The organism is Methanobrevibacter sp. (genome assembly GCF_017468685.1).
GTDB lineage: Archaea > Methanobacteriota > Methanobacteria > Methanobacteriales > Methanobacteriaceae > Methanocatella.
Map to the genome: position 1 here is coordinate 1 of NZ_JAFUHT010000003.1, position 45,521 is coordinate 45,521.

Sequence of the window (45,521 nt, forward strand, 5' to 3'; positions counted from 1 at the left end):
CATGTCATAAGAATCCTTATATTCTTTCATCACGGATTTTATTTCATCCAATTCAAGATGATCTGCAATTTTTTTATTTCGTTCAACCATGAATATTATTTTGTCAGTTATATGGTATAAACTTTTCGAGAAAAACTATATTAAACCAGTATTATAGTATGCTATGAATTTATGACAATTATTAAATGATTCAAGTTTTGCAGATGAAATTTCGGTTTTATTTATGATACTTTCTTATAAATTGTATTGATATATTGAATTAAATAACTATATTATCCAGCCATGAAAAATCGTTCATCAATTTAAAATAACTGAACAGACCAAGTTATCATTTCCCAAATCCAACCAGAAAAAAACATTTTGCAATGATTAAAAAGAATTGAACTGGGCTATAATTATTTAAGTCTTAATATCGCAACATTTTATAAAAACAGCATGTATCAAAAAATTATCACCAAAGGTTATAGAAAAAATAGTATCAAAATTAGATTCAAAATTAAAAAAACAAGATAATAAGTTAACTATAGCATCAGCTCCAACAATAGAATTGTCTATGTTATATGCATAATCAGTAGTAATTTTATTTATGCTATGTATTTCCTCTGAATCATCAATTTTGTGATTAGCAAAATACATTAGCATGCCTTGATTTAATAAAAGATTGTCCTTTAATTCTAAAAATTTCATCATAAAACGATTATAATTATTAAATGACATTCCAAAATAGTTTATTCCATTATAAAATAAATCGTCGATTAATTTAAAATCAACTTTTATATTATATTTAGAAATAAATGAATCTTGAACATTGACACTATTTTCATCAAATGTTAATTCATCCTCACTTGTCTCATTAATATCGTCTGTTAAATCATTAATATCTTCAATGACATTACTATAAATAGTTTCTAATTCAATAACATCAATATTATGAGTTACACTAACATCATCTTCATTTAATTCAGGAATTATAACTTGATCATCATCTTCATAAGTGACATGTGAATAAGATTGATAATCTTGATTATAGTCTTTTAAATCCTCATCAACTGTATCTGATGTTTTATAATCCTCTTCTGTTGAAGATTCATAATCTTGAGTATCATCAACTTCATAGTCAACGACCTCATCGACGACTTCTTCACAATCTGAATAATCATACTCTTCATAAAAAGTATCATTAGAATCCATAGCGCTAGCTACAGGGATTAATACTAAAATTAACATGAAAATTATTGATAATTTTAATATATCAGATTTTAAATTCATCATCGACACCTTTCATTTCATTTATTAAATATTCTTATAGAACAATATTTTTCCGTGTTATTTGTAAACAATTTTTAATCAGTTTTATTAAATAACAAATATATTTAGATAAATTCTAATATATATACTTATACAGTTATTGAATAAAATTTTAAATTATTACACAAAGCTAGTATATAATAGATTTTTTTATCATTTTATTCAATTTAAAAAATTGTGGAAAATATGAAAAATAATAGGAGTTAATTGAAAATTATCAAATGTTTAAAAAATATTACATGTAAATACTGAACCATATCCACTACAATAGACAAAAACAATAGTCTATTAAAAAATATATTGTAAATAAAAATTAATAAAGTAGTAACAGAATATAATGATAATATGAGCACACTAGAAAAGATGAAAATCTTAACAGATTCCGCACAGTATGATTTATGCGACTATGTAAATCATAATAAAAGCTCACAAGTTAACTTACCTGGAATCTATGAAGCAATTGGAAGCAATGGTTGTAAAATACCATTATTTAAAACATTACTAACCAATAAATGTAAAAATGATTGCAAGTATTGTATCAACCAATCCAAAAGAAACTTCACAAGATTGGAACTGTCACCAGAAGAATTAGCAAAAGCATTTTTAGGCTATTATAATCGAGGAATGGTAAATGGATTGTTTTTAAGCTCAGGAATATCCGGTGATGTGGACTCCACAATGGAAAAGCAAATCGAAACAGTCAGATTACTCCGGATGAAATACGGTTATGATGACTATATACATCTAAAGATAGTACCTGGAGCAAGCAGAGACTCAATTAAAAGAGCAATGGCATTAGCCAATAGAGTAAGCATCAACATTGAAGCTGCAACACCTTCTGGACTTGCTGAGCTATCATCGACTAAAGATTATAATAAAGATATATTGAAACGTCTATCATGGATTAATAGATATCAACATAAAAGTACAACATATCCAAATTCTACCCATACCACACAATTGATTGTCGGTGCAAATGATGAAAGTGACAAGGAAATACTAAGTAGAATGGAAAAAATATACAAAAATTCAGATTTGAAAAGAACATATTTTTCAGCATTTACACCTATTGAAGAAACTGAATTTTCAAATAAAGATTCATGTTCAACAGACAGAACTTCAAAATTATATAATGCAGATAGTCTACTTAATGATTATCATTACAATGTTAAAGAATTAGTATTTGACAATAATGATAATCTATTATTAACACAAGATCCAAAAATTCTAGCTGCAGAAAATATGGATATATTCCCTGTTGAAATAAATTCAGCACCATTGATAGAATTGATAAGAGTTCCAGGTATTGGTATAAAATCTGCAAAACAAATAATTTCTATTCGAAAAAAAATGCCATTCTCCAATAAAGAACAACTTAGAAGTTTAGGTGTTGTAGTGGATAGAGCTGAACCATATATAAAAATCAGCGGAGAATTTCAAACAACTCTTGATTTTTAGAAGTTACCACCATTTAAATTACAATTAAACAAATCAATTTTTCAAATAATATATTGTAGAATTAAAATAAACAATAGAAAAATTTTAACAATTAATAGATTTTGTAAAAATATACCCAGTATAATTTCAAGTGTAAAATAGAATATAAAATATACATTAACTAAAATAATATAAAAAAAGAAAGATTATAAATCTTCAAATAAAGCCCAAATCTCAGGGTATTTTTTAGCAACAGCTTCTTCAATCAGCACAGAAGCTTCTTTTGAAATACTAAATTCCGGCTCGGTTTTTCTTAAATATCTAAAAACAGCAGATGACCTTGAAGACCAAAGGGTGATTCTAGGATTTTTATTAACAATTTCTCGTACTTCATCTACATGTTCTTCTTTGACTTCGATTTTTTGTGGTGTTTGTACATTCTCTTCGCTACTGCTATCGCCAGATAAGTCTTCGGATGAGCCATTCTCCTCTTGAGTTTCTTCCTTGATTTCTTCATCTGGTTCTTTTTCTTGGATTTTTCTATCTCCATCGGAATTTCCAACATCTTCTTGATCATTTTTTCCATCCTTTAAATCTTGAGAAGTGTCTTTTTCGCTAGAGTCATCTATACTATCTTCTTTAGAAACATCATTTTCATCAGATTTTTCATCTTTTTTTGATTCAATATCTTCAAGGACTTCTTCAACACTTTCCTCTTCTTGCATCATATCCTCAAGAGATTGAGCAGAATTACTGTCAAAGTCCTCATCATATATATTAGGAATCAATGAATCCAAACCTTTTCCAAGACCCTTTCTAGCCATTATTCATCAGCCCCGTCACGTTGAATGATTTCTTTAGCTAGTTTTAAGTAAGCTTTTGTTCCAGTACTATCTGGATCATAAATCAAACATGGTTTTCCAAAACTTGGAGCTTCAGCTAGCCTGATATTTCTTGGTATAATTGTTTTAAATAATAAATTTGATTCGCCAAAATGGTTTTTAAGTTCTTTATGAACATCTTTACTAAGTCTAGTTCTCTTATCAAATAGAGTGAGGAGAATTCCTTTAATTGGAGTGGGACTTCTTAGCCTAGTTTCAACTAATTTTATTGTATTAATTAAATCAGCTACACCTTCAAGCGCATAATACTCAGCTTGGATAGGAATTAAAACACTATCTGAAGCTACTAATGCATTGACTGTTATGACACCTAATGAAGGAGGTAAATCAATGAATATGTAATCAAATAATGGTACAACATCTTTAAGAGTTTCTTTTAGGATAATATGATAATTTTCACGTTTAGAAAGCTCCATTCCAGCACCACTAAGGGATATATTACTTGGGATAATAAACAAATTTTTAATAAACGTAGGAATTGTTGCTTTTTTTACATTTATATCCCCTATGATAGCATCGTATATTGTATTTTCTATTTTAGTTTTATCAATACCAAAGCTTGTAGTAGCATTGGCCTGAGGATCCATATCCACAACTAAAACAGATTTTCCCATTACTGCTAGAGATGTTGCAGTATTTACAACTGTAGTTGTCTTACCACAACCCCCTTTTTGATTCATCACCGCAATTACTTCACTCATTAAAGAATTCTCCTATTTCTGATAAGTTTTAAGTTACCAGTTATGAATTATAACTTAAAATTTCAAAGTTCTAAAGAATAACTTTTAAGTTATCCAGTATAAGTTAAAAGGATTAAGTTATCTCTTTTAAATTAAAACTTAAAGGAAATAAGTTATCAGTTCTAACTTCTAAGGGATAGGAAATAAGTTTTAAGTTAAAACTTCTAAATTATAAAAAATAAGTTTTAAGAAATAACTTATCATAACTAACTTTTAACAAATAAGTTATATTTTATAACTTCTATCTTATAAATTATTCGTTTTCACAAATAAGTTATTAGTTAACACTTGCAAGTTAAATGTAATAAGTTATAACTTATAACTAAAATTATGAAAATAATGTCTAATGAAATTAAAAGTATATCCAATAAATATGAATAAATTAAGTAAAATTGCAATTAAAACCATATTAAAATATAATTAGGAGATAAAAACAAAAAATAGAGAGATATATTTCAAATGTAAATATATAATAATTTTATAGAAAAAATAAAGCAATAAAATAAAAAAGCTTATAAGTTATAACTTATAAGTAAAAAATAATAAACAAAATAAAGAGAAGGATTATTTAGCATTTTGCATAGTTCCTTCAAAATAGCTAGCATATCCTTTTAAATCTAACATTCCATGTCCGGAGAAGTTCATAACAATAGTTTTCTCTTCACCAGTTTCTTTACATTTCAATGCTTCATCAATAGCAACTTTAATAGCATGAGTAGTTTCTGGAGCAGGAACAATACCCTGATTACGTGCAAATGTAATACCTGCACTGAAACAGTCTTTTTGATGAGCAGATCTAGGTTCAATATAACCTTCTTTAGTTAAAAGAGATACAATTGGTGACATACCATGGTATCTTAATCCTCCTGCATGAACGGATGGAGCTACAAAGTCATGGCCTAATGTAAACATTTTAAGCATTGGAGTAAATCCGTTTGAATCACCAAAGTCATAATCATAACTACCTTCAGTTAATGTTGGACAGGCACTAGGTTCAACAGCAATAAATTGAGTATCTGAGTTTCCATCAATTTTATCTTTAATGAATGGGAATAAAGATCCAGCAAGGTTACTTCCTCCACCTGCACAGGCTATCATTACGTCTGGCTCTTCTTCAGCAATTTCCAATTGAGTTTTTAATTCCTGACCTATAACAGTTTGATGCAACATTACATGGTTTAGTACACTACCTAATGAGTATTTAACTTCCTCATTTTCCAATGCTTCTTCCATAGCTTCTGAAATAGCAACTCCTAGTGAACCAGGGTGTTCCGGGTTTTCTGCCAATACCTGACGACCTACTTTAGTATTTTCACTTGGGGAAGCGAAAACATTACTGTCATAAATATTCATGATATTTTTTCTATCTGGTTTTTGATTAAATGATACCTTAACCATATAAACAGTACAATCTATATCTAACAAGTTACAAGCAAGAGATAATGCAGTACCCCACTGACCAGCACCGGTCTCAGTTGTTAATCTTTCTACACCTTCTTTTTTAGCAAAGTAAGCTTGAGGAATAGCGGAATTTAACTTATGTGAACCGGTTGGAGAGGAATCTTCTCTTTTAAAGTAAATTTTAGCTGGAGTATTAAGATATTCTTCCAATTTATTTGCTCTAACTAATGGAGAAGGTCTGCCCATTTCCATATATAATTCTCTAACTTCCTTTGGAATTGAAATATAACGGTCTGTTGCAAATTCCTGTTCCAAACCAGCTTTAGTAAATGCTAATTGTAAAGCTGCGATTTGATCTTTTCCTTCACTATTTTTAGGCATAGGAAGGGGAGTTGGTAAATCTGCAAGCATATTGTACCATTGTTTAGGCACTTCATCTGATGATAATTCTATTTTAAAAGTCATGATAATATATTAATAAAATGTACTATTTAAAGCTTTGTTGTACATAAAAGTACAATTAATATTTTAATATTATAAAAAACAACTTTTAATCATGAGAATTTTAGCAATTGATGTTGGAACAGGAACACAGGACATAATGATTTACGATAGCGAAAAAGAATTAGAAAATGCAATAAAGCTAGTTCTGCCTTCACCTCACTTATATATCTCCCAACAAATAAGACAGACAGAAAATGACCTCTATTTTGATGGAGAGATTATGGGTGGAGGAAAAATAAAAAATACGATTCTGGAACATATGGAAAAAGGATACAAAGTAGTAATGGAACCAACATGCGCTAAAACAATACGTGACAATATAGAACAAGTAAAATCATATGGAATAGAAATAGCAGAAGAAAACAAAGATTATACAAACTACTCAAAAATCACATTGGGAGATATAAATATAACAAAATTATCCTCATTTCTATTGGGATATGATTTGGAATTTGATTTTGACAAAATTGCCATAGCAGTACAGGATCATGGATATAATGAAAATATGGGAGATAGGGATTTCAGATTTGAAAAAATAAGAGAAAAAATAAATGAACCAATATCTCCTCTGAAATTCGGATTTAAAGACGAGTTACCTGATTATTTCACCAGAATGAATGCAGTAAGAAGACAAGTGAAAAATGAAGGAATAGATGAAATTCCACTCGTAATGGATACAAAATTTGCCTCAATAGCAGGAATGTGCTTTGATGAAGTTGCAAAAAAATTAAACAGTTTTATCGTGATTGATATTGGAAACGGACACACAACTGCAGCATCAATTGAAAACAGTAAAATTCAAGGAGTATTTGAACACCACACATCCAGTCTAACTGGTGAATCATTGGAAAGATACATAAAAAGACTTGCATCAGGAGAAATAACCCATGAGGAAGTATACAATGATCATGGTCATGGTGCACATGTTCTAAATCCAATATCTGAAATTGAAAAAGTCATAGTTAGCGGCCCTAAAAGGGAATTAATAGAAAAAACAAACCTTGACTGGCATCATGCAGCTCCAGGAGGAGATGTAATGATGACTGGAACAGTAGGTTTAGTAAAAACAATATTAGGTTAGAAAATGTATAAGATGGACTCGCATATTCACAGTGAATATTCACCGGATTCACTTTCTAAAATAGATGACATACTGAAAGTTGCAAGAAGAGAAAATATTGACATACTTGCAATTAGCGACCACAATACTGTTGATGGAACAAGTGAAATTGTTGCAAAAACGAGAAACACAGATATATTGGCAATACCATCTATTGAAATTTCATCATCACAAGGTCATATCCTTGGTTTTGGATGTGAGGAAAACATACCTCAAGGTCTATCACCTGAAGATACAATTGACAGAATTCATGATTTAGGTGGTCTTGCAATAGTTCCTCATCCTTACTGTTTTTATCGCCATGGACTTTTATGCAAAAGCGACTATAAAGATTTGAAAATTGATGCAATTGAGACAAAAAATGCAAGATTCATTATAGGATACTGTAACAATAAGGCAAAAAATCTGGCAAAACGTGAAAATATTCCAACATTAGGTGCAAGTGATGCCCATTATTGGGAATTTGTAGGAGATTGCTATAGTTTAATAGAATGTGAAAAAGATATAGATGGTGTTTTAAAAGCTATAAAAAAAGGAAAAGTAGAGGCTCATGGAAAAGGCACTTCAAATATATTGCTTTCCAAATATTTAATCGAGAAAAATGTTTTAAAGAAATTTGATTAAAAAGAGATTAATCACTCTTTTCAATTAAAATTTCTATAATTGAAACGTTTGTTTTTTCATTATTGAAATTCTCAATTTCTTCAGTAGAAATTTGAATATCAGTAACATCCGCTTCAGGAACAAATCTGTTTCTTACAATTTCAGCAGCGTCGACAGCACGACTAATAGCTTTTCCTCTAGCTCTTAAAAGAACACTGTCGGAACCTTCATTAAATTGTGTAACAACTGCTAAAACATAATTCATAACAGGTTTGCTACCTACAAAAATTGTATTATTCTCCATATTTATTTCACCATATAACTTTTAGGTTATCAATGTATATAAAATTTTACATAAAATTTATCAAATATATTTAAACAAAGAAATAAAAATATTGAATAAAATACAATAGCATATAAATAAAAAAATAAAAAATTAAACAAAAAAAATAAAATAAAAAAATATATAAAAAAATATAGAAATTATGAAAAAATTTAAAATTAAGCTCTTTTTATTAATAATAATTTATTCATAGAATCTAAAACTGCTAAAATACTGGCCATAACAATATCCTGATTAGTAGACCTACCGGTGGATTTATTACCTTCATCGTCTGAAGTGATAACAAACACTTCTGCCAATGCATCAGTACCTCCAGTAATAGCTTCTAAATTATATTCTTCAAGATCAATGTCAATAGTATCATGAATCAGATCAGAAATTGCATTTAAAGCTGCATCAACAGGTCCTACACCAGTACTTGCAGTTTCTTTTTCGACACCATCAATTTCAAGTTTAACAGTGGCAGTCGGTGAAACATTAGCACCCATTGAAATGCTTAAACCTTTAATAACAATTGGAGTTTCACGAGCTGAAGATATTTCTGTAATAGCTATCGCAATCAAATCATCATCAGTAACACATTTACCACTATCACCTAATGATTTAATTTCAGCAAAAACCTTATCAAATTGTTCAGAATTCAAATCAATATGATATTCTTTTAATTTTGATTTAATAGCATTTGCACCTGTGTGTTTTCCAAGAACAATACGTCTTGAATGACCTACCATTTCAGGAGACATCGGTTCATAAGTAGATGCATTATTCAAAATACCATGAACATGAATACCTGATTCATGAGCAAATGCATTATCTCCGACAATTGGTTTGCTAACAGGCATTTTAACTCCTGTTAAACGACCTACCAAATTAGATAAACTATATAATCTAGTAGTGTCCAGACCTAAATCAACACCGTAAGCGGATTTCAAGCTCATAACCAATTCCTCCAATGAACAGTTACCAGTTCTCTCACCCAGACCGTTAACAGTAACATGAGCCTGATTGGCACCACATTCAATAGCTGTTAAAGTATTGGCAGTAGCAAGTCCAAAGTCATTATGGAAATGAACACTGATTGGAGTTTTAAAATTATCTTTAATATCTGTTATCAACTCATGAGTTAAAATTGGAGTCAATATGCCTACAGTATCCGGAACATCCAACACATCAGCACCGGCACTAACCGCTTGGTTAAATACTTCAAACAAAAAGTCCCTTTCTGTTCTTGTACCATCTTCTGCTGAAAATTCAACTGTAAGACCATGATCTTTAGCATATTCAATTCCACTAACAGCGGTATCAATAATTTCGGTTTTACTCATTTTTAACTTATAATCACGATGCAAAGGTGAAGTTCCAACAAATGTATGAACATATCCCAAATCTGCATCCAAAACAGCATCAATATCACGTTTTAAAGAACGTGCCAAACCAACCAATGTGGAATTTAAATCCAATGCTTTAATTTGTTTTGCAGATTCAATTTCGCCTTGGGATGAAGCCGGAAATCCAACTTCGATTTTATCAACACCTAAATTGTTCAACTTGGTGGCGATTTGAATTTTTTCGTCTACTGTTAGGGCAACACCCGGTGTCTGTTCACCGTCCCTTAATGTTGTGTCAAAAATATAAATCTTATCGGAAAGATTCATATTTTGTTGTTTTAATGTTTCTATATCTTGCATCGTTTCACCAAAAATATATTTGAAAATTAAAATATTTAAAATTTAAAAAAGTAGGAAAATTACTTTTTCCTACCTTTAACTTTACGGACAACCACAATTGCCACTATGATTACAATAATCAATACTGCAATTGAGTAAAACATTTGAGTTGAACCAGGAACTTCATACTTATTAATATTCAAAGAATATACGTTACCGGAATCGTCACCGAAGAATAAACTATTACCGTTTATTACAGGAGATGAAGTAATAGCTGAGTTGAACAATATAGTTCCCGGATTATAAGTGAACTCTTCAGCACCCGTATATTTATTTAGGACATATAAGTAGCCGTTATTTGATCCAAAAGCGATTAAATTATCCTTTAAAGCTGCAGTTGACTGGATCTTGTCTCCAGTTGAATGACTCCATTTGATTGTTCCGTCACGAATGTCAAGGCATGTGAAATTTCCTTCATCTGAACCTATATATACATTGTTGTCATGCTCATCAACAGTCGGGGAGGAAATAACCTTATTTTTTAAGTCTTCCTTCCAAACTACATCCCCATTTGATTTGTTTAAACAGTAAATACTGCCATCACTGGAACCAAATATGATAGTTTTATTTACATATGCTGGAGAAGATAGAATTTCATCACCAACAGTGAATTCCCAGTTTTTGGATTTGTCAGTGCCAATACTGTACATTTTTCCGTCACTAGACCCAATGTAGATTGTATCATCAACTGCAATCGGTGAAGTTTTAAGTTCATCACCTAATTTTTTGTTGAATTTGAGTTTACCGTCATCATTTACACCATATAAATGGCCGTCATCACTTCCGAAATAAATTACATCCTTGTAGTAACATGGAGTTGATTCTACATTGTCACAATCATAATCCCAGATGACTTTGTGGGAATTTATGTTAACTGCCTTAAGACCGTCTTCAGTACCTATATATAATTTGTTTTTATGCACTATAGGTGAAGAGCTTGAAGTTGTTTCCAAATCCAAATCCCATTCTTCTTCACCTGTTTCCATATCAATGGCTTTTAGGATACCATTTTCAGATACTACGAAAAGATAATCCCCATATATTGCAGGAGATGCATGAACAGGAGATTCCATATTAAAAGTCCAAAGATTTGTTACAAAATCTGAACTTTCCTCTCTGTATCCATTATGATCGATTCCACCTGCAAAAGAATTCCAATTTGCTGCAGCAACTGGAGATAAACATAAAAGACCAATGATTAATATAATTAATAGATTTTTATTCATATTTAAACCTCCTATACATCTCTGTTAAATCGTTTTACACCTAATATAAAGAACAATGCTGCAAAAGCGATTAGTATAACTAAATCCATCCATACATCACCAAGAGTTTGACCTTTAAGCATTACTCCCCTCATTGCATCATTTAAGTATGTGAGTGGAAAAATATAAGCCAGTTTTTGTAAAATCCACGGCATTGTTTCAATCGGATAAAACACTCCTGATACAAACATCATAGGCATTGAAAACGGCATGACAATTTGGGCGTAATCCTCCTGAGTAGAGGTTCTTGCTGAGAAAAATATTCCAAATGAAACAAAACACAATGCTCCAATTACAAGAACAATAAATGTCTGCAGTATTCCACCTTTAATACTGACGTTGAATAGCAGAATAGCCATTACAATCAATATCAATGCACGAACCAATTCAATTAAAAGCTTTGCGGCAATCTTACCACCGATTACAGTGGAAACAGATGTCGGTGTCATGAACAATCTTGCAAGCTCTCCTGTTTCACGTTCACCAGCAATTGTTGCGCCCATACCCATCATACAGCTGAACATTATTGTCATTCCTAAAACTGCAGGAACCAAAAAGTCGATGTATTTGATATTACCGTAAATTCTGTTGATATGCAAGCTTACATCGTCCTTGAAGTTATTTAAGGAATGTATAATTGAAGGTTCAATTTCAGCATCTTTAGTTGAAACGCTAGTTTGAGAAGCCACAACATTAGACAATCTATAAAAAATTCCCTGAGTAGAAGATTCGAGAATCTGGGAAGCCATCTGATCTGATGAATCCAAATAAAGAATAACCGATTTTTGCTGTGCCGAATCCTTATCATAATCTGACGGCAGTATTATAGCCGCCTTGACTTCACCTGATTCAACACGCTCCTTTCCCTCATCAATATCATCAATTACCTCAACAACATGATAGGTTTCAGTATCCTTAATGGTATCCAATGTAAGGTCTGTTAAATCACCATGGGATTGGGAAACAACCAGTATCGGCAAGTCAGTCATTTCTCCACCCATTCCATAACCAAATAGCAAAATCATAATTATTGGAAATGCAATAATGGAAACCAAACGTCCTGGATGTCTTTTAAGTGAAATTAATTCCTTTTTAATCATCCACCAAAACTTATTAAGCTCTAGCATCTTCATCCACCTCTGCTGTTGCTTTAATAAATACATCTTCAAGTGAAGGCTCTTCTGTGGAAATAGATTTAATTACACCACCGGATGAAATCACATCATTTAAAATATCATGAACTGCCAAATCATCAAATGCATCAATTCGTAAATTTATACGACCATTGCGAGCAATTTCAAAGTCTTTGATGTTTTCGTTATTTTCAATTTTTGAAATGATATTTTCATCCTGATTTTTAAGAAGGAATGACATTTTTCTTAAGCTGAGATTTTTAAGCTCGTCGAGTTTTGAATCGTCATTTTCTTCATGAACTTTAGATAATGCATCAGTTAGTTCTTTTTTATTCTCCTCCAAAAGAGTGTCTTTAAGGCCCTGTGGTGTATCATATGCCACAAGATTACCTGTATTTATGATTCCTACATTATCACAGAGCATGTCCACTTCATGCATGTCATGAGAACATAAAATAATGGTATGGCCATTGTCATTCAGTTCACGAATCAAATCCCACAATGTGCGTTTTGTGGTCGGATCAAGACCAATGGTAGGTTCATCCAAAAACAGAATATCCGGTCTGTGAACCAAACTGGCTACAAGTGAAGCCTTTTGTTTTTGGCCTCCTGAAAGCTGACCAACACGCTTGTCTCTTGCATATTCAATATCAACCAATTCCATTAAATCTTCAATACGGGAATCCCTCTCATCCTTAGGAATGCCATAATAGTCAGCACACATTTGTGAGTTTTCCATTACTGTCAAATCCTTATATAAACTGACCTGTTGGGGAACCATTCCAAGGAGGTTTCTTACCTCATCAGGATTTTTGGTAACATCATATCCGCCAACAGTAGCTTTTCCTGAAGTAGGCTGTATCAAACAGGTCAACATTTTAATTGTTGTAGTTTTGCCCGCTCCATTTGGACCTAACATTCCAAATATAGTTTTATCAGGAATTTCCAAATTAAGAGAATTAACAGCAGTGAAGTTATTGTTGTAAACCTTTGTAAGGTTTTCGGTTTCAATTGCGTTTTTCATTGTTAATCTCCTTACCGGTCATATCTTCAAAAAATTCTTGCCATGATGGATTTGATAAATTAATGGTCATTTGTCTTTTAATTTTTTCCAAAACTTTTAATCCATCATCAGTTATTGAATAATATTTGACCCTTTTGTTATTTTCATTAATTTTCCACTCCCCAGCAATCAATCCGCTATTTTCCATTGCAGACAAAATCGGATATATCTTACTGGAGTTGATTGTCATGTCACATTCAGCATCTTCAAAGTTAAAAAATTTATCTATTCTCTTCATGATTCCATAACCATGAATAGTTTCCTTTGAAATAATCCATAAGATTAAATTATGAGTCACTCCATTAAGAAAATGTTTTATTAACTTTTTAGGTACTCTATTAATATCTTTCTCTTCTGTCATATTTCACCATATGTCAAAATTTAATATATATTAACATTTATTATATGGGCACTACTAATATATAAATATGAAATTAGGTTTTACTACACTGGCGCTATTCATGGAACCGACAGAAAAAATCGTCAATCTCGCAAAAAAACATGAATTTGAAATAATAGAAATACTTGCAGAAGATCCAGCATATGAAAAAGACAACACTCCATTTATTGACTGTGGCCTTGACATCCGCATGCATGCAGCAACAGTTGACATTAACATTGCAAGCATTAACAAGGGAATTAGAGCTGAAAGTGTTCGGCAAATGATTTACTGCGGACAGTATGCCGAAAAAATTGGTGCAAAAACAATAACCGTACATCCTGGAATAATTGGCCGAAACGAACCACACCTTAGAAAATGGGCACTAGAAATGTCAATTGAAAGTGTTGGAGAGATAATCGACAACACCAATGTTGAAATCTCAGTTGAAAACATGCCTGTGAGAGAGAAATTTTTAGGAAACACAGTTGAAGAAATAGAGATGATTCAGGAAGCAACAGGATGTTCACTGACAATTGATACAGGTCATGGAAATACCTGCGGAAACCTTGAAGAGATGCTTTCCTTAAAAAACATTAGCTATTGCCACTTAAATGACAATGATGGGTTTAAAGATTCACATATTCCGATAGGTGACGGAACACTTGACCTAAATCTACTTAAAAAGATTGATACGGCCATTATTGAGCTGAATAACTTCGACAATATCCTGAAAAGCAAAGAAGTAATCGATAACTTATAACTTATTATTATTTTTTTAGAAGTTATTAGTTATAAGTTATAAGTTTTAATAAAAAAATTTAGTTATAAGTTATAAGTGATAAGGAAAAATAAAAAAATAATTAAAAGTCAATCATAGTGACTTCAAAGATATCCTCAATTATATGGTCGGTCTTGTCCATCATCTTAGGAGAGACTTCTTCCTGCTGTTCTATGGTCAATACACTGACATCAGCCTTTTTAAAAGCAAGAATATCATTTAAACCATCTCCAACCATCATGACCTTATAGCCAGCATCCTTTAGGATAGATACTACTTCACATTTGCCACGTGTTGAAACGGTACCATAGGCATTGTCTTCAGGTACATCCAGCATGTTGGCCAACCTGTTGATGGCTCCCTTTCTGTCTCCTGAAGCGATAAATATTTCAATTCCACGGGATTTAAGGGTTTCAACTGTCTCAAAAACCTTTGGGAAAAATTTGCCTGCAGAAGTGATAGTGTAAGCAACAACCCCCAAATCCATATCAACAATCAGTGCAGAACCATTGCAAAGCTCCATATGAGGAATCTTTTCACGAAGAATATCAAAACCGTCAGTTATATCAGCAATAGTTGAGGAACTTTCATTATCAAGAATCTCCTTGACTTCAGCCTTTGAAACCTGCTTGGTTGAAAAGCTGACATCAAAATCGATATTATATTCGTTGATGACATCTGAAATTAAAGTGTTTTGATCTAATTCTAATAACTTATTGGTGTTAAACTGTAAAACAACCAATGCCAGGGCATCTGCCTGGTCGATTAAATCAAGTGAATTGATATCTGTGAATATATTGCCGTTCAATACATCCTTAATAACACGGTATCTTTCAATTAATGTTCCTGAGTTATCAAATACTACAGCTTTTTTCATATTATCTCCATACTTACATAAAACTCAAATTTAAACCTTCAGGAGTAAAATAATTAAAATCCAAATCTTTAATTTTACCATCTAACCAATCAAAATAAATTTGTTTTAAATTAGGAGTCCTTAACTCAACTTTTTGTTTATATTCTAAAAAATTATCATACTCTTTTGGATAAATTTTTTTAATATGTTTTTCATAAGATATTCTATCCTTAATAGATTTTTTTTCTTTTCTATAAGAAAGAATGAGAATTTCAACTACATTAATAGTGAATTCATCATCAAAAGATTTTAATTCATTAAACATATAAACATCTCCTATATTTTTATATAAATTAAATATACATTAAACTTTTCCATTCTATAGTTAAATTCAACAACAAATTTTTCAATATTGAGTGAAATATATCTATTGAAAAGTATTTCTCTTTGTTTTTTCAATTCGTCACCTTCATAATCATTTTCTAAACTTTCAATATTGTTAAATTCATCATTGGAAAAACAAAAGTTTAGATATACTTCAAACAATTTAAATTCGTTAATCAATTGTTGAAAACCTTCTAAATCATTGTCCTTAACGATGATACCAATAATATTATCTGAAGTAATTACAGTGAATTTAAGTTTAGGGAGAATGGAATTATTGAAATCTGTGCTTGATGGTAAAATAGCACCTCCAAAATGATTATGAAATGTAGCTAAAACATTACCTAATTTATATTCATCTTTAACAAACTCAGGAACAAAAACTTTCCTATCAGTTCCTTCAATCAAATCAGCAATGATATCATAATCATTATTTAAAACTGTTAAATATTCATTGTCTGATTCAAAAGTATTTAAGCAGTGATATATGGCAATCAAATTACCTCCTTTAATTCTGGATGGTTTTCAATAGCTTTTTTGAACAACTCGATATTATCATTCAATTTATCATCATCTAAGATTTCATCAAAATCAAAATTTTCAAGTGGATTTAATTTTTCAAAGCCAAATAAATTTTGAAATTTCAAGCGAATTTTATCAAATAAAAACATAATATGCCTCTTAATTCTAATTAAATCAAATAAACAAATTAAATTAGTATTTTAAAATATATAAATTAGTAAGTTATAAATTAAAGCAATATTATAAGAGTAAATCAATATTGTATTGTCAAAGAAAATTTTAACACTAAAAAAACAACCCTTTATAAACATTGACAAACAAAATAATAATATTATATTTACGATTATTAAGGTGTTTTAATGAACGTTATTGAAAAGTTAAACTCCATTAAAAGTGGAGAAATGACAGCTAAAGAAAATGTTGAAGGCTTCATTAAAGTTATCGATGAAAATAACGAAGAAATTAATGCATTCATTGAATTGAACTATGAAAATGCATTAAAACAAGCTGAAGCTATTGATGAAAAAATAGCAAATGGTGAAGACGTCGGTGCTTTAGCTGGATTAGTATTTGGTATAAAAGCAAACATTAATGTTGAAGACATGATTATTTCCGCAGCTTCCAAAACCTTAGAAGACTACTATGGAAGCTACAATGCTACCGTTGTTGATGAAATATTAAAAGAAGATGGAATAATCATCGGTATCCTGAATATGGATGAATTCGCAGCAGGAAGTTCAACTGAAACTTCATACTACGGACCTACACAAAACCCGGCTGCTATGGGCAGAATCCCTGGAGGATCATCAGGCGGATGTGCAGCTGCAATCGCCGCTAAAATGTGTGACATATCCATCGGATCTGATACTGGTGGATCTATCAGAAACCCTGCATCCCACTGTGGTGTAGTCGGATTCAAACCTACATACGGTGCCGTTTCAAGACAAGGTCTTTTAGACTTATCCATGAGTCTAGACCAAATCGGTCCTTTGGCAAATGATGTTAGCGGTATTGCCCTAGCATTGAATACCATTGCAAAATATGATGAAACTGAATGTACAACCCTTGACTGGGACAAACCTGACTTCACTGAAGTATTGGATGACACTTCACTTGAAGGAATGAAAATAGCTGTTTGTAAGGAATTCATTGACGTGACAGATGATGAAATCAACAAAACCGTCAATAAGGCTATTCAAAAACTGGTCGATGCGGGTGCTGAACTTGTTGAAGTTAGCTTTGACTATATTGACTTATGTTTACCTACTTACTACCTAATCAATTATGTGGAATTCTTCTCTGCAACCAGAAAATACGATGGAAGGGATTACGGTTCCAGAATTGAAGAGGTATGTGGAGATGAAGTTTTAAGAAGAATCAAAATCGGTTCACATATTGCAGAAGCTGAATTCAGTGGTAAATACTACAAACAAGCTTTAAAAGCAAGGTCTGTTATCAGAAATGAAATTACAAAAATGCTTGAAAACGTTGACTTAATCGTTGGTCCAACCGTTCCTAAACTTCCTCACGAAATCGGTGCTGAATTGGAACCTATGGAAATGTATGCCTACGATGTATTGACAGTAATAGCTAACCTTGCAGGTATTCCAGCAGCAAGCATTAAAGCTGGTGAAGTTGATGACATTCCTGTCGGATTGCAGATTCAGGCAAAACCATTGGATGATGAAAAAATTATTAAGGCTATGAGTGTTTTCGAAAACACTCAATAAACTATTTTTTTACAAATTTTTTTACACTTGAAATGCACCTCTAAAATTTTATATTAACTGAATTACAATAGATTATCAGGAGGTTATTTTTATGACAAAAATAGGGCTAGCATACATTAACGGTGCAGTTCCAGGATTTGAAGATTTTGGATGTCTACCAACAGATATTGTTCGTGAAAATGGATTGGTTAATGGTAATAAAGCTTCTGATGAACTTGATGCTTTGATAATTCCTGGCGGAACATTAATAGAGTCAAATGACATCAATATGGATTTAAACACTGAAATCAAAAAAATGGCTCGTGACGGAAAACCTATCGTTGGAATATGCGCTGGTTTTCAATTATTATCAAATCAAATCGATATCGGACGTAAGTCCCCGGTGCCTATTGTAAAGCCAGGATTGGGTCTGATTGATGTTGATTTCTCGCCATTGATTACAAGTGACCGTGTCAAGGCAAAAGTTTATGACAACTCATTTATAACAAAAAACCAGACAGAAGACGTTAACGGATTCCATACCCATACCTACGGTAAGGTTGAGGGGGATGCAAAGCCTTTATTCTTCTCCCAAGTTCAAAGGATGAATTATGGAGATACCAACAAAAAAGGCGAATATAATATCTTTTCCGGTGCATGCAATGATGACGGAAATGTTATTGGAACAATGATTCATGGCATACTGGATGAAAATCCTATTATTAGAAATAACCTATTAGAACAAATAGATGCTACAGACACTGATGATATATACAATAGAAACAAGGAAGTCAAAAAATTCCTAAGACAGGAAGTCGGAATCAACACAGGAATTGAGATACCAAATATTGAACCTCTTAAAAAACCAAAATACCTTATGATTGGAAGTAATGGATCCGACAGTGGGAAAACATTTATTGTAACTGGCCTTGCAGGAGCACTTACAAAAAGAGGATATAAGGTAGCTCTTTTAAAAGTAGGACCTGATGTGCGTGATATTATCCCTGGACTATACTTGACAAAAGGCAAGATGGAAGAGTTTTCATCAGTAAAAATTGGACATCTCGGATGGGCAGATATCGAATCTACAATAAATACATTGAACCATTCAGACTACGACATAGTATTGATAGAAGGTGTAATGAGCGTATTCACCGGTCTTTTAAATGAAAAGGTACCGTTTTCAGCAGCTGAAATTGCAATGTCATCAAACATTCCAATGATACTGGCTTCAGGTGTAAATAAAGGAGGAATCGAATCTGCAGCAATAGATTTAGTTTCCCATGCAAACATGCTTGAAAAATTTGGAATATCTGTAGAAGCAATCTTATTAAATAAAGTATACAATGACGATATATTCGACAATGTGGTGCCATATATCAAGAACAACACAAATGTTGAAAATGTCTTGAAGCTTCCGAAACTTAAATCAACCGATATGCGCGGATTCATACCTGAAGTGGAAATTCGATATGAATTATTCACCTCCCATGCAATGGATTTAGTTGAAAATAACATTGATATCAACTTGATATTGAATATGGCCCATGAAGTGGAATTCAATAAAATTTATTCCTTTGAAGAAATTAAAAGCAGGGTGATATGATGGCACTTAATTTAAGTCCTGAAAAAGGTGTAAAACTTACTAAAAAAGATCGTGCACATGTATTGAAAAAAATGAAACAGGGTTGGAAAGCCAGCTGTTTAATACCTGATTACGTTTTTGATGAAAACGGCGATATTCAAATAGGAAGTGATAAAAATCGTCGTGTAGTAAAGGTAGTTAAAATATTGAACGATGGAATTCATATTGAAAAGGCACTAAAAAGTAAAACACTTAGAATTCCATATGAAAAAGTGCAAGCTATAAATAAATCAAAAGAAGTGAAAAACGGTTTGGAAATTAAAATGAGAGACGGAAAATACGTCTCATTTAGCATTTATAATTCCTACAAATATCAACAAATTATGGAATTTGTTGCAAATTACATAGCTAATCATGGTCATTAGCTATTCTTTTAAATATTCATTTATAATATCTTCGCCTCTAAGCAATATGAGGCCATTTTCTTCTGCGTATTTGCGAGCATCAGCAATTGATGTTGCTTTACCTGTTTCACCATCCATCATTTCACATACTACACAGACTGGAGTTACTCCTGCAAGTTCACATAATGCAAGACCGATTTCAGTGTGTCCCTGACGGTTTTTAACAAGCCCATCTGCTCCTCTTAAAAGACATACGTGACCAGGTGACCTGAATGTTGCACCGAATTCATCGAATCTTTCCTCTTTCATCATTAATGCAGATTCGCTAATGGTCATTGCTCTGTCAACATCAGTAATACCAGTGAATGATTTTCTGTGATTTACCCAAATGGAGAATGATGACCTTTCATCGTATGGGATATCATTTGGAGCTAATTTAGCTAAATCAGGGTATTTTTCTGAAGCTGCAGCCATAATATCTACCATGAATGGTAATTTAATTGCATCACAATAATCTGAATGTAAGCAGTTGCAGATTAAACCGCCAGCATCATTTCTCATGGTTGCAATTGATTTAGGGGTTACAAATTCAGAAGCGATAATCATGTCAACTTCTCCTTCCCTATCATCATCATCGAAAACTAGTACAAATTCACCATTTCTAATTGCTTCTAAAGCTTTATCTAAGTTTGTTTCTTGATTCATAGTAATATCTCCTTGTTTACTAGAACCAGGGCTAAAAATAACTACATTAATTACTTCTCTTCCATCCGGACTATCACCGTCGGTTTTGGACTCACACCAAATCAACACAATGTGCTCGTGGACTTATTTTATTTTAAAAATCACCACCGGTAGAGAATTTCACTCAACCCTGAGAACGTATTATCAAATATATCAAAACTATATAAAATACTTTATGGTATCATCTAAAATTCTAAAGTTACAATATCTCCATCATTAAGTTTCAATTCATCACGCAATTTGCTTTCTGTGATGAATTCCAAATAATTCTCTTCATGAGTGGTTTTTGCTGGAAAAACGATTGCACCTTTAACCTTATCATTCAATACTGCTTCAATGTATTTTACCGCACCGAAACCCTCATCTGGTTTGATTAGGTTTTGGCAATTATCCTTGATATCATTGATTTCATCCAAATATTTGTCGTCAACAACGACATTCAATGTTCCTGGAAATGGAATGAAACCTAAATTTTTCTTAAATTCGTTAGTGTAAAATTCCTGTGATAGGAAAAATGCAGCCTTTCCCAAACCGGTTGTAACTTCACCATCAATATTCATGAAATAACCTCTAATTAAATCAAAATAATTTTAATAACTAATATAATATTTAATAGGATAATTAATTTAAAATAAGTTACTAATTTAAATAAATATTTTAAGATTAACTATCTACATCAAATTATTCATTTACAGAAAACAGTGGCTTGAATTTAGGGTATTTATCCAAAAATACACGGATCTCATTTTCTAAAACTTCATCTAAACTCAAACCGGATTGTCCATTATCCAATTTATGCTGTAATAATCTATCTGAATATATTTTTTTGTTTTTAACATCTTTTCCTAACTTAAAAAAAACATCCTGAGGCAAATTACTAGTAATAACAAATGGAATCCAATCATCCAACATGATTAAATCTTCATGAAAATCCTTTAATTTGTCTTCACATAGACTGTATTTAAGTTGTCTATTAAATTTCAATTCATTCATCTCCTAAAATCATTATAATTGCTTCTTTTAAGTCATAATCCTTAAATAATGTTTTATATCTAGTGTTTTGAGGCAATAACCATTCATTCAGATGCTGATAGTAACTTTCATCAAACATCAATTCTTCAATATATGCTCCATTAGTTCCAACAGGTGCTAAAATTGTGATATGAAAATCACCGAATTCCAGATTGGAATTTGAATCAAAAGTTGTTGAAAGAGGAGTTTCAAAAATTCCAATTTTACCAACATCTTCGATGAAAAAATCATTGAAGACTCGCCTATGTAGTATAGAATTAATTTTGATGTTATCATATTTATTTATTGCCTTATTTAAGTTTTCATTATATAATTCCAGATAATTATCTATTTTTTCACCATTGTTCAATTTGGATCTTAAGTAACTCAAAAGCGGAAAAGAATCTTTCCCCCACATTAATAAAAACTGTTTTTCTTCTATGGATAAGCTTTTAGGTGTCGAATATAATTTTTTTAATTTTCTTGTTGTTTTGATTCTATTGGCTTCAAAATCATCGGAATAATCATGAAAATTATTGCAAATTCTATTAATATTCATCATTTTAAAAAATCCTATGAGTCTCATTAATATAAAAACCAATTATATTTAAATTATAAAAGTATTTAAAGTTAATCATTTCTTTAAAATCAATTTAACGAGTTTATAACAATATTTATTTTAGATATTAAAAATATATTAACAATTAATTATAAAGAGTACAACAATAACAATTTTACAGGGTAATAGAAATGGAAATAAAAACTATCTCAACAGATGTATTAATTATCGGATCTGGTGGAGCAGGTTCAAGGGCAGCTATTGAAGTTGATGATGCAGGTTTAAAAGCAACAATCGTGTCAAAAGGATTGTCATTTAGGTCTGGCTGTACCGGAATGGCAGAAGGAGGATACAATGCAGTTTTTAAAACTGTTGACAAAGATGATTCAATAGAAGCACACATTAAAGACACTATGAAAGGTGGAAGCTTTTTAAATGATGAAAAACTGGTAGAAATACTTGTTAATGAATCACCAAAAAGACTAGTTGACCTTGAAAACTATGGAGCATTGTTCGACAGACAGGAATCCGGTCAAATCGATCAAAGACCATTCGGCGGACAAAGTTACAGAAGAACCTGTTACCAAGGAGATAGGACAGGTGCAGAACTGTTGAATGCACTTAAAGAGGAAATCATCAAAAGAGACATTGAATGCATCGAAGAAGTGATGATTACCTCACTTGTAACCGACAACGACCAAGTAATAGGTGCAACCGGTTTAAACCTTAAAGATTCAAGCTTAATATATTTCAAGGCAAAATCCGTTATTCTAGCAAGTGGAGGAGCTGGCCAATTATACCCTGTAACATCCAATACCTTCCAAAAGAATGGAGATGGTTTTGCAATAGCCTACAGAGCCGGAGCCCAACTGGTAGATATGGAACAAATACAGTTCCACCCGACCGGAATGGTAACACCCGAATCCAAAAAAGGAGTTCTCGTAACAGAGGCCGTAAGGGCTGAAGGAGGAAAACTAATAAACAAGGAAGGTGAAAGGTTTATGAGCAAATACGCTCCTGAAAAGATGGAATTGGCAACACGTGATGTGGTTGCACGTTCAATATATCAGGAAATCATTGAAGGGCGAGGAACTGAAAACGGTGGAGTATACCTTGACATTTCTCATCTGGATGATAATTATATTGATGAAAAGCTCGAGACAATGGTATTGCAATTTGAAAATGTCGGTGTGGACATCAAACATGAACCTATTGAAGTCGCTCCAACAGCACATCATTTCATGGGCGGTTTAAAAATTAATACTGATGCTTCTACATCACTCAAAAACCTATTTGGAGCTGGAGAAGTTTGCGGAGGAGTTCATGGAGCCAATCGTTTAGGCGGTAATGCACTGGCAGATACACAGGTGTTCGGTAAGATTGCCGGTGTAAGCGCATCACAGGCTGCAAAGGAAAGTGAACTTAAAACAAACGACAATCAAGTTAAAGATGAAGCTTCAAGAATTGAAAGCCTAATTAAAAAAGGTTCAATCAAACCTCAGGAATTCAAAAACAATATCAAAAAGCTAATGTGGGAAAAAGTAGCTATCGTAAGGGAAGAAAAAACTTTAAACGAAGCGTTAACACAACTTCAGGAAATGCAAAAAGACTTAGATAATTTAGATGTTAGCGATAAAAGCCAATACAATACAGATCTGGTCACCGCACTTGAAGTAATAAATATGGTTGAAATCTGCATATTGTCTGTGAAATCAGCAATATTGCGTAGGGAAAGCCGTGGTGCACACTTCAGAAGCGATTTTCCTGAAACTAATGATGAATGGAAGAAAAGTATTGTGTTAAGTGAAAATAAAATAGAATTTGAAGCTAGATAGCTTCTTTTAATTCTTTTATTGCCTGTTTGGCTTTATCAAAAATTTCTTGTTCATCCAAGAAAGTCAATTCCTTGTTTTCCATTAATATTTTACCATTACATATGGTAGTATCAACATTTGAACCATTTGCAGAGTAAATAATGTTGGAACTTAAGGATGAACTGTCCGGTACCATGTTGGCAGCATTGGTATCAATTAAGATTATGTCTGCTTTTTTACCGACTTCAATTGAACCAATTTCTGAATCAAGACCTAGTGCTTCAGCACCTTTGATTGTTGCCATTTCAATTGCTTCATCAGATGACAATACCTTTGGATCTAAAGTAGCTACCTTTTGAAGGAGGCTTGCTGTTTTTAACTCTTCAATCAAGTCCAGATTATTATTTGAAGAAGCACCGTCAGTACCTATTGAAACACAGATATCATTTTCAATCAGTTTTGAAACTGGAGATATACCTGATGCCAATTTCATGTTACTGCATGGATTATGGGAAACCTTAACATCATGCTTTTTAATTATTTCAATCTCATTGTCACTCAGCCATACACAGTGTGCTGCAACAACATCAGGACCTAAAAAGCCGATTTTATCCAAGTATTCAAATGGTCTTAAACCTTTTTCCTGTGAAATATCATTGATTTCCTTTTCGGTTTCAGAAACGTGAATATGAATTCCCATATTATGTTCATCAGCTAATTGACGAGTCCTAATTAACAGTTCTTCGGATGCTGTATATGGTGAGTGGGGTCCAAAGAATACTTTGATTCTTCCGTCAGCCATTCCATTGCATGAATTGAACAGATCCAAATTCTCTTTAAGTTCCGCTTCTCTTCTTTCAGCATCTCCAAAATCAATCATTCCATATGAAAGTACTGCTCTGATTCCTGCATCTTCAACTGCACGGGCCACATCCTCCATGTAGAAGTACATGTCGGAAAATGTGGTTGTTCCTGACTTGATTAACTCAACAGCACCTAACAAGGCACCTATATAACAGTAATCGCCATTGAGGTTAGCTTCCATTGGCCATATGTGATCGTTTAGCCAGCTATCCAAACTTAAATCGTCTGCTAATCCTCTAAATAAAGTCATGGATAAATGAGTATGAGTATTAATTAATCCTGGAAGCAGGATTTTTCCTTCTGCATCAATGATTTTAGCTGCTTTGTCATCATCTATTTCATCTGCGATTTCAGCTATCAAATCATCTTTAATCAATAAGGATTGTTTTTTGTCTTCAAAATTATTCGGGTTTAAAATTAATGCGTTTTTGATTAAAATAGTATTATCGCTCATAAATAACACCTTAAAAAAATAAAAAAAGTTAGCTAAAAACTATTTATAAGTTTTTGATAGCTAATTTAATATCTTCTGCTTTAACAGTTTTACGTTTTGCGATTTTTGCAACATTGTTAGCTTCTTTAGCAACATCACGAGCAACTTCTTCTAAGTATGCAGCTAATTCAGCTTTTGCATCTTCACTTACTCTTTCTGCACCAGATTCTTTGATGATTCTAGCGACAGGAGCTTTTGGTATTTCAGACATGTTTTTCACCTCGCATTAAATTCAGTTAAAACTTATTATTACTAAATTTAATAATAAGTTAAATAACAATATTAGATATCTTTATATTTAAATATTTTGATAAATCTTGCCAGTATTTAAAAATAAGATTAAATTATTATTAAACTATAAGAATAAAAGATATAAAAATTATTACTATTTAAAAAAAGTACTTATAAATATGTTTAAATCAATATAATAATCAGTATATAAAAAAATTTGAGTGGAAATGATGAAAATTAAAATTGCTATTCCTTCCAAGGGAAGAATAAGTGAACCTTCAATAAACCTCCTGGAAAAGGCAGGATTAGGATTAATTGATAAAAACAATAGAAAATTAATTTCAAAGACTTTTAACGATGATATAGAGGTAATGTTTGCAAGAGCATCAGATATTCCTGAATTTGTAAATGACGGTGTTGCAGACATGGGTATAACCGGTGTTGACCTAATCGAAGAAAGCGAATCCGACGTTAGCGAACTGCTTGACTTGAGATTCGGACAGACAAAACTGGTTCTGGCAGCACCTGAAGAATCAAACATCAATTCAGCAGCTGACATTACAAGTGACATGAAAGTGGCAACAGAATTTCCTGTCCTGACACAAAAATACCTGAATGAAAAGGGTCTCGATTTGAAAATTGTAAAGCTAAGCGGATCAACCGAAGCAGCACCTTTCATTGGAATTGCCGATTTGATAACTGACCTTACAAGCACAGGAACCACATTGAAAATGAATCATCTGGAAATAATTGACGTGATTTTAGAAAGTACAATCAAACTCATCGCCAATCATGAGAGCATAAAAGAGAAGAAAGATTTGATAGAAGCAGTAAGCACAAGCATTAAGGGAGTGCTTGATGCAGACCGCAAAAAATTGATCATGATGAATGTTGATGAAGAAGACTTGAACAAAGTCAAGGAAGTAATGCCTTCAATGGGTGGTTTGACAATATCTGAAGTACTGTCAGATAAAAAAACTGTTGCCGTTCAGGCAGTGATTGATGAAAAGGAAGTATTTGAACTAACAAACGACTTGAGAAATGCAGGCGCAAGGGATATTCTTGTAGTGCCAATTGAAAGAATCATATGAATATTGCAATAATTTATACTACAAATGCCAACTACACTAAAATCTCCTGTAGGGTATTATCCGAAAAGATAAATGCAGATGTGCAGTTAATACCAATTGAAATGGCTAAAAGTGAATGTATCCTAAAGTACAATTTCATAATACTTGCCGGATCTGCTCTTAAGGGTAAAGTGCAAAGCGGCTTGAAAATGTATATTTCAAAAAATATGAAGACATTAAAGGAAAAGCCATTGGCATTGGTTATAAATTGTGAAAAAGACAAGGACAGATACAATAAAACATTTACGGAAGAATTGGTAAACTCATCTTATATTCATTCAAATTTCGGTTATGAACTTAATCCTAATGAAGGAAGCTATATTGAAAAAAGAAAAATAAACAAACTGATAAATAAATATAAAAGGGAAGGTAAAGAATTTCCAAAGTTAAATTATGATGAAATTGATAATTTCGCTGATAACATTAATAAGATGATTGAAAAAAGGGTTGGTTAAAATGTTTAAATTAAAAAACATAATTTCAATAAAAGACTTTGAAAGGGAAGATATCGAATATATTCTTGATGAAGCATCCAAATTGGAAGATATTGCCAAATCAAGGGAAATTTGTGAAGAGTTAAAAGGTAAAATATTAGGTTTGATGTTTTTTGAACCTTCAACAAGGACAAGAATTTCATTTGAAACAGCAATGAAACGTTTGAATGGTCAATGTATAGGATTTACAAGTAGCGGATCAAGTTCCGTTTCAAAAGGTGAAAGTATAGCGGATACCGCAAAAATGTTTGAAGGATACAGTGATGCACTTGTCATTAGACACGAACTTGAAGGGGTATCAAAATTCATATCAGATATTGTTGATGTTCCGGTTATTAATGCAGGTGATGGTGCAGGGCAGCACCCAACACAAACATTGCTTGATCTATACACTATTAAAAATGAAATTGGATTTATTGATAATTTAAAAATTGCTTTGATAGGTGATTTGAAGTTTGGTCGTACAGTTCATTCCCTGTCACATGCTTTAAGTTTATTCAATAATGTGAAAATATACTTAGTTTCACCGCCTGAACTTAGAATGCCTCAGGAAATTCTTCATGATTTAAATAAAACAAATGTTGAATATGAAGAGGTTGAAAATATTGAAGACATCATTGATGATGTAAATGTATTATATGTTACCAGAATTCAAAAAGAGCGCTTTGGTGACATTGATGATTACTTGAAAATAAAAGGTGCTTACATTATCAATAAAAATATGTTAGAAGGAAAAGATTTGATAGTAATGCATCCACTACCAAGAATTGATGAAATAGATACTGATGTGGACGATACAAAATACAATAAGTATTTCACACAAGCAGCAAATGCAGTACCTGTTAGAATGGCAATATTAAAAACTTTAATTAAAAACAACCCTAAATAGAATATATTGCTGTTTCAAGTAAAGTTTCATCACATTGAAGCTTGATTATATTTGTTCTTCCTTTTCCACGTCCACGTGATACAGTGTTTGTGGAAATAATACCCAATAATTCAAGTTCATTTATAAAGTCGAAGATTCTCCTATAAGTCACTGCATCTTTTTTAGAAATATCAGTGTATGCTTCATAAAGCTTACCTGAAGTTATTTCTTCTTTTTGTTTTGTTAAAGTTAAAATAGCTTCAAGAAGTCTTTGCTGTTGAAGTGGTAAAGTGGATAAAATTTCACTAACTTTATTATGTTCTATCCTATCTTTTGCTCTTTTTACATGATCACTTGTTACAACATTACAAGCTTCATCAAAAGCTAATTCACCAGCATTTTTTAATAAATCAAGTGCATATCTAGCATCACCTTCTTCTTTAGCAGCCATAGCTGAACATAATGGTATAACACCTTCTTCCAATACATTTTCATTGAATGACAATTCAGCTCTTTCGGTTAAAATATCAGACAATTGATCTGCTCCATAAGGTGGAAAAACAATTTCTTTATCATTTAAACTGCTGGTTACTCTAGATTTAATTAAGTTTTTAAAGTCTAAATAATTACTAATTGATAAAACAGCTACATTATCAGTTCTTGTTAAAGTGTATAAAATTCCGTCACCGTCTTTATCAAGTAAAATATCAATTTCATCTAAAATAACAATTAAATGTAATTTTTTTCCGAATGCATTTGTTCTGAATAATCCTCTAAAAGCATTAACAACTTCTGCCTTTGTCCATCCACGACTAGGAACATCACGGCCAAGCCTGTTACATAATTCAGCAATGACCTGATATTCTGTTGTGAAGTCTGTGCATCTGATATATTCAATTCTAACAAAAATATTTTCCTTGTTAGCAACTTCTAAAAGCTGTTCACGTGCAAATTTAGAAGCTGCAGTTTTACCAGTTCCGGTTTTTCCATATAAAGTTACATTTGAAGGAGTAACATCATCTAAAACATCTACCCAATGTTTAGCAATTTCTCTAATTTGAATATCTCTGTGTACAAGTTTTTCTGGTAAAAATCTATGATCCAAAGGTTTTTTATCCTTAAAAATTAAATTTTTTCGTCTTTTAGTAAAAAGTTTTTCATCTTCAAAAATATTGCCCATTCTTTCACCTTCATAATAAGTAAATATCAAAAATGTAATGAGTATAATTTCCAGTGTTAATAATATAATATAGCTATTAAATAAAGTTTTTTATTACAAAATAATAAAAGTGTAATAAAATCATGAAAAATTAAAATAAAAAAACTAATTAAAATTATTTAAAATAGATAAAAACAATTTATATAACATTAAATAATACAAAACAAAACAATATTTTCTTAAAAATAAAATTAATAATATTTTAGAGGAATATTATTTAAATATGAAATTAAACTATTTCAAATATAAGATAAGAATTTCAAGTGTATTTCATTTATACTCAAAATCTTTAAAATCCATTAATCAATGAAAATAACATCATCATTGAAAAAATTATCACGATTGATCACAAAGACAGAGAGGTCTGTTTCAAGTGTAATGTTTTTTTGAAAAAACCAAAAATGAAGAGGTGAATTTCAAGTGTAAAAAAATTGAAAATATGTTTAAAAAAATTAAAATTTTAAAAAAAAGAATTTGAGGTCGTCAAAACCAAAAAATAATCAAAATTAATAAAGATAAATTTCAAGTGTTACAGTTGAAATATACCCCTTCAGTCCATAGAATATCCGCAAATGTGTTTCACTTGAAATACACCTCTCCCTCTCTAAATGAACATATCATTCTCATTAGAATGAGTTACATTTACAGGTAAAGAACCAAATTTCTGGTCGATTAACCAAATACAGTGTAATTTTGATTTAAAAACACGTTTAAGAGTTCTAATCAATTCATTTTTAGTTAAACCATCTTCAAATATTTGATCAGTAATAACAAATTGTTGCAAAATATCCTGTGAAACTTGAAGTTCATAGTCAACTAAAAAACTATTCAACCCAAAGTTCAATTCCATGATAAAATCCTTTTGAGTTTTTTTATCAGCTTTATTCATTAAATCAAGATGCTGTGGAGCAACTTGAGTAGCACAGGCAATAATCACACAGTCTTTACCTGACGGTTTAACAACATCAATAATATTATCTTTTGGAAACTCAACGATATAGTGAAAATCAGCATTTTCATCATATTTAACTTCTCTTAGGAAATCTTCATCAGATAACCATTGTCTTACATTTTCTTCGAGATTCATAATATCATCTTATTTAAAAAAATTTATAATAAATTATTTATTTTTTAATTATATAAATTAAACTATGATTGAATATAATAATTTACTTAATGATATACTATTAACTAAAATAAGCAGTATTACATCATTTAATTTGTTTTTATTTATTATATTTGCCTTATTGTTGTCATTGACAGTGGATATTATACTTGGAGAATTACCAACAAAAATACATCCTGTTGTGATCATTGGTTCTATGATTAATTTCTTCAAAAGCAAGTTTATAAGATTTAAAAATAAATTATCAGGACTTTTTGTGATATTAGGAGTGTGTATTGTTTCAAGTGTAATTTTATATATTATTTATTTAATTTCATCAATTAATTTATTATTGTTTATTATTATATTCATTATATTATTATCTTCAACATTTTCTGTTAAAATGCTATTGCAAACTGCAGTTGATGTTAAAAAAGCATTTGATGTGAGTATTGATAAAGCAAGACAGCTTGTATCTTATCTGGTAAGTCGTGATACAAATGAACTAACAGAATCGTTTATTGTATCTGCCACAATTGAAAGTCTGACTGAAAATATAACTGATTCATATATAGCACCAGTATTTTATTATTTTATATTCGGGTTAATAATATTATATTATCCAATTAATGATAATTTATATTATTTATTGTTAATACCAATGTTTTATAGAATTTCAAATACTATGGATGCAATGCTTGGTTATAAAACAGAAGAACTGAAAAACATCGGATATGTACCTGCAAAAATAGATGATATTTTAAATTATATTCCTGCTAGAATTGCTGGTTTATTTGTTGTTGTTTCAGCTTTTTTACTTAATTTAGATGGAAAAAATGCATATAAAATAATGAGAAGAGATGCAAGAAAATGTCCATCACCAAATTCAGGTTTTACTATGGCAACAACAGCTGGTGCATTAAACATTCAATTAATTAAAAAAGATACTTATATTTTAGGTGATGACAATAAAGTTATAACAAAAGATGATATTTCTAAAGCTGTTAATTTATCCAAACTGACAATTTTGCTATTTACAATAACAATAATATTGTTATTTACATTGATTAATGTGATATTATGAAACTAGCGATAATTTCTGTATCTGATAAAGGTCAAGATTTGGCTTTAAGTTTAAAAGAAAAACTAAATTCAGATTCAACAATAATTAAATGTGATCTGTATCATAAAAATGTTAAAAAATATTTTCCAATTTTATTTAGTGAATATGATGGTATAATTGCTATTATGGCATCTGGAATTTTAATAAGATCAATTGCATCATTAATCGAGTCAAAAGTATCTGACCCGGCAGTTTTGAACATTGATGACAATGGAAAATTCGTAATATCTTCATTATCAGGTCATCTTGGTGGCGCAAATGAATTAACCAATAAAATTGCAGGATTGATTGGAGCAACACCTGTTATTACAACATCCACTGATGTTAACAAGAAATTGGGAATTGATGTTTTAGCACGTGATTTATATTTATCAATAGATGATACAAAAGAAATTTTATTTTTCAATAAATCTATTTTAGAAGGCCGTGAAATTTCAATTACAATAAATCCTAATAAAAATTTTAATTATTTATTCGAATATTTGAACAACAATACACTTGAAATTAATGTTTCAATATATTATTCATCAAAAATTAATACAGATGAAATACATGTCACACTGGATGAGCATAAAATAATTTTAAGGGAAAAAAAGATAGTAGTTGGAATTGGTTGCAGACGTGGTAAAGAATGTAAATACATATATGAAGGTCTTAAAAAATCATTAAACGATTTGAATATGTTATCATCAAGAGTTAACATGCTTTCTTCAGCAGAAATTAAAAAAGACGAAAAAGGAATATTGGAGTTATCTGAAAAATTAGATATACCCGTTAATTTTGTCAGCTTAGATAAATTGAAATTATTCCAGTCAAATGATGTTAGTAAATCAGATTTTGTTTATTCAAAATTTGGAATATATGGTGTCTGTGAGCCATCAGCATTAATTATGGCAGGTTTTGATTCTAAACTGATTTATAAAAAAACATCTTATGATGGCGTTACAATATCAATTGCTGCATCAGGATAATATCTAAGTTTAAATTTTAAAAAAATAGTAAATAAAAAAGCTATTTAAATAGCTTCTAATTTTGAAAGAACTTCCCAAATTAAAGTTCTTGCATGAACAGGAATATTAGGATCATTACTGATTTCATCTAATTTTCCTAAAACTGTACTTATTCTTACAGATTGGTCTTGCTCATCATCTTTTAATAAATCACAAGACTGATTAGCTGCTTCTCTAATATTACGAGGAACAGTATTATTATCTGAAATATAGTCAAGAATTTCACATACTTCTTCGATTGCTTGATTACTCATTTATACTCCCTCCAAAATATAATAATTAAAACAAGTAAAATAACTATTAAATGATATATTTGTTCGTAATAGATTTAAATAGTTTGTGGTGATTGAAAATTTATTTGTAGAAAAATTTATATTAAGTTAAATTGAATTATTATATATGTCAGATATAAGCAAAACTACAATAAACTTACCTGTAGATTTAAAAAAAGAATTAAAGAAATTAGCAATTGATGAAGATACTTCATTATCCGGATTAATCATTAAAATGATTGAAGAAGGAATGAAAAATAGAAATAAAAGCGATGTAATTTCAGATGAAGATTAAACATTATCTTCAACTGAATTTAACATTAATGAAATAAATTGAGTTTTTGCAGTCTCTTCAACAAATACTGCAAGCAACATTGCTTCTTTTAAACTGTCACTTACACAAATTACACCATGATTTTTTAATATTAAAACGTCTTCACTGCCTATACCTTCACTAGCACTTTTTGCAAGTTGATCTGTTCCTGGCTTTGCATATTCAATGGATGATAAATAGGGATTTTTAATTTCTCCAAAGCCTTCTAGTCTTTTGAGCTTTTTATCAGAAAAAGCAAATCCTGTAGCGTATGGAGAGTGAGTGTGTACAATTGCATTAACATCAGGTCTTTTTTTGTAAATTTCTAAATGCATATTTACTTCGGATGAAGGTTTACCTTTTGTTAAAACGTTACCTTCCATATCAACAAGAACAATATCTTCTTCGTTTAAATTGGATAATGATTTTAAAGTTGGAGTAATCGCTACAACATCTCCAAATCTGGCACTAATGTTTCCGGATTTACCTGAAACTAAACCTTTATCATAAATTTCATTTGAAACACTAATTATTTCAGCAATATTTTTTTTCATAATCAACCTCTATAAGAATTTGTAATGTTTATATTTACCTTTATGAAGAATAGGCACTTCAGCTGGTGTTGGATTAATATTATAAATTTTCTGGAATTCTGTTTGAGTCTGGAATGTACCTGAATTAATCAAATGAACTCCTTTATATCTTTTATAACTGTTAATGTGTATGTGTCCTGTATGGAAAACATCAGGAACTTCATCAATAACAAGATAATCTTCAAGTTCTGAAGCAAGAGGAGTTCTTTCTCCATAAATTGGTGCCAAGTGTCTTTTCTGTAATAGTTCTTCCATTATAACTTCACTTTTTTCATATTCAAAGTCTTTCACTGCCATAACCAAGTCGTCAAAACTACGTCCGTGGTATATTAAAACATTTATTCCATCGAGTGAGACGACACCAGGATTTGAAATGAATTCAACGTTGTCAAGTTCATACAATGCTTTAGCATATTCTTCCGGTACTGCAGGCTGTGGTTCAGCAACTCTTGATGCATCGTGGTTTCCAGGCGCAATAATAATTTTAATATCGCTTCTGATGTTTCCTAAAAATCTTGCAGCCTCATTATATTGCTCTGTGATATCTTTAATTGCAAGTTCCTTGTCTTGGTTAGGATATACACCAATTCCATCTACAATATCTCCACCAATAATTAGATATTTGACATCTTCTGCAACCCTTCTTTGTTCTTCTGTTCCAAAGTCACAGTTAATCCAGTCGATAAACCTTTGGAATGCATCTTCCAGGAATGTTAAACTTCCAATGTGAACGTCTGATAAGAATACTATTCCAAAGTCCATTTCTTTATCAGGAACTCTTAAGACACCAGGTTTAATGATTTGCTGACCGAATGCAAATCCTGGATCATCACTTTTGTTAGCAATTACGCCCACCACTTCGTCTCTTACAAGTTTTTCAGCTTCAGCAAACAATTCATCATTGTTATTGGAGAATAATATGGTCATGCTACCAGTATCATCTTCAAATTCTATTAGCTTATGACCATTTTTACTGGATCTTATTTCTTTAACCATTAAAATCAAACTTAAACTATCCATTCCATCATCAATGTCGGAAATTTTTGTATAGTTTCTAAGTTCGGGTCTTTTGGACAGAATATTTGCCAGCTTTTCATATCTGCTTTTAAAGTATGCAATCAGGTTTTCAAGCTCTCCACTGGTGTATGATTTTTTACTTGTATCCTGAATGATTTTAAAATCATATTCAACATTTGTTTTCTGTTCATTTCTTTTAAACTTGATTTTAGCATCCTTAATAGTTTCGGATGCTTCCTTGATAGCCTCATTTACATAAATTTCAGGTTTATCAGATTCCTTTTTAAGGTCATTAATTGAATCAGGCTTTTTAGTATCTTTTACTTGTGGTTTTTCATCTGATTTTGGTACTTCATTTTTAGGTTTATTTACTTTTTGTGGTGTTTTATTAACTGTTTTTTCAATTTTAGGTTTGTTTATTGGTTGTGGTGTTTTATTAACTGTTTTTTCAATTTTAGGTTTGTTTATTGGTTGTGGTGTTTTTTTGATTTTTTGCTGAATTAAAGTATCCTGATTGTTGCTTTCTGGTGCTGTTTTCTTGCCAGTTAATTCATCAACCGTTTCACCGCTAACTGACACTAAGTCTTTTGATGTAAATTTATCGCTTTTTAATTTAACTATTAAATTTGATGCAAAATCTACAGGATTTTCTGCATTAATGACTTTATCATAAGCTTCAGGTGATAGGTTTATTCCCTTTTTTGCAAATTTCAATAGAATTTTATTAGTTGACATATTGATAAAAATTTTATTTTTCTATGTTAATAAACTTTGAGAATTTTAAAAGTCATTATTGATTTTAACGTATAATATTGAGTTAGATTTATTATATATAAAACATAAAATTTAACATATTATATAATCTATGATTGTGATAAAATGGCGAATAAAATACTAAGAGTTGTATTAATAATAGTGTTATTTATTGTATTTTTTGAATTAGGTCTTTTTAGTTCATATACTATTGTTACAGCTGAAGCTCCAAATGTTCAGGGATTAATTGATATGCAAATTTCAAAAATCCAAGAAATATTTAGCCCTGAAAAAGTTAATGAAGCTTTGATTAAAGATCCAACTCCAGTTAACATTACCAATAAAAAGGATGTAGCTCTTAAAATGGAAACGCTATCGAAAGTGGATGGGGTCAATGTTGATTCAATGAATTTAACCACTTATGATGATACAGATAACAAGAATTTAACCGTAAATATTGAGGCATTAGGTTATGCTTCTCCAAATTCAACATCTGGTCAAATAGTAATTAGTCAGGACCCATCTTACAAAGTAATAGCAACTGGACAGGCTAGCTATAAAGGAGACGGCTTAAGAGTAGATGAAGATACAGTTACAATAACTTCTATTTTAAAATTATACTAGTGATAAAATGATTAATGTAATAGGAATTGGTCAAAATAGAGACAACATGACTTTAGGAGCTATAAAAGCTATTGAAGAGTCTGATGTTATAATTGGTTATAAAAAATACATTAACCAAATTGAAGACTTAATAGAAGGTAAAGAAGTAGTTAAAAAAGGAATGGGTGATGAGATAGCCAGAGCTGAGTTTGCTATTAAAAAAAGTCTTGAAGGCCAGACCGTTTCATTAATTAGTTCCGGAGATCCCGGTGTCTTTGGAATGGCTAATGTGTTATATCAAATAGTTAGTAAATATGAAAATGTTGAAATAAAAGTTTATCCGGGAGTATCAGCACTTAATTATGCATCAAGTCATTTAGGTGCTCCTTTACATGATTTTGCAGCAATTAGCTTAAGTAATATCTTAACTCCAATGTCTGAAATTGAAAAAAAATTAAGATATGCTCTTGAAGCTAATTTGATTGTTGCAATTTATAATCCGATTAGTAAAACACGTAAAGAACCATTTAGAAGATTTAAAGAATGTGTTTTAGACATTAAAGGTGAAGATGCATTAATAGGTATAATTGATAGTACTTATGAACCTCCAAAGCCAACAATAGTTAAAGTTAAAGATTTAACTGAAGACATTGTTAACATGTCTTGTACATTACTTGTTGGTAATGATATAACTTATGTTCAAGATGATAAGTTAGTAACACCAAGAGGATATGTTATTAGGTCAAAAATACATCCATTATCACAAAATCATTATGAAAAATTTTTAAATGGCGAAGTCGGGCATGGACCAAATCGTGAATGTGAATTTTATCCATGTCACTTTGATGGTCAATACTGTGATTTCTGTTATTGTCCATTTTACCCATGTGGAGACTCTTCAACTGGTGGAGAATGGATAAAAGGAAAAGGTGTATGGAACTGTACTAACTGTCATTGGTTACACCAAAAAGATACAGTTGAATACATTAGAGAACCTTTAGAAAATATCATAGAAGATGTTGAAGATTTAAAAACAAAAAAGAAAACTTTATTAAAACTTAGAAAAGCATGCTTATTAAAAACTAATCCAAATGATCTTTAGGAGAGTTTGAATTGTCAATTAAAAATCTTTTAATAGAAATGAAAAATATGTCGGAGTTAATGGTCGATTTGGCTTATTCAGCTATTTTATTCAATAGTAAAACTGCAGCTGAAGAAGTTATTGCACTTGAAAATGAAGTTAACTCCATGAATTACGAAATTAAAAAGGAATCGCTGGTTGCTGCTAGATCATATGAAGATGCAGAAAAACTGACCGCATTACTTGAAATTGCAGAAGCTGCTGAAAGTATAGCAAATGCTGCAAAAGATTTAGCTGATTTAGTAATTATTGGTTTTAAACCACATCCTGTATTTAAAATGGTTATGGAAGAATCAGATAAAAGTATTGTAAGGGTTACAATTGAAGAAAATTCTGATTTAGCTAATAACACATTAGGAGATTTATTGTTAGTTAACCGTACTGGAATGAGGGTTATTGCAATTAGAAGAGGTACATCCTGGATTTATGGACCGGATAAATATACAACCTTACTTCCAAATGATACATTAATTTTAAAAGGAACAGATGAAGGTGCTGATTTACTTGAAAAATTAGCAGCAGGAACCTGTTCACTTGAAGATATTCCAGAAGAATTAGAAGACGATTAGAAGTGATAAAAATGATAATAGGTAGTGATATGTGTGACAGGCAAACAGAAGAAGATTCGCACTCCACTATCTGTATTTTCAACATTTCCTGATTTTGTTGAAGAACATGGCTCTATAATCAAAGAAAGTCTTATTGCACTTTTGATTTGTGCAATTGGAGATTTATGTGCAGGTGTTATCTTAGGTAAGATGACTTTCTTTTTAGAGGCATTCCCAGGTTTACTTGTTATTATTCCTGGAGCAATAGGCATGAGAGGAAACATTTTTGGTTCTTTTGCCTCAAGATTATCAACAAACTTGCACATCGGTATAATATCACCAAAATTTGAATTTTCAGAGGATTTAAATTATAATATATTCTCATCATTTGTTTTAACATTGGTATTATCTTTATTTTTAGCTATTGTAGCAAAAATATTATGTATTATTCTACACCAACCTTCTATTGATTTAATCGATTTTATATTGATTTGTGTAATAGCGGGAATAATATCAAATTTAATCATGCTTCCAATTACCATGCTTGTCTCATTTAAAAGTTTTGAGCATGGTTGGGATCCGGATAATATAACCAGTCCTATAATAGCAGCATTTGGTGATTTATTCACATTGCCGGCGATTATTGCATCAATTTTTATATTACAGGCTATAAACTTTAATTTTATATTTAAAGAAATAATCCTTGTAATAATATTAATAGCCATTATTGTTAGTTTTATTTATTGTTACAGATTATCTTATGAGACAAATACTATTTTAAAACAGTCCACACCAGTTTTGCTTTTATGTTCATTGCTAGGAGGTGCTGCAGGTGGAGTTTTAAATTCAGCTGTTGAAACATTGCTTACAAATCCAAGTTTATTAACATTGCTTCCACTGTTTTCAGGTGAAAGCGGAAGTCTGATAAGTATTTTAGGAGCAAGATTATCATCAGGTCTTCACTCCGGTTTAGTAGAACCGTTTAAAAAACCGGAAGGAGAAGCTGTTCACAACTTCATCATCAGCTTTATCTTAGCCGTTATAGTATTCCCATTAATAGGTCTTTTGGCTGAAACTTCATCATATGCACTTGGAGTTGTTGGAGTTGGATTTGATAAAATTGTTGAAATATCAACATTATCCGGTGTTATTTTAGTTGCAATAATGGTAATAATTGTTTATTATGTATCAATAACATCATATAATAATTTAGACCCGGATAATATTGTAATTCCTATTTCAACCAGTATAACAGATTCAATTTCCAGTCTGATTTTAATTTCAATTTCTTTGTTATTGTTGGGTGTTTTAATTTAGTACCATGCCTTTAATGTGAATTCACATTCATTTGTTCTAAAGTAATCATATTCTAAAAAGTTTACATCAAAGTTTTTTGGTACAGAAACTATTAGGGCCTTAGGATGGGCTTTGTCAAGATGAACAAAAACTACAGCACTTGTATCATCATAAAAGTCAATTTTATCATTTAGATAAATCATATCAGAGAATGTATTTTCCCAATATCTTCCTTTAACCACTCTTGTTGTATCTACAATATATGATAAATCATATGTTTCTTCATCATCGATTAATAAATAAAAATCTGACTTTTTTAAATTTCCAGGGAAAATTTTAAAGTTCGTGCAGCTATGGTCTTTTTGTGAGTGATGTTTATTGCATTTTCCGGGATTTTGAAAGTCTTTAATGACATAGCTTTTGTAGAAATCACATTTAACCATTCTTGTAATGGAAAATACATTGTCACTGCTGTCGTAATCTCCAATTTTTACACTTGAAATTGTGCTTTCTTGTGGAATTAATTCCATTGAAGTGTGTATTTTTGAGCTGAAAAGTTTTTTGGATACTAGTTCATCATAATTTTTACCAAGTGCAATTAATTTTGCATAGGAGACGCTATTCGGAACAACCTGATTATCATCATTTATAATTGCAAGACCTGGTGTGCCCTTATTGTATTCATTCCAGTTATCTGGTACGCCGGGATTATTGATTAGATTGTCTGCAATTTCACTGACTGATTTTTCCATATTATTCGTTTCCTGAAGTTTTGATATTTTTTCAGTTGCATTTTCCATCGATGTTAAAATCACTCCAAAAATCATTAAGATTATGATTAGTATTATACCAATTTCAATAACTTTCATTTCCAATCAACCCGTATTTTTTTCTGTGAGAATTATCCAAAATCAAACTGTCCCAATCATCGGGATTTATCTTGTTTCCGTTATAATGGTCTGCAAACACAACATGGTCTGAACATGATAAAGATTCATTTCCAAGTGGAGTGTGAGTCTGTATGAATACTTCAAAACCATAATGAGGACATTTTCCTTTACCTTCCAATCGGCATAAATAACAGCTTCCGTCGGCACTTTCATGAAAATAGCCCGTATCAAGACAATCTCTTAAGACACCAGGGTCGCCATGGTGAATATAAGGGTCATATGGGCATTTTTTAATAGTCAACGGTGCTGTTGCTTCAATATATGATTCTGGAGAGTCAAAATTATGTAATAGCATATAAGCAGATAATGCAGTCTTGTAATGTATTTTATCATCATACGCCATAATTCCGGAGGCTATCGTTAGCTTTGCAATAGGTAATGGGTCTCTTAGACCTTCAACAGAGGCATTTCTCTCAACAATTTTTGAGAAATGTTCATTTCCTTTTCTGCCTTCAAGTTTTACTTTGAATAACACTTTCCATGGAGAATCGGTATTTTCAACAGATAATGCTTCAGAGGAAATGTCAATATCATATTTATCTTTAAATTCTTCATTTTTAGATTCTAGAAGGTTGTTCAAATTCTTTTTAATCTGATCTTCACTATCTCTAACTGGCAGTCCGTTGTATACCTTTTGAGTTGCTTCAGCAATTGCATCACGACCTAAAACTTCTAAATTAGCTGAATAATCATCAATAATATATTTGAAATTATCATTTGCTTGTGAGTCAATATTAGAGTCTTGAATAAAATTTATAGTAGTTACAACAAAAATACAAACTATCAAGAGAGCTACAACTAAAATTGCTGTTGTTCCAACAATTATGTTACCTTTTGAGTCTAATTTTTTAGGTTTCATTTTTAAAAATTTAGCTAGTAATTTATAAATTAGTTGTTGAAGTGCGACTGTATGATTTTGCACAATTATGTTAATACTATTTTGTGAAAATGTGGAAAAGAGTAATAAAAAAAATAGTTATTTATATTATTGCGAATAAACTATACATATTGAAAATTATGGAGGCATTACATGTCTGATACTGTAAGAACATGGCGTCATATACAACAAAGATATAATCTTATAGGTTCAAAATGTAACACTTGTGGTGAAGTATTCTTCCCATCTCGTGTAGTTTGTCCTAATTGTAGAAGAAAAGGAGATCTTGAACCTTTCCAATTTTCCGGAAAAGGTAAAATTTATACTTACTCAGTAATTAGATCAGCACCTGATGACTTTAAAAAATCAGCTCCATATGCTGTAGCTGTAATTGAACTTGAAGAAGGTGCAAAATTAACCTCACAATTAGTAGATTGTGATGTTGAAACTTTAGAAATCGGTGACGATGTAGAAATGGTATTTAGAAGAGTAAGAGAAGATGGAGAGGATGGAGTAATCTCCTATGGATATAAATTCAAAGTTATCAAATAATACTGCTGTAATACTTGTAAGCCACGGAAGTACCTTGCCATATGCTGAAGAAGTATTTACAGAAATTAAAGAGAAATTTATCAAAAAAACAGGCATAGCAACTGAAATCGGATACATGAAAGTGTCTGAGCCTACAATTGCAGGTGCTGTAGAAATATTGAAAGGACAAGTGGATGATTTGGCAAAAATCATTGCCCTACCAGTATTTTTAGCACCAGGAATTCACACTAACATTGACATTCCACAATTGTTAGGCCTTGAACCTTTAGAAACCGATCCGAGATGTCCTGACGGCAATTACCCAGCTGAACATTATCTCTCAATTGCTCCTGATGTTGACTTTGATGGTGAAATAGAATTATTGCCATCAATCGGTCCGAGAGACAAGCTCTTAGATATTATTGATAAGAGAATATTAGAAGCTCTATCAGAGTCCAAGCTTGGAGATGTGAAAACCGGAATTCTACTTGTAACCCATGGGTCAAGATTAAACTACAATAAGGAATTTGCAACAGAATTATACAATAAGTTCGAAAAAACCTGCAAATACCCATCAAGTTTTGGTTTCATGGAATTATGCGGTCCAAGCATACCGGAATCTATTGATAAACTGGTAGATGAAAACGATTTGGAAAGACTGGTTGTAGTGCCTGTATTTATTGCTCCTGGAATGCACACAACCCATGACATTCCACATATCTTAGGATTTTTAGAATCTCATGAACATTCACACGGTCACAGCCATGGAGACCATGACCATGAGCATGATTTGACTCCTGTTGAGTTTGACGGTGAAATATTATATCCGGAGCCAATAAAAGCTGATGATATACTAATAGACATTTTAGCTGATATGATAAATGAGAAATTATAAGTTTATCATATATTTTTTTGAAAAATTTTTCAATCAAGATAACTTAAATGAATTTAACTTAAAAATTAATTATAATTAAATTAACGGATGATAAAACATGTCTGATAAGAAAACAGGAGTTTTACTTTTAAGCCACGGTTCCAGATTGGATGATGGTGAAGAAGTAATTAAAGCTTATAAAGAAATGTATGAAAAGGAATTTCCAGAATATCCTGTAGAATACGGATTCATGGAAATCAGAAAACCAGGTATTCCTGAAACAATTAACAAATTAACAAGTGAAAATGATTTGGAAAAAATCATTGTAGTGCCAGTATTCGTGGCACATGGTCTTCACACAAAAAGGGACATTCCGGGATTACTTGGTATAGAAAGCGATTTTGATGCTGAAGCAGTATCTGGTCATCATCACCACCATCATGACCACGGACACGACCATGATCATGGACACAGTCACGGACATCATCACCACCATCATGACCATGATGATGAAGAGTTTGAATTCGATGGTGAAATCGTTTTAACCGAACCGTTAGGAATCGATAAAAGATTGTATGAAATCATTAAAGATAGAGTTTCAGAACACTTATAGTTCTGAAATTAATTTTACTTTTTTTGCCAAAATTAAATATTAAATTAATCGCACGATATGATTCTTCTTTTCAAAAAACTTTTAATTACAATCTAAAAACCTAATTAATTGTATTTCACACTATTATTATCTTGGATATTTCACTTGAAATGTATTAAAAATATTTATTATGATATTTAAGTGATGGTATGGTGGATTGGTGTCCACCTAATCAACTCAATCAATTCGTCAAATAATGTCACACATTATAACTCCACTTCATAGAATTTCGTTTTTTAGAAATCCTCACCTTGAAAACTATAACCTCGATTTGATTCATATCAATCATTAATTAGAAATGCTTGTTATATCCCTAACCGATATAGGCAGGAACATAAGTGACTGTTAAAAAAATAATGCAGTCAAAAAGCATTTCTACCATCAATTCACCTCCTTTAGGAGTAAAAATATATTTTGAGGTTTGTTTTATAATTTTAATTTCTCCTAAACTTATTTTAAATTTTTATTAGTTCCAGAGTACTATTATGTATTACTTTTACTATATAAAGTATTACTTTTAATGCAATAATATAAATTTATATATTAAAAAAAATAAGTATTAAATATTGAGGTTTGTTGAAATTAATTTTAGTTTCGACTATTAATAATTGTAGGGTTCTTTTAACCCTATTCTTATTATAAAGTGCTTATTCTATTAAAAAAAGTATTTTTTATATTTACCATAATTAACTCTTTAAATAATCTGTAATTTTATATTTTTTAAAAAATTATTTATATTAAAAAAAATTAATTATTACTCACCTGTTTAGTTAAAGGAATTTATTTTAGGTTCCGATTTTAATAATAGTTTAGGGTTTTTTATAACTCTATTCTTATTATTGAGCTCTTGCTTTATTTTACTAATTTTTTAAAAATAGATGTTATGTTTCCAAATAAGATTAAAATATTGTATACTTATAGGGCTCTTTGAAAAATATTTTTCATATAAATCTATTTTTGAAATTATAAATAAAACTTTTGTTATTAATTTTAATTTTATAATTCCATTATTATTAATGATTATTTTCATCAATAGTTATTACAGTACTGTTTAATCCTAAAACCCTTGAATAATCAATTTTACTTGCAACTTTATTTAACATGCCAATGTTGTCAAATTTCAAATCATCATTTTCAACAATCGGATTAAATTCAACACCACTATCTTTAATGGAAACTAAAACATTATCCTCATTGTTTCTGACAATAACATCAATGAAATCAATCTTTTCATTAGTATTGATAATATTAACCAACATTTCCTCGATTGCCAAAGCAACGATTGCTGATGATTTTGAGTCCTTTAAATAATTTTGAACATCACGAGCCAAACTCACAGCATCTTCAATATTGCCATTTATAGTATGTTCAAACACATTTTCACTATCATTGATCCTATTGATGAAAAAGCCCTTATATTCTCCATTACTCTTCTTATTGTAATATCTTGAATATGTAAATATAAATAAGATGGTTATTGCTTCAACAATTGCAAAGGAAATCCAAATTCCATCTCCACCCAACACTGCGGACAATCCAAATGACAATGCAACAGGAAGAATAAAACCTTCCAATAATGAAATTAAGGTTGAAATTGTATTTTCCTGAATAGCCTGAGCATAGAAAGTATATAAAAATGTAATAGCTGTTCCAACATAACTTACTGCAAATATCCTTAAAGCATTCAATACAACAGGAACATCAGCAGGATTTTTAACACTATACAACATTAGCAAGGATTGAGGATAAACAATAAATAATGCTGACAGTATCAGACTTGAAGCCAAAACAATCTTCAAAGATCTTTTAAGAATAAAGTTAACTCCAGAATAATCTTCCTCTTTAAAGTAAACTGATACGATTGGAGACATTGTTTGAGCAGTTCCAATTAAAAACATATACAAAATAAATAGACTATTATAACAGATTCCAAATGCAACCAAACCTGACTTTCCAATATAAATTCCTATCAATGAATTTAAAACAAATAATTTTAAAGTTAAATACAGTTGGGTTGAGGCTGAAGAAAAACCTGAAGTGATAATCTCTTTGAGATATGCAAAAATGGAGTTTAATTTTAATCTGATAAACTGCAAAGTACGTTCTGATTTAAAGAAGTAATATGATATGAATATGGAACCTACTGCATAGCCGGTTGTAGTAGCTAATGCAGCACCACCCAATCCAATTTTAAAGACACCCATATATAATACATCACAGCATATGTTAACAATATTTGCAAGAAGAATTGCCCTAAAAGGTAAATTAGG

General features: G+C 31.0%; 49 protein-coding genes and 1 riboswitch. Of the genes, 21 read left to right on the forward strand and 28 right to left on the reverse strand.

The window, feature by feature from the left end:
• Positions 1 to 399 precede the first annotated feature (399 nt).
• The gene (locus IJ258_RS00075) at positions 400 to 1,269 is read right to left on the reverse strand and encodes a hypothetical protein (protein ID WP_292801381.1); all 870 of its coding nucleotides are present in this window, start codon (positions 1,267 to 1,269) and stop codon (positions 400 to 402) included.
• Between the two features lie 384 nt (positions 1,270 to 1,653).
• Here IJ258_RS00075 and IJ258_RS00080 point away from each other — a divergent pair, with 384 nt between their 5' ends.
• Positions 1,654 to 2,766: a radical SAM protein gene (locus IJ258_RS00080; RefSeq protein ID WP_292801383.1), complete on the forward strand. Its 1,113-nt coding sequence runs from the start codon at positions 1,654 to 1,656 to the stop codon at positions 2,764 to 2,766.
• A gap of 185 nt (positions 2,767 to 2,951) precedes the next feature.
• On the opposite strand, the gene IJ258_RS00085 is transcribed toward IJ258_RS00080, so the two are convergent.
• From IJ258_RS00085 to IJ258_RS00095, 3 genes are all read right to left on the reverse strand, one after another.
• The gene (locus tag IJ258_RS00085; RefSeq protein WP_292801385.1) at positions 2,952 to 3,569 is read right to left on the reverse strand and encodes an AAA family ATPase; all 618 of its coding nucleotides are present in this window, start codon (positions 3,567 to 3,569) and stop codon (positions 2,952 to 2,954) included.
• Positions 3,569 to 4,348 carry a ParA family protein gene (locus tag IJ258_RS00090; RefSeq protein ID WP_292801387.1) on the reverse strand — a complete coding sequence of 260 codons (780 nt, stop codon included), beginning with the start codon at positions 4,346 to 4,348 and terminating at the stop codon, positions 3,569 to 3,571. Before IJ258_RS00090 ends, IJ258_RS00085 begins: the two co-directional genes overlap by 1 nt.
• Positions 4,349 to 4,951: 603 nt before the next feature.
• On the reverse strand, positions 4,952 to 6,253 hold the full coding sequence (locus IJ258_RS00095) for a TrpB-like pyridoxal phosphate-dependent enzyme (RefSeq protein ID WP_292801389.1): 1,302 nt from the start codon (positions 6,251 to 6,253) through the stop codon (positions 4,952 to 4,954).
• Between the two features lie 91 nt (positions 6,254 to 6,344).
• Here IJ258_RS00095 and IJ258_RS00100 point away from each other — a divergent pair, with 91 nt between their 5' ends.
• Together IJ258_RS00100 and IJ258_RS00105 are read left to right on the forward strand one after the other, a co-directional pair.
• On the forward strand, positions 6,345 to 7,373 hold the full coding sequence (locus tag IJ258_RS00100; RefSeq protein WP_292801391.1) for a DUF1786 domain-containing protein: 1,029 nt from the start codon (positions 6,345 to 6,347) through the stop codon (positions 7,371 to 7,373).
• A 3-nt stretch (positions 7,374 to 7,376) separates the two neighbouring features.
• On the forward strand, positions 7,377 to 8,036 hold the full coding sequence (locus tag IJ258_RS00105; RefSeq protein WP_292801393.1) for a PHP domain-containing protein: 660 nt from the start codon (positions 7,377 to 7,379) through the stop codon (positions 8,034 to 8,036).
• A 7-nt stretch (positions 8,037 to 8,043) separates the two neighbouring features.
• On the opposite strand, the gene albA is transcribed toward IJ258_RS00105, so the two are convergent.
• The 6 genes from albA to IJ258_RS00135 all read right to left on the reverse strand — a co-directional run bounded on the left by albA (position 8,044) and on the right by IJ258_RS00135 (position 13,907).
• On the reverse strand, positions 8,044 to 8,319 hold the full coding sequence (gene albA, locus IJ258_RS00110; RefSeq protein ID WP_292801395.1) for a DNA-binding protein Alba: 276 nt from the start codon (positions 8,317 to 8,319) through the stop codon (positions 8,044 to 8,046).
• Positions 8,320 to 8,516: 197 nt separating this feature from the next.
• Positions 8,517 to 10,046: a 2-isopropylmalate synthase gene (locus IJ258_RS00115; RefSeq protein ID WP_292801397.1), complete on the reverse strand. Its 1,530-nt coding sequence runs from the start codon at positions 10,044 to 10,046 to the stop codon at positions 8,517 to 8,519.
• A 59-nt stretch (positions 10,047 to 10,105) separates the two neighbouring features.
• Positions 10,106 to 11,311, reverse strand: a complete 1,206-nt coding sequence (locus tag IJ258_RS00120; protein WP_292801399.1) for a PQQ-binding-like beta-propeller repeat protein — start codon at positions 11,309 to 11,311, stop codon at positions 10,106 to 10,108.
• Positions 11,312 to 11,322: 11 nt separating this feature from the next.
• On the reverse strand, positions 11,323 to 12,477 hold the full coding sequence (locus tag IJ258_RS00125) for an ABC transporter permease (RefSeq protein ID WP_292801401.1): 1,155 nt from the start codon (positions 12,475 to 12,477) through the stop codon (positions 11,323 to 11,325).
• A complete protein-coding gene (locus IJ258_RS00130) occupies positions 12,464 to 13,507 on the reverse strand; it encodes an ATP-binding cassette domain-containing protein (RefSeq protein WP_292801403.1) in 1,044 nt (347 codons plus the stop codon). The genes IJ258_RS00125 and IJ258_RS00130 overlap by 14 nt, the downstream gene beginning before the upstream one ends.
• Complete coding sequence (locus IJ258_RS00135) at positions 13,491 to 13,907, reverse strand: PadR family transcriptional regulator (protein ID WP_292801405.1); 417 nt, start codon at positions 13,905 to 13,907, stop codon at positions 13,491 to 13,493. The genes IJ258_RS00130 and IJ258_RS00135 overlap by 17 nt, the downstream gene beginning before the upstream one ends.
• Positions 13,908 to 13,974: 67 nt before the next feature.
• Between IJ258_RS00135 and IJ258_RS00140 the strand changes: the two genes are divergently transcribed.
• Positions 13,975 to 14,688 (forward strand): sugar phosphate isomerase/epimerase, encoded by a 714-nt coding sequence (locus IJ258_RS00140; protein ID WP_292801407.1) that lies wholly within the window; start codon positions 13,975 to 13,977, stop codon positions 14,686 to 14,688.
• A gap of 100 nt (positions 14,689 to 14,788) precedes the next feature.
• Here the strand turns inward: IJ258_RS00140 and IJ258_RS00145 are convergent, their stop codons facing one another.
• Genes IJ258_RS00145 through IJ258_RS00160 form a run of 4 tightly spaced genes read right to left on the reverse strand, consistent with a single transcriptional unit; the run spans position 14,789 to position 16,617 of the window.
• Positions 14,789 to 15,583 (reverse strand): HAD family hydrolase, encoded by a 795-nt coding sequence (locus IJ258_RS00145; RefSeq protein ID WP_292801409.1) that lies wholly within the window; start codon positions 15,581 to 15,583, stop codon positions 14,789 to 14,791.
• Positions 15,584 to 15,596: 13 nt separating this feature from the next.
• The gene (locus tag IJ258_RS00150) at positions 15,597 to 15,887 is read right to left on the reverse strand and encodes a hypothetical protein (protein ID WP_292801411.1); all 291 of its coding nucleotides are present in this window, start codon (positions 15,885 to 15,887) and stop codon (positions 15,597 to 15,599) included.
• A gap of 11 nt (positions 15,888 to 15,898) precedes the next feature.
• Positions 15,899 to 16,444: a hypothetical protein gene (locus tag IJ258_RS00155; RefSeq protein WP_292801413.1), complete on the reverse strand. Its 546-nt coding sequence runs from the start codon at positions 16,442 to 16,444 to the stop codon at positions 15,899 to 15,901.
• Positions 16,441 to 16,617, reverse strand: coding sequence for a hypothetical protein (locus IJ258_RS00160; protein WP_292801415.1), 177 nt, complete (start codon positions 16,615 to 16,617; stop codon positions 16,441 to 16,443). The genes IJ258_RS00155 and IJ258_RS00160 overlap by 4 nt, the downstream gene beginning before the upstream one ends.
• Positions 16,618 to 16,827: 210 nt before the next feature.
• Between IJ258_RS00160 and gatA the strand changes: the two genes are divergently transcribed.
• The 3 genes from gatA (at position 16,828) to IJ258_RS00175 (ending at position 20,187) form a co-directional block, all read left to right on the forward strand.
• A complete protein-coding gene (gatA, locus tag IJ258_RS00165; RefSeq protein ID WP_292801417.1) occupies positions 16,828 to 18,198 on the forward strand; it encodes an Asp-tRNA(Asn)/Glu-tRNA(Gln) amidotransferase subunit GatA in 1,371 nt (456 codons plus the stop codon).
• A gap of 91 nt (positions 18,199 to 18,289) precedes the next feature.
• Positions 18,290 to 19,783, forward strand: coding sequence for a DJ-1/PfpI family protein (locus tag IJ258_RS00170; RefSeq protein ID WP_292801419.1), 1,494 nt, complete (start codon positions 18,290 to 18,292; stop codon positions 19,781 to 19,783).
• A complete protein-coding gene (locus IJ258_RS00175; RefSeq protein ID WP_292801421.1) occupies positions 19,783 to 20,187 on the forward strand; it encodes a hypothetical protein in 405 nt (134 codons plus the stop codon). Before IJ258_RS00170 ends, IJ258_RS00175 begins: the two co-directional genes overlap by 1 nt.
• Here the strand turns inward: IJ258_RS00175 and ribB are convergent, their stop codons facing one another.
• The 4 genes from ribB to IJ258_RS00195 form a co-directional block, all read right to left on the reverse strand.
• Positions 20,188 to 20,871 carry a 3,4-dihydroxy-2-butanone-4-phosphate synthase gene (ribB, locus tag IJ258_RS00180; protein WP_292801423.1) on the reverse strand — a complete coding sequence of 228 codons (684 nt, stop codon included), beginning with the start codon at positions 20,869 to 20,871 and terminating at the stop codon, positions 20,188 to 20,190.
• 49 nt (positions 20,872 to 20,920) lie between these two features.
• A riboswitch (FMN riboswitch) is annotated at positions 20,921 to 21,053 on the reverse strand.
• Positions 21,054 to 21,095: 42 nt separating this feature from the next.
• Positions 21,096 to 21,470 carry a DUF120 domain-containing protein gene (locus tag IJ258_RS00185; protein WP_292801425.1) on the reverse strand — a complete coding sequence of 125 codons (375 nt, stop codon included), beginning with the start codon at positions 21,468 to 21,470 and terminating at the stop codon, positions 21,096 to 21,098.
• A gap of 121 nt (positions 21,471 to 21,591) precedes the next feature.
• Positions 21,592 to 21,894 (reverse strand): heat-shock protein, encoded by a 303-nt coding sequence (locus IJ258_RS00190; protein ID WP_292801427.1) that lies wholly within the window; start codon positions 21,892 to 21,894, stop codon positions 21,592 to 21,594.
• Between the two features lies 1 nt (position 21,895).
• Positions 21,896 to 22,483, reverse strand: a complete 588-nt coding sequence (locus IJ258_RS00195) for an ADP-ribosyltransferase (RefSeq protein WP_292801428.1) — start codon at positions 22,481 to 22,483, stop codon at positions 21,896 to 21,898.
• Between the two features lie 188 nt (positions 22,484 to 22,671).
• Between IJ258_RS00195 and tfrA the strand changes: the two genes are divergently transcribed.
• Positions 22,672 to 24,315, forward strand: coding sequence for a fumarate reductase (CoM/CoB) subunit TfrA (gene tfrA, locus IJ258_RS00200; RefSeq protein WP_292801430.1), 1,644 nt, complete (start codon positions 22,672 to 22,674; stop codon positions 24,313 to 24,315).
• Here the strand turns inward: tfrA and IJ258_RS00205 are convergent.
• Both IJ258_RS00205 and IJ258_RS00210 read right to left on the reverse strand, forming a co-directional pair.
• Entirely contained in the window at positions 24,308 to 25,612 is a 1,305-nt protein-coding gene (locus IJ258_RS00205; protein ID WP_292801432.1) for an amidohydrolase family protein, read from the reverse strand. The genes tfrA and IJ258_RS00205 overlap by 8 nt on opposite strands.
• A 43-nt stretch (positions 25,613 to 25,655) precedes the next feature.
• A complete protein-coding gene (locus IJ258_RS00210) occupies positions 25,656 to 25,862 on the reverse strand; it encodes a histone family protein (protein ID WP_292801434.1) in 207 nt (68 codons plus the stop codon).
• Positions 25,863 to 26,112: 250 nt separating this feature from the next.
• Here IJ258_RS00210 and hisG point away from each other — a divergent pair, with 250 nt between their 5' ends.
• Genes hisG through pyrB form a run of 3 tightly spaced genes read left to right on the forward strand, consistent with a single transcriptional unit; the run spans position 26,113 to position 28,395 of the window.
• Entirely contained in the window at positions 26,113 to 26,973 is an 861-nt protein-coding gene (gene hisG / locus IJ258_RS00215; protein ID WP_292801436.1) for an ATP phosphoribosyltransferase, read from the forward strand.
• Positions 26,970 to 27,467 (forward strand): flavodoxin domain-containing protein, encoded by a 498-nt coding sequence (locus IJ258_RS00220; protein ID WP_292801438.1) that lies wholly within the window; start codon positions 26,970 to 26,972, stop codon positions 27,465 to 27,467. The genes hisG and IJ258_RS00220 overlap by 4 nt, the downstream gene beginning before the upstream one ends.
• A complete protein-coding gene (gene pyrB, locus IJ258_RS00225; protein WP_292801476.1) occupies positions 27,460 to 28,395 on the forward strand; it encodes an aspartate carbamoyltransferase in 936 nt (311 codons plus the stop codon). The genes IJ258_RS00220 and pyrB overlap by 8 nt, the downstream gene beginning before the upstream one ends.
• Here the strand turns inward: pyrB and IJ258_RS00230 are convergent.
• Together IJ258_RS00230 and IJ258_RS00235 are read right to left on the reverse strand one after the other, a co-directional pair.
• A complete protein-coding gene (locus IJ258_RS00230; RefSeq protein ID WP_292801440.1) occupies positions 28,388 to 29,554 on the reverse strand; it encodes a Cdc6/Cdc18 family protein in 1,167 nt (388 codons plus the stop codon). The genes pyrB and IJ258_RS00230 overlap by 8 nt on opposite strands.
• 643 nt (positions 29,555 to 30,197) lie before the next feature.
• Positions 30,198 to 30,680: a DUF2299 domain-containing protein gene (locus IJ258_RS00235; RefSeq protein WP_292801442.1), complete on the reverse strand. Its 483-nt coding sequence runs from the start codon at positions 30,678 to 30,680 to the stop codon at positions 30,198 to 30,200.
• A 64-nt stretch (positions 30,681 to 30,744) separates the two neighbouring features.
• Between IJ258_RS00235 and IJ258_RS00240 the strand changes: the two genes are divergently transcribed.
• Together IJ258_RS00240 and IJ258_RS00245 are read left to right on the forward strand one after the other, a co-directional pair.
• Positions 30,745 to 31,782 (forward strand): cobalamin biosynthesis protein, encoded by a 1,038-nt coding sequence (locus IJ258_RS00240; RefSeq protein WP_292801444.1) that lies wholly within the window; start codon positions 30,745 to 30,747, stop codon positions 31,780 to 31,782.
• Positions 31,779 to 32,792 carry a cobalt-precorrin 5A hydrolase gene (locus IJ258_RS00245; protein ID WP_292801446.1) on the forward strand — a complete coding sequence of 338 codons (1,014 nt, stop codon included), beginning with the start codon at positions 31,779 to 31,781 and terminating at the stop codon, positions 32,790 to 32,792. Before IJ258_RS00240 ends, IJ258_RS00245 begins: the two co-directional genes overlap by 4 nt.
• A 44-nt stretch (positions 32,793 to 32,836) precedes the next feature.
• Here IJ258_RS00245 and IJ258_RS00250 read toward each other — a convergent pair whose 3' ends face one another.
• Positions 32,837 to 33,085, reverse strand: a complete 249-nt coding sequence (locus tag IJ258_RS00250; protein ID WP_292801448.1) for a UPF0147 family protein — start codon at positions 33,083 to 33,085, stop codon at positions 32,837 to 32,839.
• 145 nt (positions 33,086 to 33,230) lie between these two features.
• On the opposite strand from IJ258_RS00250, the gene IJ258_RS00255 reads away from it, so the two are divergent.
• Complete coding sequence (locus tag IJ258_RS00255; protein ID WP_292801450.1) at positions 33,231 to 33,398, forward strand: Met repressor; 168 nt, start codon at positions 33,231 to 33,233, stop codon at positions 33,396 to 33,398.
• Here IJ258_RS00255 and IJ258_RS00260 read toward each other — a convergent pair.
• Both IJ258_RS00260 and IJ258_RS00265 read right to left on the reverse strand, forming a co-directional pair.
• Positions 33,395 to 33,970 carry a class II aldolase/adducin family protein gene (locus IJ258_RS00260; RefSeq protein WP_292801452.1) on the reverse strand — a complete coding sequence of 192 codons (576 nt, stop codon included), beginning with the start codon at positions 33,968 to 33,970 and terminating at the stop codon, positions 33,395 to 33,397. The genes IJ258_RS00255 and IJ258_RS00260 overlap by 4 nt on opposite strands.
• A 9-nt stretch (positions 33,971 to 33,979) precedes the next feature.
• Positions 33,980 to 35,761, reverse strand: a complete 1,782-nt coding sequence (locus IJ258_RS00265; RefSeq protein ID WP_292801454.1) for a DNA-directed DNA polymerase II small subunit — start codon at positions 35,759 to 35,761, stop codon at positions 33,980 to 33,982.
• Between the two features lie 144 nt (positions 35,762 to 35,905).
• Between IJ258_RS00265 and IJ258_RS00270 the strand changes: the two genes are divergently transcribed.
• From IJ258_RS00270 to IJ258_RS00285, 4 genes are read left to right on the forward strand one after another with little or no spacing between them, the layout of a single operon-like run.
• Entirely contained in the window at positions 35,906 to 36,403 is a 498-nt protein-coding gene (locus tag IJ258_RS00270; RefSeq protein ID WP_292801456.1) for a hypothetical protein, read from the forward strand.
• Between the two features lie 7 nt (positions 36,404 to 36,410).
• Entirely contained in the window at positions 36,411 to 37,484 is a 1,074-nt protein-coding gene (gene cobJ, locus IJ258_RS00275) for a precorrin-3B C(17)-methyltransferase (RefSeq protein WP_292801458.1), read from the forward strand.
• Positions 37,485 to 37,495: 11 nt separating this feature from the next.
• Positions 37,496 to 38,092 (forward strand): potassium channel family protein, encoded by a 597-nt coding sequence (locus IJ258_RS00280; RefSeq protein WP_292801460.1) that lies wholly within the window; start codon positions 37,496 to 37,498, stop codon positions 38,090 to 38,092.
• A 33-nt stretch (positions 38,093 to 38,125) separates the two neighbouring features.
• Positions 38,126 to 39,388, forward strand: a complete 1,263-nt coding sequence (locus IJ258_RS00285) for a magnesium transporter (protein WP_292801462.1) — start codon at positions 38,126 to 38,128, stop codon at positions 39,386 to 39,388.
• Here the strand turns inward: IJ258_RS00285 and IJ258_RS00290 are convergent.
• Positions 39,385 to 40,236: a hypothetical protein gene (locus tag IJ258_RS00290; RefSeq protein WP_292801464.1), complete on the reverse strand. Its 852-nt coding sequence runs from the start codon at positions 40,234 to 40,236 to the stop codon at positions 39,385 to 39,387. The two genes, IJ258_RS00285 and IJ258_RS00290, sit on opposite strands and share 4 nt — an antisense overlap.
• The gene (locus IJ258_RS00295; RefSeq protein ID WP_292801466.1) at positions 40,223 to 41,176 is read right to left on the reverse strand and encodes a hypothetical protein; all 954 of its coding nucleotides are present in this window, start codon (positions 41,174 to 41,176) and stop codon (positions 40,223 to 40,225) included. The genes IJ258_RS00290 and IJ258_RS00295 overlap by 14 nt, the downstream gene beginning before the upstream one ends.
• Before the next feature lie 171 nt (positions 41,177 to 41,347).
• Between IJ258_RS00295 and IJ258_RS00300 the strand changes: the two genes are divergently transcribed.
• From IJ258_RS00300 to cfbA (IJ258_RS00310), 3 genes are all read left to right on the forward strand, one after another.
• Positions 41,348 to 41,746 carry a Zn-ribbon domain-containing OB-fold protein gene (locus IJ258_RS00300; RefSeq protein ID WP_292801468.1) on the forward strand — a complete coding sequence of 133 codons (399 nt, stop codon included), beginning with the start codon at positions 41,348 to 41,350 and terminating at the stop codon, positions 41,744 to 41,746.
• On the forward strand, positions 41,718 to 42,620 hold the full coding sequence (gene cfbA / locus IJ258_RS00305; protein WP_292801470.1) for a sirohydrochlorin nickelochelatase: 903 nt from the start codon (positions 41,718 to 41,720) through the stop codon (positions 42,618 to 42,620). Before IJ258_RS00300 ends, cfbA (IJ258_RS00305) begins: the two co-directional genes overlap by 29 nt.
• A 97-nt stretch (positions 42,621 to 42,717) precedes the next feature.
• A complete protein-coding gene (gene cfbA / locus IJ258_RS00310; protein ID WP_292801472.1) occupies positions 42,718 to 43,212 on the forward strand; it encodes a sirohydrochlorin nickelochelatase in 495 nt (164 codons plus the stop codon).
• A 1,052-nt stretch (positions 43,213 to 44,264) separates the two neighbouring features.
• Here cfbA (IJ258_RS00310) and IJ258_RS00315 read toward each other — a convergent pair.
• Positions 44,265 to 45,521: MATE family efflux transporter (locus IJ258_RS00315; RefSeq protein ID WP_292801474.1), on the reverse strand; the 1,257-nt coding region annotated here is incomplete at its 5' end.

Coding starts and splice junctions, on each gene's coding strand:
- IJ258_RS00075 (WP_292801381.1), bottom strand. CDS start 1,269: ATGAATTTAAAATCTGATATATTAAAATTATCAATAATTTTCATGTTA.
- IJ258_RS00080 (WP_292801383.1), top strand. CDS start 1,654: ATGAGCACACTAGAAAAGATGAAAATCTTAACAGATTCCGCACAGTAT.
- IJ258_RS00085 (WP_292801385.1), bottom strand. CDS start 3,569: ATGGCTAGAAAGGGTCTTGGAAAAGGTTTGGATTCATTGATTCCTAAT.
- IJ258_RS00090 (WP_292801387.1), bottom strand. CDS start 4,348: ATGAGTGAAGTAATTGCGGTGATGAATCAAAAAGGGGGTTGTGGTAAG.
- IJ258_RS00095 (WP_292801389.1), bottom strand. CDS start 6,253: ATGACTTTTAAAATAGAATTATCATCAGATGAAGTGCCTAAACAATGG.
- IJ258_RS00100 (WP_292801391.1), top strand. CDS start 6,345: ATGAGAATTTTAGCAATTGATGTTGGAACAGGAACACAGGACATAATG.
- IJ258_RS00105 (WP_292801393.1), top strand. CDS start 7,377: ATGTATAAGATGGACTCGCATATTCACAGTGAATATTCACCGGATTCA.
- albA (WP_292801395.1), bottom strand. CDS start 8,319: ATGGAGAATAATACAATTTTTGTAGGTAGCAAACCTGTTATGAATTAT.
- IJ258_RS00115 (WP_292801397.1), bottom strand. CDS start 10,046: ATGCAAGATATAGAAACATTAAAACAACAAAATATGAATCTTTCCGAT.
- IJ258_RS00120 (WP_292801399.1), bottom strand. CDS start 11,311: ATGAATAAAAATCTATTAATTATATTAATCATTGGTCTTTTATGTTTA.
- IJ258_RS00125 (WP_292801401.1), bottom strand. CDS start 12,477: ATGCTAGAGCTTAATAAGTTTTGGTGGATGATTAAAAAGGAATTAATT.
- IJ258_RS00130 (WP_292801403.1), bottom strand. CDS start 13,507: ATGAAAAACGCAATTGAAACCGAAAACCTTACAAAGGTTTACAACAAT.
- IJ258_RS00135 (WP_292801405.1), bottom strand. CDS start 13,907: ATGACAGAAGAGAAAGATATTAATAGAGTACCTAAAAAGTTAATAAAA.
- IJ258_RS00140 (WP_292801407.1), top strand. CDS start 13,975: ATGAAATTAGGTTTTACTACACTGGCGCTATTCATGGAACCGACAGAA.
- IJ258_RS00145 (WP_292801409.1), bottom strand. CDS start 15,583: ATGAAAAAAGCTGTAGTATTTGATAACTCAGGAACATTAATTGAAAGA.
- IJ258_RS00150 (WP_292801411.1), bottom strand. CDS start 15,887: ATGTTTAATGAATTAAAATCTTTTGATGATGAATTCACTATTAATGTA.
- IJ258_RS00160 (WP_292801415.1), bottom strand. CDS start 16,617: ATGTTTTTATTTGATAAAATTCGCTTGAAATTTCAAAATTTATTTGGC.
- gatA (WP_292801417.1), top strand. CDS start 16,828: ATGAACGTTATTGAAAAGTTAAACTCCATTAAAAGTGGAGAAATGACA.
- IJ258_RS00170 (WP_292801419.1), top strand. CDS start 18,290: ATGACAAAAATAGGGCTAGCATACATTAACGGTGCAGTTCCAGGATTT.
- IJ258_RS00175 (WP_292801421.1), top strand. CDS start 19,783: ATGGCACTTAATTTAAGTCCTGAAAAAGGTGTAAAACTTACTAAAAAA.
- ribB (WP_292801423.1), bottom strand. CDS start 20,871: ATGAATCAAGAAACAAACTTAGATAAAGCTTTAGAAGCAATTAGAAAT.
- IJ258_RS00185 (WP_292801425.1), bottom strand. CDS start 21,470: ATGAATATTGATGGTGAAGTTACAACCGGTTTGGGAAAGGCTGCATTT.
- IJ258_RS00195 (WP_292801428.1), bottom strand. CDS start 22,483: ATGATGAATATTAATAGAATTTGCAATAATTTTCATGATTATTCCGAT.
- tfrA (WP_292801430.1), top strand. CDS start 22,672: ATGGAAATAAAAACTATCTCAACAGATGTATTAATTATCGGATCTGGT.
- IJ258_RS00205 (WP_292801432.1), bottom strand. CDS start 25,612: ATGAGCGATAATACTATTTTAATCAAAAACGCATTAATTTTAAACCCG.
- IJ258_RS00210 (WP_292801434.1), bottom strand. CDS start 25,862: ATGTCTGAAATACCAAAAGCTCCTGTCGCTAGAATCATCAAAGAATCT.
- hisG (WP_292801436.1), top strand. CDS start 26,113: ATGAAAATTAAAATTGCTATTCCTTCCAAGGGAAGAATAAGTGAACCT.
- IJ258_RS00220 (WP_292801438.1), top strand. CDS start 26,970: ATGAATATTGCAATAATTTATACTACAAATGCCAACTACACTAAAATC.
- IJ258_RS00230 (WP_292801440.1), bottom strand. CDS start 29,554: ATGGGCAATATTTTTGAAGATGAAAAACTTTTTACTAAAAGACGAAAA.
- IJ258_RS00235 (WP_292801442.1), bottom strand. CDS start 30,680: ATGAATCTCGAAGAAAATGTAAGACAATGGTTATCTGATGAAGATTTC.
- IJ258_RS00240 (WP_292801444.1), top strand. CDS start 30,745: ATGATTGAATATAATAATTTACTTAATGATATACTATTAACTAAAATA.
- IJ258_RS00245 (WP_292801446.1), top strand. CDS start 31,779: ATGAAACTAGCGATAATTTCTGTATCTGATAAAGGTCAAGATTTGGCT.
- IJ258_RS00250 (WP_292801448.1), bottom strand. CDS start 33,085: ATGAGTAATCAAGCAATCGAAGAAGTATGTGAAATTCTTGACTATATT.
- IJ258_RS00255 (WP_292801450.1), top strand. CDS start 33,231: ATGTCAGATATAAGCAAAACTACAATAAACTTACCTGTAGATTTAAAA.
- IJ258_RS00260 (WP_292801452.1), bottom strand. CDS start 33,970: ATGAAAAAAAATATTGCTGAAATAATTAGTGTTTCAAATGAAATTTAT.
- IJ258_RS00265 (WP_292801454.1), bottom strand. CDS start 35,761: ATGTCAACTAATAAAATTCTATTGAAATTTGCAAAAAAGGGAATAAAC.
- IJ258_RS00270 (WP_292801456.1), top strand. CDS start 35,906: ATGGCGAATAAAATACTAAGAGTTGTATTAATAATAGTGTTATTTATT.
- cobJ (WP_292801458.1), top strand. CDS start 36,411: ATGATTAATGTAATAGGAATTGGTCAAAATAGAGACAACATGACTTTA.
- IJ258_RS00290 (WP_292801464.1), bottom strand. CDS start 40,236: ATGAAAGTTATTGAAATTGGTATAATACTAATCATAATCTTAATGATT.
- IJ258_RS00295 (WP_292801466.1), bottom strand. CDS start 41,176: ATGAAACCTAAAAAATTAGACTCAAAAGGTAACATAATTGTTGGAACA.
- IJ258_RS00300 (WP_292801468.1), top strand. CDS start 41,348: ATGTCTGATACTGTAAGAACATGGCGTCATATACAACAAAGATATAAT.
- cfbA (WP_292801470.1), top strand. CDS start 41,718: ATGGATATAAATTCAAAGTTATCAAATAATACTGCTGTAATACTTGTA.
- cfbA (WP_292801472.1), top strand. CDS start 42,718: ATGTCTGATAAGAAAACAGGAGTTTTACTTTTAAGCCACGGTTCCAGA.